Source organism: Mucilaginibacter sp. SMC90, from assembly GCF_022811725.1.
Taxonomy (GTDB): Bacteria; Bacteroidota; Bacteroidia; order Sphingobacteriales; family Sphingobacteriaceae; genus Mucilaginibacter.
Map to the genome: position 1 here is coordinate 3631947 of NZ_CP094527.1, position 56899 is coordinate 3688845.

A 56899-nucleotide genomic window follows, 5' to 3' on the forward strand; every position below is an offset into this window, starting at 1 on the left:
ATGAATTGATATACTAACGAGATCTGATGATAATCGCCCTTACTGCTATAATTGCCATTTAAAAGATTCCGAAAGGTGTCTTTAATACGTTTATCAGTGTCGTTTGCATTAGAGTAAGTCAAATTGATGGCCTCTTTAATCCATAATGCCTGAAGGTCAAACTTATGCACTGTGCAGACGATAGCGAAGATGATGAAATTGTCATATATCCAATGACTTTCCCGGGTGATCTTTCGCTTGGAGAACTGATTCAAGATAAGTTCTGCATCGGTCTTATTATTGGTTTTTACGCATATGATGAGATTGACAGCGACTGTATTCGCATCATGAGTTTCTAAAGAATGGACAGCTGTTGGCGTATGAAGTATCTCGCTCAAAAGTGGCGCCAGACCGGATTGCTGTAACTGCTGTAGGTAAGCCGACTGTTCTTCTAAATAAACCATTTCCTATTTCTTAAAGATTTGATAAAAGAAGCGTCCCACCCATCAACAGCTTTCAATTTGTTCAATTGTTCGGTAATCAGGGATGCATAAAATAAGGTCACCGGCAATTGCGAGGGCTTAAAGGTTCTGTATGAAATGTTCGTTAAGCGGTAAACCTGTTGAACTATATATGTTGCATCCGTAAAAGTTGACCTGCGGTGTATCCTAATCAGTAACGGTCCGGTAAAACCTTGCCTGTCAGTTTTGACATCCTCTGGCCCTTTAAGCTGTAACAGGCAAATGCCCGGTTCGAGCATGAGATTCGTTCCACGGGCTGGAGTCAGTTTTCCTTTGACATAATTGCTGTAGCGCGAGGAAATGCCGCGCTGATCAAGATCGAAGATTATATACGGATGATGTTCACCAAAAGATACGAATGCGAACTTGATTTCGTATTGAGGATACTGAGCAATCAGTTCGCCGACAACATCCACTTCGAGATCTTTCATCGGTTTGAATACATGAAAGATGATACGGACGATCTCGCCGTCGTTCCAGGCCTGTTCGTTCGATATGGTATCAATGGAACCTTTTAAACTGGTCAGTAATTCTTGAAAATAATCCTGGTAGGCAACCTCTTTAGACCTGTTACTAAAGATATATTTACCGTCTGCATTAAAAAAGGTGGTGATACCGACCACTTTGTGCTGTTGTGCTCCGGCATATATGTTATCACGAATGAGCGTGCTGCCGATCCCGATGATGAGTTCATGAGCGATGTTAGGACTTGATGGAAGTATCCAGGGAGTACCGCCGAGTTTAGCATACATCTGTAAAGCGCAGGAATCTAAAATGAATTTAGGATTCCTGGCGTTCGCCTCCTTGATAAATTGTACCGTGATCCCATGACGCAGGAGGTAAGATTTTGCCAGCCAGTAGATATCCTCTGCTGGACTGTTCCTTTTAAACTCCTCTTTGGTTTCTACAATGGCGATGTCAAAGTCCTTGTTGGGCAACTCCACCGCTTGCTGGATAGCGGCCATAAACCCTTTTTTATCAAAAGACTCAACCTCTACAAAATGAAAGTCAATGGCGTGTAATCGGTATAGTTTCACCATGCCTTGCGTAAAGGTAGGTGCTTCGTTGAATCCATCCTTAAGTCGTCCGAGGAACTGAGTGAATGCACCGCTCGAATTTTTATGACAAACGACCAGTACTCTTGGGTGACTGACTTCAAAGAATTTTCCGTAGTCATAAGGCCCGAATTGTGCCAGACCTTTAATTGGCGAGGGATCGGTCTTAGTAGAAGAAACGTCAAAAAGATATTTTGGACTCTCCAATCTCAAGGACGGGAAGGCTACGGAACTATTTTGGCTGATATTAAAGGTAAAGCCGTCCCCATTCTTGTATTCCAATCCGGAAATTACTCTTGACAGTTGAGCGATCTCTTTATTTAGGATGTTCGGATCATACCGCGAAAACTCTTTCTGCTTAACGGCGGCTAAAATGCTTTCTGCTCTGGAAGTACCTAATATAAACTCCAGATAAAGTTTAATATTGTCGTGCGTTTTGTTCAGGAACAAATCTTTTAAATTAATGTCTTGGTTGCCCTCGTTGGTCTCAACGGTAGCGATGGCATCATTGACAGAAAGTACTCGCCCAATAGCCTGAAAACGTGGTGCAACCACTTCCTGGCTGTTCTCATATTTGATCAGCTTTGCTACTTCAAGCGTAGTAATATCAAAACCCTGTTCCTGTAACTTCTGACAATTTTGACGCAAGGCCCATTTATAAGAACTACTGATAATTAGGAGGATTTTTTTTTTACCGTTGATCTCTGAACGTTTGAAATCGATCTCATTCAATTTTTTATAAGAAATCGCAGTTTTTAGCCCATCTGGCAATTCCTGGACAATGAGATTGTGTTCTTCTTTCGAGGACGGGAATGTGAAGGGATTGAAAGTGGGTTTGATTTTTGGGAACTGATTTTTAAAAGCACGAAAAAAGATATGTCTAACCAACGAACTAATTATCAACGGTTCATCCTCCACATTTATGGTTACCATTTCGCCTAATAGCGGCAGGTTGTCTTCGCCGGGCGATATATAAATATGATCGCCTTTCTTGAAAAAGGAATAATGCTGGTTGTGGGTTTTACGAAGCTCATCAAGTTTTCCATCGCTCCAAACTGTTCTTTGGATATTGAATTGATCGAAAGAAAGGTCTATTGAAAAAATATTACTGGAAAGGTTCATTCAAATCGTTTTTAATTAAGGTGAATAAGCTTCAATATTGGTCTTTACATTGTGATCAACGTAGGTTATTGGAGCAATTAAATTGCAATTTACTAAGAGCTGTGGCTCATTGATATAGATGTTGAAAAATAGCATTAACTAACTATTAGCGTTGACAATTTAATGTTAGAAAACGAGATGACTTTGCAAAAATATACCCACATAAAGGAGAGGAGATTCCTGAACCTAATTTCTATCGCATTGACTATTAAATTTCTAATTTATTTTTTTGTAACTCTTTGAATGACGCATAAAGTCAACAAAATATCGTTCCCTGCCTTGATCCTGCGCTGAAATGGTGTAGTCTCTTTCATCATAATCCCCACCTTCGAGTCTTAAGGTAGCTGAACTTGTTAAGTAGAAAGCTTAGTCTACATGCGGCGATAGGTTTTGCCGTTGATGATATAGCTTAGGCGTTTCAGGTTTGAAACGCCTATTTGCTTTCCGATAGCCGCGAGATCATGACCGTCTTTGGCAAGTGAGCGGATTTTATCCACTTGCTCTTTGCTGAAAGAATTGCTCCGGTTACCGATGACTTTAGCATAGTACTGATCGTCCTGCCACAATTTTTTCATGTATGCATTGCCGATACCTTCCCGCGATTCGCTATTGTTAAAGTTAACCTGGAAACTCGGGCAGGCAGCTATACCTTCCCTTTCCCCATCCGATAATTTGAATTTGCCTAATTCTTCCAGACCCTTGAACCCGCCGCCAATCGTGTTCAACGAAGCTTCATCAGCATTACAACGGTCCACCATCAGTTCTTCCCATTGCATTGCCCCGGTTTCGGTTTGGTTCAGCGCGATCAGTTCGGAGTTCAGCAAAACGTGATTGTTGCCTTGACATTCCCTCCAGAGCTTGTGGAATTTGTTTCTGCTTCCCTTTGCGCTTTTACGGAAATGCTCAGCCATGCGCGTTAGCCAGTTACGTTTTGTTATACCAAAGTAGATATTTTCAGGCTCTTCCGAGGGCCGTCCGTCATCACCTAAGAAGGTAATAAAGTGGGCATAACACTGATGGCCATCCAGCGGATCACCAAAGCCGGTCATAACCGCCTGTAATGGGATATGAATCGCCCACAAAGTATCCGCTTTGTTTTTGACAAGGAGGTGTAAAACGACGCGCTGATCTTCTTCCGGCCGGCCGATGTTGCCTTCCGCTTGATAGTCATTCATCGTCAGGTACAGGCAGTTTTTTTCAGGAATTTCATTGACAACAAAATCGATGTCGACTTTGAAAAACTCACTGGTATATCGCTTTCTTTTATTTGATAGGTTATGTATCAGCAAATCCATTGGCAATGGATGGCCTTCATCACACATATAATTCAACCGCTCATCGAGTGACTTAGCCAATAGCTTTAAGTCCATCGGAAATTTCTTGCCTAACAGAGCAACCAAAGCATGATCATTAATAAACTTAGTGAATCCCATAACCGATGGATTTGAATGTTAAATTTTATAAGGCTTGTAAATCGTCAAGAAGGTCTTTGCAGTCCGGGTAGCGCGACTCCAACGGGGTCATGCATTTTGCTATCGCCGCTATGGTTTTATCGCTTATGCCCATAACCCCTAAAGTATTGATAAAACCACTACCTGCAGGTGGTAGGCCGGAAAGCATGGTATACCAAAGCGCGCCCAGTGAATAAATATCGGATCGCTTATCAATTAACCGTGGATCTGCTACCAGTTCGGGCGCATTATATAGTCCCCCTATGGTTTGCGTTCCAACTGTGGTAAGTCTCGAATGCAGTTCGTTTTCGATATATATGCCCAGTCCAAAATCGATTACCCTGAAATCATTCGGCCTGGTCGCCATGATATTGCTCGGTTTCAGGTCACGATGTAAGATGCCCCGATCATGAGCATGCTTGATTGCGCTTGTGATATGTTTCATTGCTGTTAGCGCGTCAGCCTCGGTAAACAAACCATGTTGCTCAATAAATTTATATAGATTGAGTCCCGGGAAAAATTCCATGCGGATAAAGGGACGATTCCCCATCAGCCCGGCATCATAAACCCTGATAATGTTGGGATGGTGCATATCAAATAGCATGCGTGATTCCTGAAAGAATCTTTCCTGCTCCTTTTGATCTGTTCCTCCTTCATAAAAAGAGGGTGAAAATACTTTCACGGCAAACGGCATTTTCAGGAGCTTATGTTCGAATTTGTAAACAACCCCAAAACCACCATCACCGATGATATCGATTTCCTGATAGCTTTTTCCAAACTCCAAAGCAGATGGTCCGTTTTCAAACTCCAGGACATCGATCAAAGGATGTAAGCCTTCTTTGATAATGACCTTACGTTCTTCGTATTTTGACGCCTTTTCCTTTATCCATTCCCAAAAACTGTCGAGGGTAGCATAAGACTTAAGAAAAGCAGGAGCAAGTTTCTCCAATTTGGCATTGGTCAATATGAGCTTTCGGATTCTTTGGTATTCCGCGTTATCGTGCTCTTTGCCAGTGGCTCGTGCAATCAGTTCCGATTTCAACCTTTCAATCAGAATTGACAGATTATCATATTGTGGGACTGCAGGCAACTGGTTAAATTTCATTGATCTTAAGATTGGGTCAAGATCAAAGATACTTCACAATTCAGCGACAAATGAAACGGCTTGCAAAAACAGCAACAAAAAAAGCTAGTGTTGCAGAATGAAGGAGAGATAACGAATGGGATGGCAGCATGTAAGCTACCATGAATGCCGGGACAGCCTTATTAGAGGAACGACAATTTGCCTCAGCAAAGGCTAAATGAGAACCATAAACACAAAAAATGCCATTAAAAAAGGGGGTGGGATTTATAAAAGGGTGAGGCTGTCAAAAGGTAACTGCACTCCTGGCTACCATTGCCGGGCGATGCGCCCGGAAGGCCTGGTTAACTTTTGACAGCCGAAGGGGAGGGCATAACCCGCTTGCAGGTCAAGGGAGGAGGGTAAAAACTGAGAATAAAATGTGGAGAGAAGGGCGCGGCTATCTTCTATAAAATGCCTATTATTGGAGCATGCGAATTGCAAGTATATTGCGTTCATATCAACCTTAAATCTTTATCATTAATGGATAACCGCGTTTACTACGGTCAGTAATCACTCAGTCACTGGCTTAGTCTCACTTTATCGATCATTGGTGATTAATCCATGCGATGATAAGTTTAATCAACCACACGATGAGCTGAAGACTTCCGATAATGATTGCTGCACGCTGACGTTTTTCCATTTTCTGTTCCATTGCGATAATTTTCAGCAATGATAAATGGGGCATTCGGGGGCGACAATAGGGGAGTACTCCCATTATTTGCCTAATAGTTTTTGTACGTCGGGCAGGTGAAGATGTGCGGTATAACGCTTGCGATTCTCTTTAGAAACTGGGTTGAGTACATTCAAATTCCCTTTGACGGTTCGCTCGGGGCAGTCGAGCGCGGTAGCGATTATTTTATGTAATCTGGCTTTGGTATTTGCCTGAGCCTTTTCTGCGTTTTTGATAAAGCCAGCCTCGTTTAAAAATGCGATTTGGAAAGGGGTATCGTTTTCCATCAGGACGGAGTAAGCTTCATCCAAGCTCAATTTACCGAATTTAAACTGCTCAAATCCGAGTTTGCTTAAATTTTGGCGTAATGGATTCGGCGCAACACTTTCCTGTGTCATCTCCGTTTTTTCGTGCTTTTCAATAAGTGATTCCAGGAGATTGATGAATTGATAACAACAGTAGAATTTGAAAGGAAAGAACAACCGTTCGATATTTAGTACCTTCAATGTTGGAACCGGGTGGATGATCGTGCCATGTTCGTCTTTGGTCGCTTTATCAAAATCAGGTATTTCCTTGTAAGGTATTTGCTTTTGTCGTTGCTGGAGATCTTTGATTGCTGCATCAATATCTTCCAATGAGTATTTGGCTTCCTCTTCTTCCTTTCGCGGATAAAAATATACGTTGAAATCGGTCGCTAATAATTTCAGTTTAGATAACTTCATCTCCGTCAGGGATTCCACATAATTTAGTATTTCAAGTTGTGTTATCGAGCAATCCTTTATTTTTTTGAAAAACTTTTTAAGCGGCTGCCCAGCGAGATCGCCTGATTTCTTTCTTGACTTTGCATCCTCGCTTGTCTTGATATGGGCAAATATGTCAGTAATGGAATGTTTTTTAGTTTCTTCCGCGATTTCATCCTCAGTTGCGAACGACATAAACTCATCCACATAATCCTCTGCAATGATTGTTAAGTCGCCATAGGCGTCGTTAAAATCATCATTATGATCTGCAGCGTAAGTTTCATAATCCCCTTTTTGAACGTCAACGATGACTTGTTGAATGACCCACCAATATTTCCCGATGAGTTTGCAATTCACATAATTGTAATTCGCAGTTTCTCGGGTTTTAATAAATAATATCAGCATGTACCTGGCGAAGGGAAAACCTTCGTAAGCGGGCAGCTTACCATCCATGTATCGTTCCAACCGGAAAAATGCATCGTTGAGAGCAGTTACCACTTCCTGATGCGACATGTCTTCTTCCGCTTCAGTAAGGATAACCTGCGGATAGACATAAGGGCAATGCGAGCATTCCAGACTTTCGATGGGAATCATGGCATCGCAATTCGGACAAATTTTGATTAGCGGAAGATCATTAGTCATGTTTAGTTCGATTGAAACCCCAATCTCGGACAATGTAATACGGGCAATCGGATAGGGCTAATTTACATCTTTCCTTTAAGCAAATGTACCCGTCCTAACTTCTGTTGAATCTTTTTTTGGTGGTTTATCAGTTCAATTCATTTAAATCCTACTGCGGGTACTGAAGATCAATAATGACAATTAAGGCTTCCGTCAACCGGCGAAAAAATTTAGACCCCATGCATCAGGGATTGCAGAGGTATCCTGCGGAGCAGATAGGAATGGAAAGAGCCGGGCCGAAAATGATGCCCAGGTATTCGGTTCTTAGTTTGTTTTTAAAATTATAAGCGTGGATAAATTACATCTCATTGATCCCGGTTAGCAATTTTTTTATGACCACCTTGAGTGTGTATGTTCAGGTTTTTACGATAGACAATCAATTGGCAAAGAGTGGTCAACGCAAGTGGTTTTTCCACTGGTAGGGACCGTTACTGAAATTTTCTATCCAGTATTTATCTACCAATAATTCTTGGATCAATGATCTGATTAAAATGCTTACTGATCAACGATAAATTGCCGGTTAACCTAAGTTATAATTTAAAAGTCATTAAGCGCCATTTTAATAAATAGAGGAGAGGGAGAGTTTTGAACTTTAAATAGACGCACTGAGAATCAAAATTTTAATTAACTCAGGTGTCGTAACTCTACGTAATACGCGATACAACTTCGTTTAGACCGCGATCTTGAGATTTTCCAGGTAGGGCAAAATAAATAACGTAGGTTTAAATGCACGGAAGTGGATGATCAGCTGGCTGCGGCAGTCGAAAAAGACCTCCACGTAAAAATTGTCTACATTATACAGTTTGATATCACAATGTTTGTTCGACCGGTCAGCCAGGTATGTGCCCGTTAAAACAGCTTCTGTTTTTTCGGTATAAGTCAATGCCTTAAAATCATCCGAGGTCATTATGGTAGTCTTGTTTTAGCCTGTTCATCAAAGCTTTACAAAGACTATGCCGTATTATCAATTGGGCATTTTGCCGCACATAACCACCGGTCTGGGTTTGATCGTTTCGGCGCGGATATCGTTATTGCATTTGCCCAGCAGCATATAAATCACCACAAAGATCACAATAGTGGACAGGCAGCCGCCGCCCAACTTTTTGGCGCCCCAGGTGGCAATGATGCCACGGAAAAAATTAATCATCGTTCGGTTAGTTTTAATATGGTTTGATAGGCTGTCAAGAACACCGCAGGTAAATAGTTCGGTTTGCGTATTAAACATTCCTGGCGCTTCAGCCGTTATTTCGGTATGAAATTAAAAACCTGGGAGATTGGCCTCGCTGCGGGCATCGCCGCGGCCACCGTTGCGGTATTCTTTAATTCGTGCGTAGCTATACCCAAAGGCGCTAATGCCGTGCAACCTTTCGATCAACAACGCTACCTCGGAACGTGGTACGAGATAGCGCGGATGGACTTTAAATTTGAAAAGAACCTGTCTGATGTGAGTGCGACCTATTCACTGAATCCTGACGGTTCGATCCGAGTGGATAATAAAGGCTATAACTATGTCCAACAAAAATGGAAAGAAAGCATCGGTAAAGCGAAGCCGGTCAAAGATGCCGGGACAGGCCGCCTTAAGGTATCGTTCTTCGGGCCGTTCTATGCCGGTTATAATGTGATCGCTATTGACCCGGACTATCGCCATGCGCTGGTAGCCGGCAACAACCTGAATTATTTATGGCTGCTATCGCGCGAAAAAGTGATACCGGCAGCGATTCAAACGGCTTACTTGAAACAGGCCAAGGCATTAGGCTACGATGTGTCCAAGCTGATTTGGACGAAGCATGAACATGGAAGATAAGGCGTTAATTTTTAGCAAACCATCTCCCTGTTTTATTGTTGAAAGCACATGCAAAACGAATACAACAAGACCCGCTATAACGATAACGAGTTGCTGGAATTTAAGCAGCTAATAGAAGATAAGATCAGGATGGCCCGTGAAGAACTGAGCGAATTGACCGCAGCCTTAAGCTCATCGAATAGTAATGGCGATGATGCGGCCATTGCGGGTAAAACCCTGGAGGACGGTTCGGCGACCTATGAAAAGGAACAAACGAATCAATTAGCGGCCCGGCAGAAAAAATTCATCGAACAACTGGAAGCCGCGCTGGTCCGCATCCAAAATAAAACTTATGGTATTTGCAAGGTGACAGGAACACTGATTCCGGCAGAACGCCTGCGCGCCGTGCCGCATACGACCATGAGCATGGCCGCCAAATTAAAACAGGCGTCCTGATTATTTTGACCTCATGTCCGTTAAGCCTGATATCGCAAAAGCTATCCTTCAAAGCGCCGCAGAACGCGGCGCTTTGAAGACGACCTGCCCCTCCGAGGTCGCACGGGAGCTTTTTCCGTCGGACTGGCGCAGCCACATGGGCGAAGTGCGCGGCGTAGCTTTTCAATTACAGAAAAAGGAAAGATCGTGATTACCCAAAAAGGAATGCCCGTTACCGGCGAACCGGTGAAAGGGCCATATTGTATTGGACTTAAACTATAAGTCTCTGTTTTTCCGGGATCGAATTCAGCGGTTTTGATAGGATTGTTCTGATGAATAATTTAAAACAAATCCGGAGCCGGCCCGCTTATGACAGCATGCATCGCTATGAACAGATCAACCAATTCTTAAATGCCTCGGCGTTCTTTTATACGATCGCGATCGGCATGGACAGCGTTTACACCTATGTGAGCCCGAACTATGACCGGAACTTTAGTTTTGGCAAGGGTACCCTGCGCGGACAGCATTTTTCGGTTACGCTCCATCCGGAGGATGTCAGGATCTGTGAAGCCGTCGGCCCGCAATGTTTCCAGGACCCGGGCCGCCTGTTTCCGGTTACTTTGCGTAAACATGATGGCCTGGGCGGATTCGTGACCACGCAGTGGGAAATGCAGGCAATGCTGGATGAGCAGGGTTTGCCCCAAGGTATTTCTGCATAGGTTACAATATCACCGAGTTTGTAGACACCAAGACGAAGCTGAACCTGGCCGAAACGCACCTGGACGAGATTAGCTTTATCCAGTCCCATAGTGTGCGTAAGCCGCTTGCCAATATCATGGGCCTTACCAAATTATTACGCAGCGCGGAAAATGACGCCGAGCGTGAGCAGCTGATGAATATGCTGGCCTTGAGCGCCGATGAGTTCGACCAGATCATTCAGGAAATATCCGCAAAAAGCACCGCTTAAACAATGCGGTTGTTAAACAGTTATGTAAGTATGGAAAATTACCCGATCACGATCAGTGTCGATAAAGCAATGCATCATTTCGAGGTGGGCGAATATCCCCACCATAATGAGGAGCAGTGCAAGTATAAAGTATTTGAGAATGGCGTGTATGTCGCCAGCTTTGAGCCGGATGCGCAGGACTTTCTGCATGTCTGCCAGAACCCCGGTGAGATTAATGAAGAAGTACTGCACTTACTGGCCGACCAAATTGAAGGGCACCACCCGCATGGCATCAATGATAACATTAGAAAATTAAAGCTATGAGAAGTATCTGGACCGGTTCGATCGGCTTTGGCCTGGTGAGCATCCCCATTAAACTATTTTCGGCCGTGCAGGAAACCCGGCTTGACCTGGACATGCTGGACAGCCGCGACCACGCGCATATCAAGTTCCAGCGGGTGAACGAGAACACGAAGAAAGAAGTTCCTTATGATAAGATCGTTAAGGGTTATAAATATGATGAGGACTATGTGATCATCGAGGATGCAGACTTCGAGGCCGCGGCGCCGGAGAAGAGTAAAGTGATCGAGATCGAAAGCTTCGTAGATGTAGCGTCGGTCAACCCGATGTATTATGAAACTTCGTATTATACAGAACCGGCGACCAAGAAAAATAAAGCGTATGCATTGCTGCTTGCCGCTTTGAAGAAATCCGGTAAAGCAGGCCTGGCGCGCTTCGTACTGCGCAGCACGGAGAGTTTGTGTATCGTGCACCCGGTAGAAAATGATATCGTGGTCACCCGTATCCGTTTCGCCCAGCAGATCCGCAGCCAGGAAGACCTTAACCTGGATGAGGATATCAAAGTCAGCGATAAGGAACTAAAAATGGGCCTGGCGCTGATCGAACAGTACGCCGAACCGCTGGACCTGTCCAAATATAAGGATGAGTACCATACGGAACTGATGAATATTATTGAGCAGAAAGCTAAAGGCAAACGCCCGACCATCAAGAAATTAAAACCGAAAGCGGCCAAGGGTGATGATCTGTACGATCAGCTGATGAGCAGTTTAAAAGTAAAAAAAGGCGCCTGATGATCAATCCTGTACAAACGACGATCCCGCAGCCGGATGGTAGCGACCGTTATGTGATCATTGAGCCGGTCCTGGAAAAGAATGGCGATCAGGGCCTGCGGTCAACCGGTGTGTTCAAGATAATAAAGACGCTTTTGGCGACGAAACGCATTTATTTACCGAGCCGGTAGAAAGCGAGGAACATGCTGCACTGCCGGACGAACAAAACCCGGACTACCTCGGGAAATTTGTCTTTAAGCAGGGTGAATTGCAGCATTTTGAAGGCGATGTCCTTAGCCATGCCGAGCAAGCCTGGTTAGCGGTTTTTATCGATAGCTACCAGGAGCCGAATATTTAATCAATCATAAAAGCACTTATGCCTGAAATACCCGATCTGAATATATTTTGTACCAACCTCGCTGAGAGGCTGGTCGGTAAAAAGCTAAAAGATATCCGTATCCTCATTGACCGGAGGCTGAAACTGCCGGAAGCGGACTTCAAAACAGCGCTGGAAGCACACAAGCTGGTAGCGATTAACCGGGTCGGTAAGCAATTGTATTTCGAGTTTGCGAATAAGCATGTCTTAAGTCTGCAATTGATGCTCTACGGGTCGATGCATTGGTACGAGGATAAAAACGACAACAAGTTCACGATAGCAGAACTGCAGTTTTCAGACGGTACCGGCCTGGCCATTACCGACTGGCAAAAGGCGGTGATATTATCCCTTGACCCGGAAGTTTCCAAAGTACCTGACGCGCTGCATTTGCCTGTCGGCTACCTCGTAAAGGCGTTAAAAGGGAAGAACAAACCCATCAAAACCGTACTGCAGGAGGGAAAGGTCGTGCAGGGCATTGGTAACGCTTATGTGGACGAGATCCTTTATGCAGCGAATTTATCGCCATTCTCCATTGCTGCTAAAATACCGGAAAAGAAGATCGGCGTCCTGACCAAAGCAATTGAAGAAGTACTGGTAGAAGCGGAAGCCCATATCCGCAAGAACTTCCCCGATACCATTACCGAAAAGGAACGGGATTTTCTCAAGGTGCATCTGCCTAAGCATAAGGTCACACCCAAGGGCGAGCCTATCATTGTTGCCGAGATCGCCAGCCGGAAAACGTATTATACGGAAGGTCAGGAGTTGTTCGAATAGGTGCGATCCTTATGCCCACCACTTTAACGGGAATTCGATCTTGTTCACGGAGCCAACGACGAGGTTGGGCCGGTAGCCATACTTGATCAGTTCTTCCTCGTCCGCAATCCCGGAAAGGACGAGTATCGTTTTGAACCCCATATAGATCCCCCCAATGATATCCGTTTCCATGGTGTCGCCGATAACGGTGACCTGTTCCGGCCGCAGGTCCATATAAGCTGCGGCCGAGCGCATCATCACCGGGCTGGGCTTACCGATCACGAATGGTTCGCGTCCCGTAGCTTCTTCGATCATCGCGGCCGTAGCGGCAATCCCCAGGTTGTTCCAGCCTTCGCGCCGTGGTGAAGGGTCGCGGTTGGTAGCGATGAACCGCGCCCCGGCCAGGATCATATCGACCGCCTGGTGAACCTTATCGAGACTGAATTCCAGGCCCTCACCCAGGACGACCAGGTCCGGTTTTTTGTCGACCATACGGATGCCGGCGTTTTTGATACTCTTCAATAAGCCCCCTTCGCCCAGCACATGGACGCTGCAGTCCGGGTAATGTTCGGTCAGAAAAGTAGCCGTTGCCATGGCGCTGGTATAGAGATGTTTTTCGGTGACCTTTATGCCCAAATTCGCGAGTTTTTCAACGGCATCAGCGCGACTCTTGGAACTATTGTTGGACAAGAAGGTGAATGGTATCTTATCTTTCAGCAGCCGTTTTATAAAAACATCCGCGCCCTTGATGAGTTCTTCACCGGCGTAGATCACGCCATCCATATCGATCATTAAGCCATGCTTTGTTTGAATTCCCATGTTGTTACTACAATGTCAGCCCCGGATTGTTAGTTCAGGTGTTTGGCCAGGTAGGGCGCGGTCCGGCTGGAGCTGTGCCGGGCAATGGCCGGAGGTGTCCCGGAGGCGACGATTATGCCCCCGTCTTCACCCGCGCCCGGCCCGATATCGATCAGCCAGTCGCTGGCTGCGATAACGCTCATATCATGCTCCACTAGGATCACGGTGTTGCCGGCATCTACCAGGCGGTTCAGTTGCAGCATCAGCCGTTCGACATCCGAGGGATGCAGGCCAGTGGTGGGTTCGTCCAGGATATAAAGAGTTTGCCCGTGCTGTGCGCGCTGCAGTTCAGTGGCCAACTTGATGCGCTGCGCCTCGCCGCCGGAAAGTTCGGTCGCCGGCTGACCTAAGCGCAGATAGCCGAGTCCTACTTCGCGGACGACCTCCAGCGCGCGGCTGATGGCAGGTTCTTCATCAAAGAAATTGGCCGCCTCGTCTACGGTCAGTCCTAACACTTCAGCGATATTTTTTTCCTTATAAGCCACGGCCAGGGTTTGGGGATTATAACGGGTACCGCCGCAGGTCGGGCAGGGCGTGTAAACACTGGGCAGAAACAGCAGTTCGACCATCACAAAACCTTCTCCTTCGCAATGCGGGCAGCGGCCTTTGGCCACGTTAAAAGAAAAGCGGCCGGCATCATACTTTTTAGTTTTGGCCATGGGTGTTGCCGCGAAGAGTTTGCGCACATGGTCGAACAGTCCGGTGTAGGTGGCCAAGTTGGAACGCGGTGTGCGGCCGATGGGCTTTTGGTCGACTACGACCAGCCGTTTTAGTTGATCCACACCCGCGGTAATGCGTCCCCCAAGCGTTTGGACTTCGGTTTGTTCGAGCGGGTCCGCATCAGTTTCATCGGTGATATCCACCTGCACGCCTAAATGTTCGGCGACCAGTTCCACCAGCACCTGGCTGACCAGGCTGCTTTTACCGGAACCGGATACGCCGGTCACGCTGGTCAGCACACCAAGGGGAAATTCTGCATTTAACTGGTTGAGGTTATTGCGGGTGACGCCTTCCAGCTTTAACCAGCCTTTGGGTTCCCGTGGATCGTTAGCTGGTTTGGCTGCCTCTCCGTAGATATAATGCCGGGTCAGCGAAGCTTCCACCTTTTTTAAACCTTCGGGCAAACCGCTATACAGGATGTGGCCGCCTTTTTCACCGGCTGCGGGGCCGACATCGACAATCCAGTCGGCATGGCGGATGACATCGATCTCGTGTTCGACGACGAACAGTGAATTGCCGGACGCCTTTAACTTATCCAGCGCCCGGAGCAAAGCCTCCGTATCGGCCGGGTGCAGACCCGCTGAAGGTTCATCCAACACATAAACCACACCGAATAGATTAGAGCGCACTTGGGTGGCCAGTCTTAACCGCTGCAGCTCACCCGGCGATAAGGTCGGCGTGCTACGCTCTATGGTCAGGTAACCCAGACCGAGGTCCAGCATGACCTGCAGCCGCGCCAGGAAATCCTCGGCGATACGTTTGGCGACGATCACTTTTTCCGGATTTTTTGCTTCCAGCTTTTTCAGTGCCGGTGCATCCCCCTTGGCATAGCGCTGGAAGATCGTAGCCAGCTTGTTCAGCGCCAGGCCGGACAGCTCGGCAATATCATAACCGGCAAATTTAATGCTCAGTGATTCCTGCTTCAGCCTTTTGCCCTGGCACAAAGGGCATTCGCTGCTCAGCATGTAATGGCTTACCCTTTTTTTCATCAGCGCGCTTTGCGAATTAGCAAACGTATGGCGAACATAGCGGCGGGCACCGGTAAAGGTGCCCATGTAATCCGGCTGACGCTTGTTTTTGATGAACCGCTGGATTTCTTCATGATTGTACCCTGAATAGACCGGTACGACCGGCTGCTCTTCGGTGAACAGGATCCAGTTGCGGTCTTTATGGGGAATATCCTTCCAGGGAATATCGATGTCGTATCCCAGAGTCGTCAGAATGTCGCGCTGGTTCTGCCCCTGCCAGGCCGAGGGCCAGGCGGCAATAGCCTTTTCCCGGATGGTCAAATTGTCATCCGGCACCATGGTTTGTTCCGTGATCTCATAAACCCTTCCTAGCCCGTGGCACTCCGGACAGGCACCTTCAGGTGTATTGGGTGAAAAGGATTCTGCGTAAATAATTTCCTGACCTGCGGGGTAATCGCCCGCGCGGGAGTATAACATGCGGAGCAGGTTCGATAAGGTGGTGACACTACCGACCGAGGAACGGGTGCTGGCCGAACCGCGCTGCTGCTGCAAAGCCACGGCAGGCGGCAATCCCTCAATCTCATCCACTTCGGGGATAGCCATCTGGTTGAACAGGCGGCGGGCATAGGGAGACACTGATTCGAGGTAGCGGCGCTGCGCTTCGGCGTATAAGGTGCCGAATGCCAGGGAGGATTTGCCCGAGCCGGAGATACCGGTAAACACGACGAGCGCATCCCGCGGAATTTCCAGGCTGACGTTTTTGAGGTTATGTTCCCGAGCACCTTTAACTTTTACAAACCCTTTAAATTCCATGCCTTTGCTAACAGGTGCCCGGCGCCATTGTTTTTATGTTTTCCGGCAACAGTTTAGCTGCTTAGCTGTTGACCTTAAAAAGACCATCATGGCTGAACTACCCGACCTGACCGTATTCGCGCAGATCCTGACCAGGAGATTTAAAGGTAAAGTGCTGGCACATGTAGAGTTGACCGTGGCTAAAAAACTCAATGTTACCGTAGCGGAACTTAAGTCAGCGCTGGAAGGTCGCGAGCTTTCCGGTGTTTCCCGTGAGGGCAAGACCCTGCAGTTTCATTTTTCGGGCGGCCAGGTCTTAGGTCTGCACCTGATGCTCCGGGGCGAAGTGATCAGTTTGGACAGTGACGAAGTACCTCGCTTTCAGATCATGGCCTTTCATTTCAAGGGTGGCGGAGGCTTTGCGGTCGTTGACCTGCAAAAAGCAGCCACACCGACTTTGCAGCCCAAACCGGCGGAAACACCGGATGCCCTGCAATTGGAAAAGGACACTTTTATCAATTTATTAGCAAAAAAACGCTCGGTCATTAAAACCCTGCTGATGGACCCAAAAGTGATGCGCGGGATCGGCAATTCTTATGCCGACGAAATTCTTTACCATGCGCATATTTCGCCGTTTAGTATTGCCAATGCCATTCCGGACAAAGCCGCGCTCCGGCTTTTTAAAAGTATCCGGGTGGTATTAGAAAAGGCGATTGCGGATATTGCTGAAGCGAATGGTGATGAACTTACCGGCGAACTGCACGATTTTATGGCTATCCATAACCCGGCGATAAAAAAGACGGCGAGGGGAGAAGAGATTTTAAAAGATAAGATCGGCGGACGGACGACTTACTATACCAAGGTGCAGGAACTATTTGTCTGAAGCGCTAAGCTTTACGGAATAAGCCTTGCTTCCTTTAATTGTGCAAACAAGTCATAAAAGCTATCTTCTGTATCCTGATAAACGGTAAAGCCGAATTTGCGGCTTTTGGACATATCGGTCATCACTTCTATGGGCCTGCCGAGATCCAGGTCGGTATGCCACGGACTGGCGAGGCGGCTAAGTTCGGCTTCTTCCAAATTATACTTTTGCGCGATATTTTTCCAGATGTCGCTATCGTTCGCCATGGTTTGCTCTAAGGGATGAATGGTGCCGTCAAAACCTTGCGGTTCAATCGCAAAATACCGCGCCAACCGGTTCCATAAGCGGCTCCAGCGGAAGACATCGCCATTGACGATATTGAACGCTTGGTTACTGGCGGCATCGTTAGTCGATGCCCACATGAGTTGCGCGGCCAGTATCCTTGCGTCGGTCACATCGGATAAGCCGTTCCATTGGGCGGCAGAACCGGGAAAGATAAAAGGGCGGCCGGTTTCTTTGCAAATTGTTGCATAGACCGCCAGGGTTGTGCCGAGGTTCATCGCGTTACCCACGGCCTGGCCGATGACGGTATGCGGGCGGTGGATGCTCCAGCTAAAGCCGTCGCGTTCGGCGGCTGCATAGACCTCGTCCTCCTGGGCATAATAAAAATTCTCGATGGTCAGTCGCGGATGTTCTTCCCGCAGTGGGGTTTCCGGTAGAAAGCCTTCTTGTGCGTAAGCCTCGAACGGGCCTAAATAATGTTTCAGGCCGGTAACCAGCGCGACGTGCTGAACCGATCTTTTTGGAGAAAGCGCGTTGAGCAGATTGCGGATCATCAGGCTGTTCACCCGAATGTTCTCCGCCTCCGTATCATTTCGCATCCAGGTGGTGATGTAGACATGTGTCGGCGAAACAGCGGCTAAGGCCGACTGCAAGCTTGCTATATTTAAGAGGTCTGCCGCGACCGGGTTTAAACCCTCGATCGGTGCCGGATTCCGGGCCAGGCCGTAGGTTTCCCAGCCTTGTGCGATGAGTTGTTTGGCGAGGTTGCTACCGGCAATGCCGCTGGCACCGACGACTAAAGCGATATTGCCCATTACCCAGCCTGTTGCGCCAAAAAACTGATCAGGTTCTCTTCCAATAATTCCGTATTATAGTCGGACTCCGTTGCCAATACATTAACCGTCAGTTCTACATCGGTCACGGTAATATTCAGCGCCGGTCCTTCGATCACTTCGGGAAAAGACACGTTGATCTCATCGAATACATGCGCGTATTCGATAGCAAGGTTGGAACCCAGTTTATCATTAATATAGTCCGCGAAACCTGTTTTTAATACGTCAAACAGCTTTTCTGCGCTGAGTGGCTGCACATTTTTGATTGTTGCCATAGCCTATACAAGCGTTGGCAGTTAATTAAGTTTCATATACGGCCAAGTATATTTCATATAACGACTACTTATGAAAACAAAGTGTAGCCTGTGGCTTAATAACAACTGAGCGCTTTCTGGCACCAAAGCTCATTAAATTTCTATCGTTGTGCAGTGCAGCCTGTTAAGGATTAAAAGGCTTGGCCGGCCGATCACGGGCGGTTTATTGCAGTAGTGCTTACCCATACCCGATTATGCCCAAAAAATTATTGATCATTGAAGATGATCTGGATATTCAAGCGGTTCTTTACTACATTTTTGTGGAAGAAGGCTACGAGGTCGAACTTTCAGAGAACGGTGATGCCGCGGGGGATATGGCCGAGCCTTTCCCGGACCTGATCTTAATGGATGTCCAGCTTAAAGGCGCGTTAAAGAACGGGGATGCGGTCTGTCTGCTCTTGAAATCGGTTGCCGCTACCCATGACCTGCCGGTTATCCTTTTGTCGGCCGAATGCGACCTGAACCTCATCTGTAAGGCTTGTGGTGCGGACGGTTTTTTGTGCAAGCCTTTTGATGTGGCCAGACTGACCGGCTTGGTAGCTGAGCTGATCGGAAAGGCTGCCGCCTAAGTATAGTTCGTCTTTGCTCAAACATAAAACGGTTTGAGTGCTTGTTCAATTACATACTACACTACCTTTTCCCCGCTAACCGGTCCGGGGATTGGATCACCACCCCACCAGCCCGTAAAAAACTGATCATGCGGGACACTCAAAATTTTGTTTTAGCCATCAATGCCGGTTCGTCCAGCGTGAAGTTCGCGCTTTATCAGTTGGGAGCCGAAGAAACTTTGCTCTTTTCCGGGAACACGGCCGATCTGCCGGCAGACCAGGATCTGATAGACTGGTTGCGGCAGCAGCCCGGTATCGGTCAGCTTTCCGCCATCGCGCACCGGGTTGTCCATGGCATGGCACATACGCAGCCAGAAATGATCACACCGGCACTCATTGCGGAACTCAAAACCTATGTCAGTTATGATCCGGAACATATGCCCGCTGAAATTAAACTGATCGAAGAATTTGTTGCCGCATTTCACGAAGTTAAACAAATGGCCTGCTTTGATACGATGTTTCATCAGACGATGCCGGCGGTGGCTACAACCATTGCTATCCCCGACAAATATCGCCAGCTGGGCTTACGCAGGTACGGGTTCCATGGTCTTTCTTATCAATACTTGTGCGAATATCTGGAACAGGTCAGTACAGCTATCCCACATGAAAATGTGGTAATAGCTCACCTGGGCAGCGGCGCCAGTGTGGCAGCCATCCAAAACGGGAAGAGCATAGATACCAGCATGGGTTTTACACCGGGTGCGGGATTGGTCATGAGTACGCGCTGCGGTGATATGGACCCCGGCGTAGCCGCCTACCTCTTCCGGCAAGTCAAATCAGATAGTGAACAATTCAACCACCTGGTCAACCATGAATCTGGCCTGCTGTCGGTTTCAGGAACCAGTCCGGATATCAAAGAGCTGCTAAAGATCCGGGAGCAGGATGACCGGGCCGCTGATGCGATCAACTTGTTTTGTTACCAAGTCAGCAAATATATCGGGGCTTATGCCGCAGCAATTGGCGGCATCGACACGCTTGTCTTTTCCGGCGGCATCGGCGAACACCTACCGGAAGTCCGCGGCCAGATCTGCCGCAAGCTGGGCTTCCTGGGCATCGAACTGGATAGCCGCCAGAATTTAATTAACGCCGAAGTTATTTCAACCGGCAAGACCCGAGTCTATGTGATACCCACCAACGAAGCCTTAATGATGGCCCGCTTAATTATGCGGGTTATACCAAACGATAATAAATAAAAAGATATGGAAACTGTATTGATTAACCCTGAACAGGATACCCTAACGGATGAGCTTTTGCAAAAAATAGATGCTTACTGGCGCGCGGCTAACTACCTGTCGGTCGGGCAGCTCTACCTGCGGCATAATCCTTTGCTCAAAAAACCGCTGCTGCTGGAGCATGTCAAAGCCATGCTGCTGGGCCACTGGGGAACGACGCCCGGACAGAACTTTATTTATACCCACCTGAACCGGGTAATCAAGCGCTTTGACCTGGAAATTATTTACATCTCCGGGCCTGGCCATGGCGGGCCGGCGGTAGTAGCCTCCACTTACCTGGAAGGAACCTACAGTGAAGTTTACCCGGATATTTCGCAGGATGAGGAAGGCTTGCAGAAATTGTTTACGCAGTTTTCTTATCCAGGCGGGATCTCCAGCCATGCTTCGCCCCAGACACCCGGTTCTATCCATGAAGGCGGGGAACTGGGGTATTCATTAAGCCACGCTTTTGGGGCAGTGCTGGATAACCCCGAACTGATCGCGGCCTGCGTGGTGGGTGACGGCGAGGCCGAGACGGGCCCGCTGGCTACGGCTTGGCATTCCAATAAATTCCTGAACCCGTTAACTGATGGTGTGGTGCTGCCTATTCTGCATTTGAATGGCTATAAGATCTCTAATCCTACGGTTCTGGCGCGGATCACTCATGAAGAACTGGAACAGTTATTTATGGGATATGGCTGGACACCTTATTTCGTGGAAGGCGACGACCCAATGCTGATGCATGAAGCCATGGCGAATACCTTAGAAAAGGTTATCACCCAGATCCACCAGATCAAATGCGATGCGAAAGCGAACGGCCTGACCGAAAGAGCGCGCTGGCCGATGATCGTGCTGCGCTCGCCAAAAGGCTGGACCGGGCCAAAAGAAGTAGACGGGTTTAAAATAGAGGGTAACTTCCGCGCGCACCAGATCCCGCTGGCGGTTTCCGCATCGGCACCGCCTGAACATTTGCAAATGCTGGAAGATTGGATGAAAAGTTACCGGCCGGAAGAACTTTTTAATGCAGCGGGTACCTTAAATGCGGATCTGCAGGAATTGGCACCACAAGGTTCGAGGCGCATGGGCGCCAATCCTCATGCGAATGGCGGGCAGCTCTTAAAACAATTGCATTTGCCGGATTTCCGGGAATATGCTACTGAAGTAGGTTCGCCGGGCTGCGCCGGTGAAGGCGATACATATGTTTCCAGCCGTTTTCTGCGGGACATTATTAAAGCCAATGGCCAGGAACGGAACTTCCGCATTTTCGGGCCGGATGAAACGGTTTCCAATAGGTTCGATGTGATCTTTGAAGCGACGAACCGCCAATGGGAAGGACCGGTCCTGAATACAGACGAGTTCCAGGCTACCGATGGCCGGGTGATGGAAATGCTGAGCGAACACCAGTGCGAGGGTTGGCTGGAGGGCTACCTGCTTACCGGCAGGCACGGCTTATTCAATTGCTATGAAGCCTTTATCCATATCGTCGATTCCATGTTTAACCAGCACGCCAAATGGTTAAAAGCCAGTTCGGAATTGCCTTGGAGACGAAATATCGCCTCATTAAATATCCTGCTGACCTCTACCGTTTGGCGGCAGGACCATAACGGTTTTACGCACCAGGACCCAGGCTTTATCGATCATGTGGTGAATAAGAAAGCAACCATCGTGCGGGTCTATTTACCGCCGGATGCCAACTGTTTGTTATCGGTAATGGACCATTGCCTGCGCAGTGTGCAATACGTGAATGTGATCGTCGCAGGTAAACATCCCGCACCGCAATGGCTTACAATGGAGCAGGCTATCGATCATTGTACCCGAGGTATCGGCATCTGGAATTTCGCCAGCAATGATCAGGAAGCGGAGCCCGATGTAGTGATGGCCTGCAGCGGCGATGTTCCGACATTGGAAACATTAGCAGCTGTATCTATTATTCGGGAACATTTGCCCGAAATTAATATCAGGGTCATCAACGTGGTTGACCTATTCAAACTACAAAAAAGCAGCGAACACAGTCATGGCCTGGCTGATAGCGCCTATAACGAATTGTTCACGATGGACAAGCCGGTGATTTTTGCGTTTCACGGTTATCCCTGGTTAGTGCACCGTTTGACCTATAACCGGGCGAATAATGCTTACATGCACGTCAGGGGTTACAAAGAGGAAGGTACGATCACCACTTCATTTGATATGACCGTACTCAACGAGATGGATCGTTTCCACTTGGCTATGGATGTCATCGACCGCTTGCCCCAAACAGGCAGCAAGGGCGTTCACCTGAAGCAACAATTGCTGGACAAGCTGATCGAGCATAAACATTATATCGGCGCGAACGGAAAAGATATGCCGGAGATACTGGACTGGCAATGGAAAAATGACTAATTAAAATATACGATCATGGAAGAAAACACCAAAGACCAGTCTGTACTGGACCACATTAAACAGCTGACCGAGAAGGAGGAAGACCTGTATGGCAACCCGGACCTGAGTGAGGACGATATCAAAGAACTACATTCGGTGCAGTCCAAACTTGACCAGTATTGGGACCTGCTGCGCCAACGCCGGGCATTCCGGGATGCGGGGGATGATCCAAACCGGGCGAAAATGCGTTCGAGCGAAACCATCGAAAACTACAAAGAATAAGAAGTGTTATCATAGGGTGAAGATCGCAACCTATAATATTAATGGCATCAATGGCCGTATTGAAAACCTGCTGCGCTGGCTGGCGGAGGCCAGGCCGGACGTGGTGTGTTTGCAGGAGCTGAAGTGCGAGGATCACAAGTTTCCTGAACGGGCTTTGCTGGATGCGGGTTATCATGCGATCTGGCAGGGTCAGAAAAGCTGGAACGGGGTGGCGATCCTTTCCCGATACGGAGAAATTCAGGAAACCCGTCGCGGTTTGGAGGGCGAGGATGAAGATCTGCACAGCCGGTATATCGAAGCGTTTATCAATGGCGTCGTGATCGGTTGTTTGTATTTGCCGAATGGTAATCCTTTTCCAGGGCCAAAATTTGATTATAAGCTGCGGTGGATCAAAAGGTTGCAGGGGCATGCCGATAAATTATTGGGCTTTGGTTTACCGGTCGCGCTGATCGGTGACTATAATATCATGCCTACGGAAGTGGATACGTATAAACCAGAAAAGTACGTCGAAAATGCTTTGTTCAGACCGGAGGCGCGCATGCTGTGGCTGGCGTTGATCAAGTCGGGCTGGACAGACGCGATCCGTAAGTTATATCCTGATAAACGTTTTTATACTTTTTGGGATTATTTGCGGAATGCTTATGGCCGGGATGCGGGTCTGCGGTTAGATCATTTTCTGCTGAATGATGTTTTGCTTAGCCGGCTATCATCGGCTGCCGTCGATAAGCATGTTCGCGGCTGGGATCATTCCAGCGACCATGCGCCGGTGTGGATCGAACTGGAAGCGTTGTAAAAAAGGCCGCCCATTTTACCGGGACGGCCCTACCTCTACACTATTCAACCTTTTTCTTTATTTCTTTTTGCGTATCCAGGCAACTAATACGACGCCGATGACCGCTGCTGTAGCTGCCTTTTTAAGGAGGCCGGTGCGGTTGTATTTCCATTCCATGGCCAGGCCGCGTTCTTTGATGAAGTTGGGTAAATGGCCGGTGCCGATGTCTGCTATAAGACCTTCGAATACGTTGACCCGGTCAGCCAGGATCAGGGGTATCCAATGCCGGTAACGGTCCTCGCTGTGCTGGAAAGCATAGCGGCGGATCATGCCGCTCAAGCCCGAGGGCGGTACAGCAGTACCGAAAACACGGGTCATCGCCGGCCGTTCATTGGACATCAGGATCTCCACGTCCTGTGGCTGATGTTCGGCGCGTTCGTAATTGATCCGACTATGATCATCCCCGGTATAATTTTTCATCGGGTAGGTCGGTTCGTTTTCCGGGTCGGCATCCATGCCCCAGCCGGGTATATTTTTATAGTCTTCGTTTTGCGTTATCATGGGATCAATACGGTTTTGATACAGTTATCCAGTTTGGATGAGAACAGGCGGTAAGCGTCTGCGACTTCGGCTAAGGGAACACGGTGGGTAATTAACTCTTTAGGGCTTAACCTGCCCGACAGCACATGGTCGATCAGTTTGGGCAGGAGGCGTTTAACCGAAGCCTGGTTGGCGCGGATGGTGATGCCTTTGTTGACAATATTTCCAATGGGCGCAAGATTGAACGGGGGGCCGTAAACACCAACCACCGAGACAATACCGCCTTTCTTTACGGAATTAATGGCCCATTGAAAAGCGGTGGCTGCACCGGCCTGCATTAAAGTAACGCGGCCGCTGAAGGTTTGCAAAGTATTGCCTTCGGCTTCACAACCCACGCAGTCAATGCAAACGTCCGCTCCATACCAGTCGGTAAGTTTTTTCAGGAAAACGACCGGGTCAGCCATCTCTTTAAAATTATAAGCTTCGCATTTGGCGTAATTCCGGGCGAATTCTAATCGGTAATCGATATGGTCGATGATGATGACGCGTGCCGGCCCGAAGAACCAGGCGCAACGCGCAGCCATGATACCGATCGGACCTGCGCCAAAAACAACGACCGTATCGCCCTCTTTAATACCCCCCATCTCTGCGGCCTGATAACCGGTGGGTACCACGTCAGTTAAGAGCACGGCATCGTCCGGGTCCATCTCAGCCGGAATGACCGTAGGGCCCACATCGGCATAGGGTACGCGCACATATTCGGCCTGGCCGCCATCATAGCCGCCGGCCGTATGCGAGTAACCAAAAATGCCGCCGACGGCCGTGGCCATCGGGTTGGATTCATGGCAGTTCCCGAAAAGTCCCTGCTTGCAAAAATTACATTTGCCACAGGCGACATTAAAAGGCACCAAAACCTGGTCGCCGACCTTCAGTTTTTGCACCAGCGGGCCTACTTCTTCGACAATGCCAGTAAATTCATGGCCGAAAGTGGAGCCGACACGCGTGTCGGGCACCATGCCATGGTATAAATGCAGGTCCGAGCCGCAAATGCAGCTGCGGGTCACGCGAATGATGGCATCTTCGGGATGCAGGATCTCCGGCATGGGTTTATCCACGGTCCGGATGCGGTAAGGACCGCGGTAGTTCATTGCTAACATATTTTATTTTTAGGACTAGTTTTATCATTAACCCGCACTGCTGTCATCAGCAATGTCATCGGACGGGTACTTTTTGGTTTCGCCATTATCAAGTTTAACTTCGACCTGGTCGCCGGTCGCTTCCAGTACTTCTCCCTTTCCCTCGGGTGTAGTTACGCGTTGTCCTTTTAAATGGCTCATGATCTTAAATTTTTAGTGTCGTTTGGCGGCGATGAGTGAAAGGCTGCCGACGATAAGGCCCGTGAGGCCCATGGCCAAAAAAGTAAGCATCGCCGGTTTGTCTTTTTTGATGGCGGGCACCTGGCTGACGGCCAAGGCTAATACCCCCGATGCCAGGTCGAGCGACGCATGGATACGATAAGGTATCAGTTTCCAGATGCCCCATTCCGCTTTTGTACACAGACTGTAGCTTAAGGCAGATAAAGCAAAGCCCTGGCAGAGGTACGCGGCAGGCTTGTTATAGCGGAATCCCGCTAATACGGGTGCGGCCAGTACCAAGGGTACATAGCTATAGTCGGCATAGACGTGTTGTTTTTGGGGTATCCCTTTGAAATGCATGATGGCCTTTCGGTCAAGGTTGCAATTACGGTGCCCCGTATCTTGAATTAAATAAATTAAATATAAATTAATTTAAAACAAAATATAAACCGGGATAAGCCTCACATTATGGACTTGGCTTTGTTCCTAAATCATGGAACAAAGAAGTAAATGGAAAAAGATCGTTCTGATCGCCGGCTTGGTGGTCATCGCTATATTGGCCGGTATATTTTATTACCGGTATGAATTCGTATTTGGTGACGGCACGAAAGCCGGTACGGTGAATTATTTTGTCCATAAGGGCTATATGTTCAAAACCTACGAAGGGCGGCTCATCCAGAGCGGTATCCGCACGCCGGTGCAGGGCAGCATCCAATCGAATGAATTTATGTTTTCGGTAATCGATGCGCATGTGGCGGATATCCTAAATAAAAATGCGGGTGCTTACCTGGAACTGCATTACAAAGAATACCTGCACACGCTGCCCTGGCGCGGCGTGAGTGTGTTCGTCGTTGACAGCGTGATGGCGATCAAGCCGGTTAGTCCAACGCAGCCCTAATGAAAGTCAATAAAGTATTATGGGTACTGCTTTTTATCGCGGTCATCAATTCCATGGGCTTCGGTATCATCATTCCGCTGATCCTTTCTTATGGCAAGAAGTTCGGAGTCAATAAGGAAACGATAGGCCTGCTGACGGCCTCTTTTTCCATCGCCCAGTTTTTCGCTACCCCGGTGCTGGGTTCCTGGTCGGACCGGATCGGCCGGAAGTGGATATTGGCGTTCAGCCTGCTGGGCAGCTGCCTTTCCTTCATTTTATTCGGGCTGGCTAACAGTCTCCTGCTTTTATTCGCCGCGCGTATCCTGGATGGGATCACGGGTGGCAATATCTCCGTGGCGCAGGCCATGGTGTCGGATATGTCATCGGCTAAAGACCGCGCCAGGAATTTCGGTTTATTGGGTTCGGCCTTCGGGTTTGGCTACGTGATCGGCCCGGCCATCGGCGGATTGCTTAGCAAAATGGGCGACCGGGTGCCTTTCTTTTTTGCAGCCGCAATGGCTTTGGTGGGCATGGTGCTAGCCCTGGTCTTTTTAAAGGAAACCAGTTCGGACAAAACCCGAAAGGAGAATCAGCAAAATAAACTGTTTGATTTCGGCGCGTTGATCAGTGTATTGAACAAACCGGCGATCGGCGCCTCTGTATTTATGGGCTTCCTGCTAACTACCGCGCAATTTGCCATGCTGATCGGCTTTCAGACCGTTTGCGCAGAACAATTAAAACTATCACCTGTACAAACAGGTTTGTTTTATGCGGGGTTCGGCGTTAGTGGGATATTGATGCAACTATTGGTTCCCTGGATCAGAAAACTGGTGCCGGCCAAGGCCTGGGTATTATTGGTCAGCACATTGATTTGTGCGGCGGCGATGGTTTGGTGCGGACTGGTGTCCGGCCTTTTTGGCTTCGCGCTGGGCATTGGTATTTATGGCTTATTCAACGGGCTGCGAAACCCCATGTTAAATGCGGTGATCGCCGACCGGATGGATGAAAAGGAGCGCGGGCAGATCATGGGTATCAATCAATCTTACGCGGCTATCGGGCAAACCATAGGCCCTTTGCTGGCCAGTGCGGCCGCATTGCTGGCTTTACCGTTTATCTTTTTTGTCGCCGCGGCGCTCATTATTTGGGCGCTATATTATGGCTGGCGGTTAAAGGCAAGTACATAGGAAGCTCGGGCTAAGCCGATGCGGATTTTTTGACCACATCGGTGATCACTTCTTTAGCGATTTGCTTGGGAATATATTTCCGCAAGGTCAGGTACAGGTGTTCGAGGTCAAAGGGCTTGGAAATATAATCATCGAAGCCATGAACGCTGTATTCGTCATTGATGTTGTGGTTACAGCTCATGGCGATCACCGGCAGGTGCGGGTATTTGGCTTTGATGGTTTCCAAAATCTCCAGGCAGATCTTGCCGTCCAGGCGGAAGTCCAGCATGACCACGTGCGGCCGGTGATCTTCGATCAGCGCAATAAAATCTGCTGTACTATCCATTAACGCATAAACCTGGTAGCCTTCTGCTTCCAGCGCGTACTTTAAAATTTCTAAAATATCCTGGTCGGTTTCCTGTAGAATTATTTCCATCTCTTTTTTGTCAAGCCAAAAAAAGAAAGAAACTGTGCTAAGAGCTGGGTGCTGTCTTTGGATTGGTAAAGGTACGCAATTTATGCCGTATTGCGGTCGATTGAAAATTTCCGATATTTATCTAAAATATAGCTGATGCTTTACGTCTTAACATTCGCCGCAGCCGCGCTGTTTCTTGCGCATGTGGTCTTTTATTAGCCGCTTTCCGCCGTTCCGATTTTTCGGGGCGCCTTTATTTTTATTCGCATTTGATCTATAAAGGCAAACTAAAATAAAAGGTAGAGCCTTTTTTCATTTCGCTTTCCACCCAGATCTTCCCATCGTGCCTATCAATTATCTCGGCGCTCAGATACAAGCCGATACCAAATCCGGAGATATGTTTGCTGTGGTTGGATTGGACACGGTAATAGCGGTCAAAAATCTTTTTGACATCCGCTTCAGCGATACCCAAACCCTGGTCTTTTACACTAAAGACCACGTTTTGACCGATCAGTTCGCATTTGACCGCGATGGCCGCGCCGTTCGGCGAATATTTCACCGCATTACCGATCAGGTTAGAGATCACCGAACTGATCTTGTCACGGTCGGCTTTGATGGTGACAGGGGGGCAAGGGTCAAAATCGATCTGACGGCTGCCCACGGTAAGGTTCGTCTCGTCGACCACTTCCGTGATCAGTTCTTCCAGTTGAAACGGTTCTTTTTCGATCAATATTTTCGCTGATTCCAATCGCGACACATTCAAGAAACCATTGATCATATTGGTCATTTTCTTCACCTCGACGTTGGCTTTTTGCATCGCGCCGGGTAAAAAACTGTCCTCACTGGTTTTTAGCTTCAGTTCCGCTACCTGCAGGAGTGCATTGAGCGAAGTCAGGGGTGTTTTGAGTTCATGGCTGACCATACCAATAAAATCGCTTTTGCGGGCTTCGTCCTGCTTGCGTTCGGTGATGTCACGGGCGATCTTGGATAAGCCGATGATCCGCCCGTCTTTATCTTTGATGGGCGATACTGATACGGAAACATCGATCTGCCGCCCGTCCTTGGTCAGTCGCTTGGTCTCAAAATGTTCCACGCGTTGACCGGATTTTAATCTTGACAGGATAAGCGGTTCTTCGTCGGTGCGGTCCGGCGGAATTAATTTGTAGATACTTTCGCCGATCATTTCTTCGGCGGTAAAGCCGAACATCCGCTCCGCCGATTGGTTCCAGCTGGTGATCACGCTGTCCAGGGTTTTGCTGACAATAGCATCATCCGACGAGGCGATGATCGCGGCCAGCTTGGCGCTTTCTTCCTGGGCCAGTTTCATCTCGGTAATATCCAGCACGGTACCAATGAACCTGGTGGCCTGTTCTTCTTCAAAATAAACGGTCCCCTTCACTTTGACCCAGCGGGTTTCCCCGCTATCGTAGCGGTTGATGCGGTAACTCAGGTCATAACGGCCTTTCAGGTCGGGCTGGATGCAGGCGGCAATTTGCTCCAGTACCCACTGGCTGTCACCAGGATGAAGCAATTGAGCATAGAGCTCGAAACTGGCCTTGAGTTCCTGCGGGATGCCATAGATATCCCGGCATTCTTTGGACCAGTAAAGTTCGCCGCTAACCGGATTATAGTCCCAGGTACCCAGTTGCGTGGATTCGATGGCCATCCGCAACCGCGACGAACTGGTTTCCAGTTCTACGTTGGTATCCACCAGCCTTTGCTGGATATCAGTCAGTTCCTGGTTGACCGTGGCATGCTCTTCATTGGTGGCCGCCAGTTCTTTGTTAAGTGTCTGCTGCTCATTGTAGCTGTCGGCCAGCTCCTGGGTACGCTTGGCCACCCGCTCTTCGAGCTGCGCGTTTAAAGTATACAGGTTTTGCTGAGTTTCGCGCAATTGTACGTTGGTCAGCAGTAATTCTTCGTTAAGCGCTTTCATCTGCTCCATGGTATCTGTTTGTTCTAACTGGCTGTTGAGCAAGGCGCGTTCGGTCAGTATCTTATCGGTGACATTATTGGCCAGTTGGATGATATAGGAGATATCTACCTGTTCATCCAGTACCGGCGTATGACTTGGGTCCCAGTAACGTGGGATAAATTTACCTGGGTTATTGATATCAGGTACATCATAACGTTGTACCCGCATATGGTCCGGTTGCTTAATTCTTAATACATTTTGCAGCGAGGCGTTGATGTTCTTTACGCCATCGTCGCCGTCCGGCAGGTCCGCGTAATAACCTCCCGTCTGGTTTCCGTTGCTGCCAGGTAAGCGTCACTTGCGGTGATGATGCCCAGTTCCGATGATAGGATCAAGTACTGGTTCGGTGCTGTTTCCAGCGCTTTCAGCATCTCCGGGGAAGGACTTTGGGCCATATCTTACCAGGTTTTTAAATTAAACGGTTTTAGATTGCATCGCTTTGATGGTAAGGGCCGTTACGATTCCACCCAGGGTGTACCAAACAACGGTCATGATTTTTGTTTTATTTGTGCGGGTCACCGGCGCATCGCTTAGTCCGATAGGTTTGGTCAGCGTTAAAGCGCCGATTCCGGCGGCTAAACCAATGGTGGTTCCGCGCAGTAATAAGTATTTCTTTTTTCCAAAGCCAATGGTGCTAAAGTAAAGCGTATTGCTGACGATATCGCCGATCAGGGTGGCGGTGAAGAGGGCGTTGCCGGTTGGGGCTTCGAGGCCCATCGACTCCATTCCTTTGGTTAGCGCTTCTTCGCCAACGAGGTCAACACGCGGCGCATCATGGTCAAATTGTTTAACGGTTTGATGCAGGATATTTAGCGCTACGGCGCCGGCTAAACCGCCGATGATATTTTTGATGAGTTTCATAATGCTTATTTAAAGACGCTTTGTGCTTTTTTAAGTGTTTTTTCAAGATCGATACCTTCGCCTATTACCCCATGAAACAGATCGCCGGTTTCTTTGAGGCGATCAAGCGCATTATGGATATTGAAATGCTGGATGGTCAGGCCTGGCTTAACTTCATCCCAACTCAGGGGCATGGAAACGGTCGCACCGGGCTTAGGCCGCAGAGAATAGGGCCCCGCAATGGTGGCGCCGGGACGGTTCTGTAAATAGTCCAGGTACATTTTGCCTTTACGCGCGGCGATGCTGCGCTCCAGACTGGTATAGTCCGGTATCTGTTCGTGTACGTGCTTGACGATGATATTGGCAAAGAGCTGGCTTTGCTGATAAGTATATTTACCGGCCAGCGGAACATAGATGTGCATGCCGGTGGAACCCGAGGTTTTCGGGTAGCTCGGCACATCAATGGCATCTAAAATATCTTTGACGATCCGGGCAGCTTCCACCACCTGATCATAGGTATGTTTATCAGGGTCCAGGTCAATAACGCAGTAATCCGGGTTGTCCGGCGTTTCGGCACGGCTGAACCAGGGGTTGATCTCGATGCAGCCCAAAGAGTTCATCCATAATAAACTGGCTTCGTCAGTACCGACTAGGTATTTGGTGACCTTGCCTTCATCCGTCACATGATCAAATGTTTTGGCCCAGTCCGGCGCTTTATCGGTAACGTTCTTTTGATAGAAACTCTGGCCATGGATGCCGCCGGGAAAACGGTTGAGTGACATGGGCCTATCCTTTAGGTAGGGCATCATGTATTCGCCGACCTTATAATAATAGTTGAGCATATCGCCCTTGGTCACTTTATCCTCAGGCCAGTAGAGTTTGGTGACGTGGTTGAATTTGAGTTCGTGACCGCAGACTTTTTTGGTTTGGGTGTCTTCGGTTGGGTTCAGTAAAGTTTTGCGTTCGGTGCTTTTTACCGGTTCCAGTTTCAGGTCGGTTTTTTTCGTTTTGGATGTTTCCTTTTTGGCTGGTTGCGATTCTGCTTCTGCAACAGTTTCTTCCGTATCCACAGGTGTTTCCAGTACTACGTCCTTGGCTTTTTTATCGGTACGCATGCCTTTGAACGAGGCCTGCCGAAACACGCCGTCACTGGTCACTTCAGCAAAACCAACTTCGCAAACCAGTTCAGGTTTGAGCCAGGTGGGTTTGGCACCCATGCGTTTGGGCCGGAAGCGGGTAGGTTTGTCCACATCCACTTCATAATCGAAGGGACTGTTCTTGGTGATGAGCGGCTCAAATTGCGCCATCATTTCTTTTTGCAGCTTGTCGGAAAAGCCGGTTCCGACCTTGCCGACAAATTGCAGGTCACCTTTCGTATCATAGACACCCAGTACTAGTGCGCTAAAGGACTTCCCGGTGCCTTCATTTTTAGTAAAGCCGGCGATCACCACTTCCTGCCGCCTTTGTACTTTGACCTTCAGCCATTCTTTACTGCGCAGGTCGGAAGTGTACACGCTGTCGGCTTTTTTGGCGATGATGCCTTCCAGTCCCATACGTTCCGCCGCGGCAAAAAAGTCAATACCATTGGCATCGAACACCTTGCTTTGACGGATATGGTCGTTGTCTGTTGGTAAAATAGATTGCAGAACGGCTTGGCGTTCGCTCAGCGGCAGGCCCATCAGGTTCTTGCCTTCGTACCATAAAATGTCGAAAATATAAAAGACCAGGTTGCCATCAGCTTCACTGCGCCAGTTTTGCATGGCGCCGAAGTCGGAGATGCCCTTATCGTTAAGTACCAGCAATTCGCCGTCGAGGACCGCGTTCATGCCCCATTTTTTAAGTGCGTCGTTAATGGGATAGTATTTCTCAAAGGGCAGGTTGTTGCGGGAGATCAGCGATACCTCATCCTTTTGGAGATTGGCAATGGCGCGGTAACCGTCCCATTTCACCTCGAACAGCCAGCCGGGCTCATCAAAAGGCTCGTCTACCAGCGTGGCTTTCATGGGTTTGATGCTGGTGAGGATTTTTGACTTTGGCGCTCCTTTTAAGAGTTTAGCGACATCAGCCTTAGTTGTTTCCGGTTCAGTTGTTTCGATTTCTTCTGCCAGTTCTTCATCAGGCACCACGTCTTCTTCATGCCCATGCTGCCAGACCTTTTCGCTGGTCTTTTCCATGGTTTCGATGGTCTTGCCGGAAAGCACCGATTTGTCTTGCTTGGTGATATCCTTGCTGGTCGCGAACTCGTCCTTATGTTTGATCATGAGCCAGCCGTTCTCGCCCATGCCGTGGGTTTTGACCATGGCGAATTCGCCGTTGAGTTTTTCGCCGTGCAATTTGATCTTGAGTTGGCCGGAGGCTAATTGTTTGAGGAGGTGTTTCTCCTGGGCTTTCTTGCCTTTGATAGGCTCGATCGGTTCATAGGTGCCCTCATCCCAGACGATGACAGTGCCGCCCCCGTATTCACCTTTGGGGATAATGCCTTCAAAATTCAGGTAATCAAAAGGATGGTCCTCGACCATCATGGCCAGGTGTTTGACCTTGGGGTCAAGGCTGGGGCCTTTCGGCACCGCCCAGCTTTTGAGCACGCCATCCATTTCCAGCCGGAAATCATAATGCAGGCGCGAGGCATCGTGCTTTTGCACCACAAAGATCAGGTGATCCTTGTCTTTGCTTTTACCGGCTTTGGGTTCCGCGGTCTTTTTAAAATCCCGTTTTTTGGCGTATTCGGTCAGGCCCATAGTTATGATTTAAAATAACAACAAAGCCCCTTGCGGGGCTTCATTGGATAAGCGCCATTGTTTATTTCTTACTTTCCAATTTCTTTTCAACCGTAGCGCGCTTATTACTGGCGGTCGATTTCTTGGCGGCCTCCACCTTTTTAGGGGTAGTGCCTTCTTTTTTTGCTTCGTATTTCAGTTCGTGTGGCTGCTCCGATACGGAGGTCCTTTCCACTTTTGCGCCTTTCTTTGCCATAGGTCTGATGATTTTAGATGTACCTGATCAACAAGGTATTCACCCGATAGTTTTAACTACTAACTAAAGAATTGTCTTTATTCAATATTTACACAACCAAAAGCGCTGGCGCTTGTTGCACTACAAAACATCACCTATGAAAAACCCATTCCATAAAGAAAATAACACCGGCATCATTGTCGGTGCAATTGTTGCCGGAGCCCTGGCAGCGGGTGCAGGTATCTGGTTCTATCTTCGCGGCAAACGCGCCGCCGAAGCAGAAGCTTACCGCCTTGAACACGCCCGGGATTACCTGGCTGAGAAACAGCATAAAAAACAAAAGCATAAAACGGATGTGCACGACCTGGCGGCCATTGTATCTCACGCACGGACTTAATAACAAAATGACGACCAGTGAAATTCAAGCACATCCATTTTATCATCAACCCGGCCTCGGGAAAGGAAGAACCCATCCTGTCTTTTATCAACCGCGTTTTTGCGGACAGTAAAACGGATTGGGATGTCAGCCTGACCAAAAAAAACTGTAGCGCGGGCCAGATCGCGAAATCCCTGATCGGTAAAACTGATCTCGTGGCAGTTTATGGCGGCGACGGCTGCGTGACCGCAGCAGCTGCTGCCTTGCATGGTACTCAACTGCCCATCGCGATCATTCCCGGCGGCACTGCCAATGTCATGGCCAAAGATTTGGGCGTGCCGCTGGATACGCTGGCAGCCCTCGAACTGATCAAATCGGGAAAGCATCAGGTCAAAGCTATCGATATGGGGCTGGTCAACGGCGAACCTTTCCTACTGCGGGTAAACCTTGGTATCATGGCCGATATGGTGACGACGGCTGACCGCGGCCTGAAAAACAAACTCGGGCAGGTGGCTTACGGTGTTACGGCGCTGCAAACGGCGATAGCCGCTGAACAGGTGGACTATGAACTGAAAATTGACAGTCAGCAAATTTCGGCCAGCGGCGTGGCTTTAACGGTGACTAATTCGGGCAATATTGGGATCGGCGATCTTGACCTGCTACCGGGTATTAGCGTAACTGATGGCTGGCTGGATGTGATCCTGATGAAAGATAACGACTGGCTGAACATGTTGAAGATCGCCGGAAGCACGCTGCTGCAAAATGATTCTGAAACGCTGGTGCACTGGCGATGCAAAAAAGTCAGCATCACCGCAGCTAAAAAACAGTCCTATATTTGTGACGATGCCGCGCGTTCGGCGAAAAAATTAAAGATTGAAGTAGTGCCCGGCTCGGTGCACCTGCTGGTACCCCAAAAGAAAAAATAATCGATGTTCACAAAGATTAAAAGTTTGCTAACGATGGCGGGGCTGTTCCTCCAGTATAACTCGGATAACATCTACCGGGTCGTGTTTGGTATGCCGCGTTTAAGGCGCTGCCAGATCACGGCTGACCTGTTCCTGGGCAGCCAGTATAACCTGGTGGGGCTGCGCAAAATGAAGGCCCTGGGCATTACGGCCATTATCAATATGCGCATGCATTCGGTTTACAGCGAGGCACAGTATGAGGGTTTTAATTATTTGCATCTGCCGACGCCTGATAACACGCCGCCACCGCTGGAGGTATTGCAGAAGGGGGCCGACTTCGCTGACAAGGAAATTAAAAAGAACGGCAAGGTCTATATCCACTGCCGCCAGGGTTTGGGGCGGGGGCCGACGATGTGTACGGCTTATCTGCTAAAGACTGGATTGACTCTGGAAGATGCACTGGCGATGATCCGCAAGGTGCGCCCTTTTATCAACCCGCGGCCGGGGCAGCTAGAGAGGCTAAAGGAACTGGAAGCTATTTATAAAAACGCAAAATCCTGATTGATTTAAGCTATGTTAGAATAGAAAGTGTTTTTTGCCGAAGCTGAAGCATACACTTTGCAATGTGACGACGCGACACGAATCGATGAAAGAGCCGCAACGGCTGGTTTGTGCAAAAATGAAGCTCTAGGACATCAAAAATAAGATGGTATAAACGGGAGAGGAGAGGGAGAGTTTTGAACTTAGAAATATATGCATTGACACAGAATAGAAGCGTAAACGTCATCGTTGCCATCGAAGCACAACAAAACATTAACGATGCGATCACGGAACTTTCAGAGAACGGCGGCAAGGTAACTGGTTTGAAGATTTACCAGCACCCAGCGGTTACGCAAACAACGGAAGATAGTAATGCCGGAGCCGAAGCCAATATATAATAACCGCCGCGAGACAAAGCAGTTGTTATTGATAAATATATATATTAAAGTACCTTTTTTGGTGCAACAAAACGAATTCTGTTGGCGTTTAATGCTGCTTTTACCCGTTACCTTGGGCTAATATATTCAATACTTGCATCCGGTAAAGCTTGCCGATGGGTATTACGTTGTTTGAAATTTTGATCTCATCTGAAGTATAAGAATCGATCTTACCGAGGGCGACGAGGTAAGATCGGTGCACTCTAATGAATGAAACAGCAGGAAGCATGGACTCAAGGGAGCTGATCGCGTACTTAGTAATTACCGACCCTTTAGTAGTGTATATCTTCACATAATCTTTTAGGCTCTCAATGTATAGAATGTCTTCAAGAATGACCTTTACCATTTTGCGGTCGACCCTGAAATAAAGGAAAGCACTATCAGCAATATTTTGTGTGTTAACCGGCGTTGGGTTTTCATTCCGGACACTCTGATCAGGCAGCGCTTTAAAGACTGCTTTCATAAACCGATCGAAACGGATAGGTTTAACGAGGTAATCCCTAACATCCAATTCAAATGCTTTGACCGCGTATTGTTCAAAAGCGGTCGTTAGGATAATTTTTGGCGGGTTACTAAGAGTAGTGATGAGATCCAACCCCGTGATCTGGGGCATCTGAATATCAAGAAACATCAGATCGACGTGGTGTTGTTTGAGCATGCTAATGGCTTGCACCGCATTACCACATTCGGCAATAAGGTTAAGCATGGGTATCTGCATGATATAACGCCGCAATACCTCCCTTGCAGGTGGCTCATCATCAACGATGAGGCAGTTGTATCTCTTGATCGGTTCCATGATAAACAGTTTTGACGGCTTCTACAGGGCCGGTTGCCAGCGTGATCCTTAAATTTACAATATACATCTCTTCCTCATCATTGATCTCCAATTCATGCTGACCCGGATACAGCAGTTCCAGTCGTTTGCGCACATTGGCTATCCCGATGCCCGGGGCTATGTTTTTACTTATGATGGGTTTGCCATTGATCAGCTTCACTGATAGTTCATTATTGTTTACAGATACAGTAAGGCTGATCCAGGGATGCTCGGTTACCTGGCTTGCGCCGTGTTTAAAGGCATTTTCAATAAATGGCAAAAGCATCAACGGTGCGATCAAATGATCGGTAAATTTTGGCATTTGAACTGATAGATCTAAATTCTGGTCGTAACGTGCCGACTCCAGTTTAAAATAATCTTGTATCATTTTCAGCTCTTGGTCAATTGGCACCAACGGCTTACTGCAATCGTACAGGATATAACGGAGTAATTGAGAAAGGCCCATGATCATTCCCGATGCCTTTTCGGACACTTCCTGTGTGAATGAGTATATATTATTAAGTGTGTTGAACAAAAAATGTGGATGTAACTGCGCTTTCAACATTTGCAGTTCAGCGCTCGCTTTTTCCTTTTCCAGCATCAGGGCAGCCTGCTGCCTTTCATAAAAGCACTTCATCAGTTTGATAGCAGCGGCTACGCCCCCAACAGTGATGCTGCCTCGCAGGCCCGCCAGCATGGCCACGCCGAACTGCACATAAAATGCCGGATGAGGCTCGTGTGCAACAACCGGCGATATCTTGTCTGCATTCAAATGACGTAAATAGTCGATCACTGTCATAGACAAGGTTGCTGACAATGCCGCGATTAGAAAGACCAATACGGCCGCGCTCAAGGTAGCCCAGGCATACTTTCCGGGTAACACCAGTTTAGGGATCACTAAATACATAAGTGTGTAAGCCAAAAACATGCTTGGTATCAAATACATTAAAGTTTCCGGCGATGTGATGAGCAGGCGGTGCAGAAATGTTTGCCGCTGCAATGCAGGTGACGGCGAGAACGAGTACAGCAAAAGCTGGAACAGGAACCAGAGCAGCCAAAAGCTGAAATGCCGCGAGATCCGCCATTTAGCACTGTTGGAATAAATAAATGGTATTTGCTGCATTTAATTTAACTATCACACTAAGATACATATCGGCAGATAAAGAAAACTATGGCCTGCGACTTATTCGACGAACGCAACTAAGCAGCCTATTAAATCATTTCGTCGACGACCAAATGATTTGATAGACGAAGATCAAGTGTATGTTTTCAGAATGGCGACGTTGGGCTACTTTCCAAATTTCGTATAACCAACGCCGGTAGATTTGAATAAAAACGATGATTATGAAAGCATTATTCACCTTAATTTTTTTGACCTCTTTATCGCTTGGTGCGTTCGCGCAGATCGATACAACGAGCTATCCAAAGGAGCGCCAGGAAGTCCGGCAGCTTCTGCGCAGCCAGAGACCCGGCACAAACATCGATTGCGCGGATATGATCGCAGTTGGGCCGAAAGGCGACATTTCCTTTACCCGTCAGCAATGGATGGAAGCGCAGAAAAAAGAAAAGTTGGTGTTTAAGTCGGTACGGCCGGTGCCCGGCAATGAGTTCATTCGGATCTATGATGGTACGACCGCGGTGGTGAACCTGCTCATTAATGTAAACATCGTTGTTGATGGCCGCGACCTGAATATCAAGGTCCGCCGACTTGAAGTTTACCACAAAACCGCTGACAACTGGTGCCGTGTGGCCGGCCAGGGCACGCAAGTGGACGAGAACTTATTCCCGGTAAATATTAGATAATTTAAATATGACCATGATCAATAAAGTAAGTATCTTAATAGCTTTGCTATTACTCGTTACTAAAGCCTCAATAGCTCAAAACACTGTCGAAAATCAGATCCGTAAGCTGGATCAACTGGAAGCACGAGCCACTGTTAGTGGCGATACTATCACGCTGCAAAAGCTATGGTCGCCCGGCTTTGTGGTAAATAACCCGGCGAACGTGGTTGTAAACGTTGCGCAGATACGGCAGCTGATGAAGGAAGGCAAGATCGCCTATACAACTTTCAGCCGTGTCATCGAAAAGGTTACGATCACCGGCCCGGTAGCTGTAACGATGGGTTATGAAGAAAATGAGCCCGAAAAAGCAACGGACAATGCAGGTAAGAAGGTAACTCGCCGGTATACGAATGTCTGGCTAAAAGAAAAGGGCGGCTGGAAGATCATCGCACGGCAGGCAACCATCATTGATGTGAAGTAAGAAGTTAAGCCATAATTTTCTCCGCTATGAAAAAAGATTCATCTGCTTATCGTGGCGTGGGCATAGGGCCTACTTTGTTCAATCTAGGTGTAAAAAAGATAAAATACAAAAGATCCGTATAAAGAAACCAAAGCCCTCTACAGCTTTAAACACTGAGTATACAGGCCTTTCAAATGTTGGCAACCATAATTTCCCCGCCCGCTTCCTTATTATATTATGCCGCCACCGGCGGAAGCACCTGATGAATTATCAGAGATATGTTTTACATTTATGGTACAATGAGTTATCGTGACGCCAGGTATGCTTTTCCGTATATGTTAATGCTTCTGGTATTGATCACCTGGTGTAAGACCATATATGCCCAGCCAGTTAAACTCTCAGCGGACAGCCTTCATGGCAAAAGATCTGAATTCGCCCTTACCCCCCAAAACTGGCGGTTCCATGCCGGCGACAATCCGCTTTCGGCCATCAGTTCCACCGCCGACAGTTCCTGGAAAAAGGTCGCCACCAATTTCGGCGAAGGCAAAGAACTGAAAGAGTGGCAAGGCATCGGCTGGTTCAGGCTATGGATACAGGTGGATACCGCGCTGACGAAAAAGCCTTTAGGCTTACGACTGAATCATGACGGCGCCTCCGAGATCTATATCGACGGGAAATACCAGGCAGGTTTTGGAAAAGTGGGCCGTAATCAGGCTGAAACACAGATCAGACGGGCGCCATTCGAAGTTACACCCATCAATATCAATGATACTAAACCACACCTGATCGCGATCCGCTACGCCAACTATGGCCACGTTTTCCCTGATTTTATCGGGTTTCAGACCTGGATCGGCGACTATGACCGGCTTTCCAAATTTACGCGGCATAATTATGACCTGCTTGATGACATGAATCTGTGCTCGGCTGCACAGTTGTCCCTGGCGCTGCTCCATTTGTTCCTATTCCTTTTTTACCCGAAACAGAAGCTCAACCTGTATTATGTCATCTTCACTGTGCTATTTGCCGGCTCCAACCTAGCCGTGCATGGCGATAATATTACAGATAACCCCATAATGCAATGGTGGTGGCAGCATATCTTCTGGGTCTGCGGGGTGCTCGGCACCGTGTCCGCCTGGCACCTGCTGTACGCAGTTGGCCATACCGTCATTTCACGCTGGAAAGTGATCATCGCTGTGATTTTCACGGTGGTGTACCTGGTCATCAAAGTGCTGGTGTTCAACTATAATAGTTTTGATGGCTTTAATATCGTCTTCCTTTTGATACTGATCGATGGGCTTTGGGCACTGATCGGTGCCATGCGTCGCGGGCAGCCTAATATCTGGCTGATCGGTTTAGGGATGGCCATTATCGTGGTCTTATACTTTTTTGTGGGTGCCGATGTCTTTCATCTCTGGACCGGACGCGCAGAACGCAACCTGGCCATGAGCATCGGCCTGCTATCATTCCCTTTACTGTTTTCCATTTACCTCGCGCTGGATTTTGCACGCACTAACCAGGAACTTTCCAATAAGCTGGCAGAGGTACAAGACCTTTCGGATAAAGCGCTGGCACAGGAAGCGGAGAAACTGGAACTGATCACCCACCAAGCGGAGAAACTGGAAAGAACGGTTATTGAACGCACCGCCCAGGTGCAGAAGCAAGCCGACCAGCTGCAGGAACTTGATCAGGTCAAGTCCAGGTTCTTTATCAACCTGACACATGAGTTCCGTACGCCATTAACGCTCATATTGGGGCTGGCCAAACAGATCCTGGCCAGGGAAAATAATGAACAAACGATCACCGATGCCGGCACCATCAGCCGCAACGCCGACCGCTTGCTCAAACTGATCAACCAACTGCTCGACCTGAGTAAGCTGGAAGCCGGGAAAATGGAGCTGAACGATACACCGGCAGAACTCGTATCACTTACACGGCGCAACGTGCTGCTTTTTCAATCCCTGGCCGAACAGAAAGCGATCAAACTGGGTTTCGAAGCTAACCAGGATAGCCTGTTCGTGTCGATCGATCAGACTAAACTGGAAGGTATTCTTTATAATCTCCTGTCAAATGCCATCAAGTTTACCGAAACAGGTGGGATCATCATGGTAGAATTAAAAGCAACAGGGGAGAGGTTCGATCTGTTGGTTACCGATACAGGGATCGGGATACCGGAAAACAAAATGCCTTATATCTTCGACCGCTTTTATCAGGTGGATGCTTCCGACACCCGGGCGCAGGAAGGCACCGGCATCGGACTGGCCATCACGAAAGAACTGACCGAACTGATGGGAGGGACGCTCAGCGTACACAGTATCCCCGGGGAAGGTACAACGGTGCAGGTGAATTTGCCGATGCAAAGGATCGACGAACCTTACGTATTAGCTGAGCAGATCAATGATCCCTTAGCGCTATCAGATACTGCTAATAGTACCGCCATACCGGAACAGGTCAACGATGGGCAGCCGCTGGTATTGGTCATTGAGGATAATTTTGAACTGCGGAAGTTCATCGGCAGCGTTCTGACGGATAAGTACCAGGTGATAGAAGCCGCTAATGGCGAAGAAGGACTCGCCCTGGGTTTGGACCGCATACCCGATCTGGTCATTACCGACCTGATGATGCCGCTCATGAACGGCTACCAGGTATGCATGTCACTAAAATCCAATGAAAAGACCAGCCACATCCCGGTTGTCATGCTGACCGCCAAAAGCGATACCGATAGCCGGATAGCCGGACTGGAAACGCGGGCGGATGCCTACCTGAGCAAGCCATTTGATCAGCGCGAACTACTGGCGACCATCGAGAACCTGATCGCCCTGCGTCGTCAGCTACAGGACAAATATGAGCAGGGTAACATCTGGCACACCAACACCAATGGCCTTCCTTCTATGGAGCAGGTCTTCCTGGAAAAGATAAAAAGATCGGTGGAAGCACATTTGGATGACGAAGGATACAGTGTCGATCAGTTAGGCGATGAGATCGGTATGAGCCGGGTCCAGTTGCACCGCAAGTTAAAAGGCCTGACTGGCCAAAGCCCCGGCGAACTGATCCGGGTGTTCCGTTTGCAGCGTGCTTTTGAATTATTGAAACAAAAGGTGGGCACTGTATCAGAGGTCGCCTATATGGTCGGCTTTGGTAATCCCAACAGCTTCTCCACCAGCTTCTCCAAACATTTCGGTTTCGCGCCCAGCGAAGCGGCCGGTCATTGACCTGGTAACAAAATCAAAGGTATTGGTAACATCTGCAAAGGTTTAATACTTACCTAGCGGCTTTCTTTGTGGTATAAATTATTCAGCTCAAGATGACCACATTAAAGAAAATAAACAGGCTTGCTGCAATTTTGGTCCTCATCATTTTAACCTTCGTTTTGAACCGAAGCGCAGCCGCACAAACAAAGACCAACACGAATACCAAAAAGCTAGCTGCCCGTATTTCAAGCTGGAACTGGCCCGCCAAATTGGATGCTGTAGCTGCCGCACCAAAGAACCATCAAATTGTATATGAAGACAACGATGTTAGAGTGCTGCAGGTGATCTGTCCGCCGGGGAACGAAGAGCCCGTGCACACGCATCAATACAAAAGCACCATGTGGTTCACGCACAGCGCCCATTTTATCTATTACAATTATGTAAAAGATAGGAACGGCCGGCTGGTCAAAAAGACAGTACGGAAGTAAAAGGGTTCCCGGCTGAAGCTTTGAACAGGGGCCAGCCGGTTGACCGGGAAGGTCCGCATTCCATCAAAAATATAGGCACCGATACCCTGATGGCTTACCGGGTAGAATATAAGAGAGACATAAAAAAGTAACCCATCATAAGCACAGAACAATTAAATCCTTAAATAAAATTTATGAAAAAGATCATTTTATCCTGCCTGCTGGCCCTTATCGTATTATCCGCTTTCAAACTAACAGACGGGCCTAACCCGTTGGTGGGCCGCTGGGAAAACACCCGCCTATTCCAGGGTTCAAAAATGTCACTGATCGGCAATTTCAAATCCGACGGTACTTACAGCGGGTTTATCAATAAAAAGGCCTTTGTCACCGGTAAATATCAAATGAAGCACGACACGCTTTATATCGATGACAGCACCTGTGGTGCAGGTTACACAGGTATTTATCAGGTGCAGTTCTTCGGGCAGGATTCACTCAAATTCCATGTGATCCGGGATACCTGTCAGGGCCGCCGGGAAGGCACCGATAATTTCCTGTTCAGAAAATTAAAATAATACAGCGACCCTGGAAAATCAAAAGCTATGAAGAAGCTGTATCTTATCTTGATCTTGACCGGCCTGGTATTGGTGGTTTCGCAAAGCGCATTTACGGATAGCGAACCAAAAACAGCTGCTGAATTAGGCCGCAAGCTTTTCTTTGACCCTATATTGTCCAAAACCCAAAAGATCAGCTGCGCTTCCTGCCATAAGGAGGAGTTCGCTTTTGCAGATACCTCAGCGGTGAGTCTCGGTGTGCGTAAGCAAAAAGGCGTGCGCAATACACCCTCGGCCATGAATATGAAACTGCAGGTGGCATTCTTTTGGGACGGACGTGCAGGAACGCTGGAGCAGCAGGCTTTGATGCCTATTGAAAATCCGATCGAAATGGATCTGCCTGTCAGGACGGCGGTTTGGAGACTGAATAACAGCAAGACCTATCTGAAATTATTCCAGGCCGTTTTTAAGGAAGCGCCCGATCAGCATAACCTGGCCAAAGCTCTCGCAGAATTTGAGCGTACGCTGGAAACGAGCGATGCTCCGCTGGACGATTGGTTGCTGAACGATAATGAAAGTGCGGTCAGTGCTTCAGCCAAACGCGGTTATGCTTTATTCAACGGCACCAAGGCCAATTGTGTGCAATGTCATTTCGGCGCCGATTTTAACAATACCGAGTTCCGCTCGATCGGTTTGTATGACGGCAAAACACTCAGGGACAGCGGCCGCGCTGCTATCACTAAACTACCAGATGACCTTGGTAAATTCAAGATCGGAGCCTTGCGTAATGTCGCTATCACCCCGCCGTACATGCATAACGGCATGTTCAAAACGCTTCGTGAGGTGATCGACTATTATAATGACCCGGATAAGATCGTTCTGAATGCTATCGGCCGCGATACGCTGCTTGCCAGACCCATGAATTTAACGGAACAGGAAAAGACCGACCTAGTGAATTTTATGGAGGCGCTGACCGATAAGCGATTTGCGGGTAAACTAAAGCAGCTAAAACACACAAAAAAAATCAACCAAAAATAAAGAGATGAAACGACGCAATTTTCTATCCTGGGGCTTTCTATCCATTCCGGCTATTTCATTTGCCAATGTAAAGAACTATATAAAACACGAACGACCTAAAAAAGCTATTCTTATCCGGGCAAATGAAAGCCGTTTCGACGGCGTGCAAACAAAGGTTAAAGATGCTATTGGCCGCTGCGTGGTATCAGCAGCAGATACCGATGGTGAACTGTTGATCGTAGCACCCGGTGACCAAACTTTCGCATTCAAAGGCGGCCCGCCATTGCACATCCATAAATACCAGGACGAAGTGTTCTTTGTTGCTCAGGGTGAGTTTTTAGTACAGGTTGGCAATGATGTGCATAAAGTCAAAACCGGAGACACTGTTTTCATTCCGAGGGGAACACCACATACCTATGCCAATCCAATAGAAAACAATCTGGGAAGCATTATTTCTATCCATCAGCCGGCAGGAAATAACGAAGCATTTTTTAAATATCTGTGTACTTACAAAAAGATGCCGGAGAAAGAGATAGACCCAGATTCGCCTGAGGTAGGCCCGCCGATTATGATAAAATAACAGTTATGGTTCGAACCTTCTTAGTTGATGTTTTATTTTCGCAATTAATTGATATCATTTCGAAAATTAGATGTCAAAATTCTGTAATGAGTGGAATAGTATTTAAATCATCCTTTTGGATCCAGACGCTGATATTCAACACTTATATCGCAATATGCTATAATTCAGGGAAGGAGAGGGAGAGATTTGAACCAGGTTATCTTTTTATTGATTATCAATAATGTAAGGGCTTTATTATATATCGCGCTACAAATGACGCAAAAGAAATATTTCACTTATATCAAAGCCTTTATTTTTTTTATTTCTTAAATCTCAGAACTAAACTGTTTCAACATATACACATATTCTCCCAATGAAAAATGATGGATTTCCTTATCTACTCTTGTTGTAATCAGGTAATTTTCCATGATAACACAACTCCGGAAAATTTTATTATTTACTTCACATAGCCTGATTGTTGATAGCAGCTGTTTATGAACCTTCCCATACCAATATATAAAAGGGGATAGGTTATGAGGACAGATCTTTTCTTATCCTGCTTAAAGATTGTGGTGTGATCTTTAAATAGGATGCAATATATTGCTGGGGTACCTGCTGTACAAGCGTCGGATAACGCTTCAGCATTTCAAGATACTTGGCCTTTGCATCGCCGAAATTTAAAAAATCGTTATCCTTGATCTTTTGCAGTAGGGTAGATTCACTGATGCTCTTGAACTGTATGTACAGGTTGGGTATCAATTGCAAATGCTTTTCGAATGCAGAAAAATTAATCACATATACTTCACTATTTACCACAGCCTGTAACGCTTCCGTTGCAGGCTGCTTGGCATAATAACTTTCGAGGTTTGCGAAAAATTGATTCTGACGAACGAAATGTTTTGTGATATCATTGCTGTTACGGTCAATGCCAAATAGTCTTATAACACCATTGTCAACGAAAATTATATCAGTGGCGATCTCGTGAAATTCATGTAAATAATCCCCTGCTTTTACCTTCCTGTATTTGAAATCAGAGGCCAAAATATCGACATCATCTTCTGATAGAATTCCACCGAATGATAATGCAGACTTTAACCTTTTCATTGTTTAACGATCTTTAGTTTGATAACACTTTCAGCGCACGCGATCACCGCGTTCCTGCCGGAGATCGGATCCCAATTCAATTCTTTAATAGCTTTGGTCAGATCGGTCTTTCTTCTTTTCATTTCCAATAAAACCGGCTTTAATTCAGGTCGAAATTCCGCTATGATCCTGGTAATAAAGTTAGGGAATTCTCTGCTTGGGATCTTCCTTTCCGGATAACATTCTTGTAAAATAGCAGAAACATCCTTTAAAGTTAAATACGCTGATGCAGCTATGTACCGATTTCCGGCTGCTTTAGGATGCTCCATTGCTTTAATTAACAGATCTGCGACAGAACGTACATCCACCAGGTCAAATCCAATTTTTGGCAACGCCGGATAGCTTTTATTAAGCAATGCAATAACGATGTTGGCTGAATTTCCAAAATCTTCTTCAAGCACCGGCCCTAAAATAGCGCCGGGACATACAGTAACCAGTTCAAGATCCGAAAGGTTACTCTTCATATAATCCCATGCCACTCTTTCAGCAATTGTTTTGCTCTTATAATATGGCGTTATATCTTTTAAGCTGTCAATGTTCGTCCAATCATTTTCATTAAATACCTTATCCTCATCCCACTCATCATTACCGTATGCTATGGTAGAAAGTGACGAAGTCATTACTACCCGCTTTACATGGTTATGCGTAGCTGCCCTTAAAATATTGAGGATACCATTTTTAGCCGGCCTGATCAATTCGTCTTCGTTTTTTGGTAAAGTTGATGGAAAAGGTGATGCGACATGCTGAATAAAGTCAACACCTTTGCTTAACTCGCGCCAAACATCATCTTGATCAAGATCTGCCACCGCGAAACTTAACTTATCAATATTGGCCGTATGCTCGGCTATGATCTTTTTTATGGAAGGTATTCGATTTTCCGAACGCAATGTGCCGATAACTTCGTACCCTTCATTCAATAATTTGACGGCGGTGTGAGACCCTAAAAAACCGGTGATCCCGGTTAGCAAAACTTTACTGTTTTTCATAACCTCTTTTTTTAACAAAGGTCATTTGTAAGAGCGCATCCGCCATTACCATATGTTAAGAAATACTTGAAAAATTCATGCTGGAGCATTAGTGTTTAATGGTGCTCCGGTTCTTTAAGTGTTTTATAGATCAAAAAAGCATACAAGAGCATAAACACTGCGGCAATTATCGCGATATGAGTGATGGCTGTAACTATTTTTTGTGACCCTCCAACAGCCATCGTTCCAAAGATAGCGACTCCGACCGCACCAGCAGCCTGACGGGTAGTATTAAGAACTGCCGACGCAATGCCTGATCTGTTCGCAGGTACGGTAGAAAGGGTGCCGGTTGTCATTGCAGGCACCGCAACTCCCATACCGAAAGGTAAGCCGAAGAACGGGAATAGCAAGTGCCAGTAGGGAATATGGATTCCGGCGAGTAATAAGCATAAACAGCCTATTGCAAAAACCACAGCGCCGATAATGATAGGCACACGGATGCCATAACGGCTCATTAAATAGCCACTCGTCAGGTTGGATATGAGAAAGCCTCCGGTCAGCGGTAAAAATGCCAGGCCGGCGTGAAAAGCAGTGTAATGAAGTACTTGTTGCAAATACAGGCTAAGCACAAACACGAGTCCATAATAGATCCAGTTAAGGGACATTCCCAAGCCAATAAATAAATTGAAATTTTTGGAGCTGAACAGGTCAAGGGGCAGAATAGGCGCTTTAGCCACGCGTTCACGCCAGATAAACAGTCCGAACATCAGCAGGCTAAAGATGATCCCGCCATAGATCAGAGGTGATCCGGGGCCAAGGGTATGCCATTCGATCATGGCGGCGATAAAAACCGTTAATGATAATGTCCAGATCACTTGCCCGGGTATGTCAAAGCCATGGCTTTTATTTCTTTTACTATTGGTCAGGTAGGTACTTAAGAGCAAACCGGCTAAACAGATCGGAATGTTCACCAGAAAGATCATTCGCCAACTACTGAGGTTTAATAGAAGACCACCGACTACTGGCCCTGATGCGATAGAGATCGCGCCACCTGCTGTCCAATAGGCAACTGCCCGCGCCCGGAGTTTAGGCTCTGAAGCGAAATTGTTGTTTAATATTGATAATGAACTGGGTATCATCGTGGCCGAGCCTATACCCTGCAATGCTCTGAACCCGATCAAAGCTAATGGATGCCAGGCAATTCCGCAGCCTACAGAAGCCACACCAAAAATGAGCAGGCCTAGCTGAAATAGTCGCTTAGAGCCAAGCAGGTCGCTCATTCCGCCTGCTGATAACATCAGAACGGCAAAGGCGATCGTATAGGCGTCGACGATCCATTGGAGTGTGCTGATATTGGCAGAAAATGATCTTCCGATATGCGGAACGGCCACATTTACAATAGAAACGTCCAGTTGGGACACCACAAATGCCAGACTGGTCGTAATGACCACAAACCAAAAGCCTGTCTTATTTTTTTTCAAGGTGAAGTTTTTGTTGATGCAGCAAAAATAACAACATACTTATGTGCCCGTTCATTTATTGATGTTCCTTTTCTAAACGCTTTAGTTTCCGGTCGATGGAAAACAGATAGATCGCCAGTCCCAGGAACGTGATCGCGATGGTGGTCACCACCACGTAGATCTTTCCAGAGCTTCTCATTAAATCGGCCATTTCGATCTCTGAACCGGGTTTTGCATAAAGATCAGCAGCTGCAAGGACCAGTAATGCCGCGATGAATATTTTTTTCATGTTGAACGGTAAAGCCAGCTGATTTTAGATTGCAGCTGGCTGTTATAAATATTAGTTTAAAGAGTTTTTACGGTAGTCGATCAGTTGGAGCCGGAAGCGGATTGTAGCGATCCAGACCGCGATGAGCGACCAGCCAAGCATAGCGGGATAAAAGGCAAGCTTCATGCCGTTGTCCAGATCATATTTACCAAATGCCGGATTGCCACCATTGCCGGGATGAAGGGAATCAGTCATACGGGGCAATACAAACAAGAGCACGATCATGATCGGGAATGCGAAAATATTATAAATTGCAGCTATTCGTCCCCGCTTTTGTTCTTCCTCGATAGAATTACGCAGAACCAGGTAAGCAGAATACAGTAGCGCACCGATCGCTGCACTATTTTGTTTGGGATCATTACTCCAGTAGGCTCCCCAGGTATATTTGGCCCACAGCATGCCGGATACCAGGCCGAGTATGTAAAAGAACAAACCAACCTTTACGCATTCCAATGACAGCAGGTCATATCGCTGATCTCCTGTACGCAGATACATCAGGCTGCCAAAGATCGAGATCTTAAAGACAGCCAGCATCGCCATCCACATGGGAACATGGAAATAAAGATTTCTGATCGTTTCATGCAGGATAGGTAGTGCAGGTACCGGTAAAATTAGCCCTGTAAATAAGGTTGAAAAGACCAGGATCACCCCCGTGATCTTCCACCATGGCCGATCAATATACACTAATAGCTTTTCCATCGTAATACTCATCAATAGATCCCTCCACCAAGACTGCGATACACATCTGAAATGGCATTCAGTTCCTGACGCTTGATGGAAGCCAGTTCCAGTTCACTCTGCAAAACGTTACTCTGGGCGGTTATAACTTCGAGGTAATTAGCCATCCCATTTTTAAACAATGCATTGGCATTTGCAGTCGCTTTCTGTAGCGTCATTACACGGGCAGCAGCTATCGCTTCCCGGGCTTTTAGTTTATCTATGCTGACCAAAGCATCAGCTACCTCGCCGACCGCCTTTAAAACGGTTTGCCTGAATAACAATACTGTTTTCTCACGCTCGACCTTAGCCACCTGGTATTGCGTACTGAGTTCTTTACGCTGAAGGAGCGGTTGAACGACACTTCCGCCGACGATGCCGAACAATGAACCGGGAATATTAAACCAGTCACTAGCCTTGATCGCATTAACGCCGCCCGAGGCCGTGATACGTAATGCGGGATACATTTGTGCCTTAGCGATACCGACACGCGAATTCGCAATGATCAGATCAAGTTCCCGACTTTTCACGTCAGGCCTGCGGCTGACCATATCCGAAGGTATTCCAGCAGAAAGAATGGCCGGGAATCTCAAGTCATCAAGTAAGGTATTTCTTTCGATCCTATCCGGTAACTGACCGGCCAATACGCGCAGGGCATTTTCCTGAATGGCAATTCCCTGTTCCAATTGAGGAACCAGTTCCGCAGATACCTGCTGTTGCGCCTGTGCCTGTTGAACGCCTAGCAAACTTACCTGTCCGGCATCATATTGGAGTTTTACAATATTGAGTGTACTGTCGTTCAGCGCCAGGTTTTTTCTGGCAACGCCGAGTTGTGCGTCCAGCATAAGCAGATTGAAATATCCTTGAGATACAGAGGCGATGAGGGCCGTCTGCAAAGCTTTTTTTGCTTCCTGTGTTTGCAGGTAATTGGCGAGTGCTATCCTGTTAGTATTCCTGATCTTGCCCCATATATCTGCTTCCCAGCTTAAACTCAGATTAGCAGAATAGTCTTCTAAATGATTTGTACCTAAAAATTGCCCGAGGGTCAGGCCGTTCAAACTATTGTTGGAAGGATTGGTGGTACTCGCTGTCACGTTCAATCCAATTTGAGGGACATTGTTCCATTTAGATTGCCTTAATACCATTTGCGACTGTTCCAAAGTTTTCATGGCGATCTGCATATCATAATTTCGCGACAGGGTACTGTCGATCAACCGCTGTAAGATCTGATCTTTAAAAAACGATCTCCATGGAATGCTGGCTACACTGGAGGTGTCTGATCCGGCAGCATTTCTAAATGCCGCCGGAAGCTCTGGTTTTGGTGTTTTGACATCCTTTGATACCCTGCAGGCACTTGTGAAGGCGATTAAAAAAGGAATTAGGTATGCTACTTTTATTTTATTCATTGCGTGACGATTAAATAATTAAAGCACAGGTTCGGGTTCGTACTCCACTACCTTATGCTCTTCAACAACTTCTTTTTTTCCGGAGATCTTTTCGTGAAGTGCCTGGAAGACAACAAACAATACCGGAATGATAAACAATCCCAGGATCACTCCGCCAAGCATGCCGCCGGCCGCCCCTATACTGATCGAATGATTACCCATTGCAGAGGGACCGGTTGCGCGCATCATCGGTGTGATACCGGCCACGAAAGCAACGGAGGTCATGATGATCGGACGTATCCGAAGTTTAGCGGCTTCCAGCGCTGATTCAACCAGGGTGTGGCCGGCATGCCTGCGTTGTACAGCGAACTCAACGATCAGGATCGCATTCTTCGCCAGCAAGCCGATCAACATGATCAGGGCCACCTGGATGTAAATGTTGTTATCGATGCCAGCCATGCCTATGGCAATGAATACCCCGATAATTCCGGTTGGCACAGAAAAGACGACAGCCAACGGAAGTATGTAGCTATTGTATTGTGCGCATAGCAGGAAGTAAACAAATAAAAGCGATAACACGAAGATGATCACTGACTGCCCTCCGGAAGAGATCTCCTCCCTGGTCATGCCGGAGAATTCGAAAGAGTAGCCCGCCGGTAAAACTTCGGCAGCAACTTCACGAACCGCCTCTATCGCATTACCGGTACTGTAGCCAGGTTTTGGCACCGCGTTAACCCCAATAGAATTGAATAGATTGTAGCGAGTGATCACTTCGGGGCCAAATACCCTTTTTAAAGTGACAATCGTTTTTACCGGAACCATTTTTCCGGTTTTATTTTTCACATACACCTCATTTAATGATGCAGGGTCAGCACGTTCTTCTTTTTCTGCCTGAACCATGACGCGGTAATATTTACCGAAGCGATTAAAATCTGACACCTGGGCGCTTCCGAAATAGGACTGCATTGTGCTCAGCACATCTTTCTCATCAACTTCCAATTGTTCGATCTTTTCATGGTCAAGCACCATTTCATATTGCGGATAATCCGCCCGGAAGGTGGTAAAAGCAACCGCAATTTCTTTACGTTTCATTAGCTCGGCAATAAAACGGTTAGCAAGGCCACCAAATTTGTCCAGCTTGCCGCCAGCTTTATCTTCCAGGACCAGGTCAAGAGCATCTACATTACTAAACCCGGGAACCGTTGGGAAAGAGAATACGAAACATTGGGCACCTTTGATCGTATTTAGCCTTTTTTGCAGTTCCGCTATATTTTCCGTGACACTATTCATTTCTCCCCGTTCACCATCTTTTTTCATCCTGAAGAAGGCCACACCGGAAGACGGACTCGTTGAACTGGTCAACACATTGAATCCTGCAACCTCGTTGAAAGCAAACTTTGCTTTCATATCCCGAATTTTGTTCGCAGCTTCATCCAGAATGGCTTGTGTTCTATTCATCGACGAACCGGGAGGTAAATTGACCGATATAGCTATAAAACCCAGATCTTCCGATGGAATAAAGCCGGTCGGCGTTCTTCGGATCAACCAGGCAGTTATCAGCACGATCAGCGCAAGTCCACCCAAACTCACCCATTTGAACCTGATCATTTTTTTTACAGCGACAACATATTTGCCGGTCACATTTTCGAAACTCCTGTTGAAAGCAAAAAAGAATCGCTGTTTGAAATTTTTCGGCTTCTCTTTATGGTCGTGATTGACATCTTTTAACAGCAATGCACACAAGGCAGGACTAAGCGTCAAGGCGTTAAGCGCAGATATGGCTATGGCTATGGCCAGGGTAAAGGCGAACTGCCGGTAAAATACGCCTGCTGACCCTTTCATAAAGCCTACCGGGAGAAATACAGCCGCCATCACCAACGTAATAGAAATGATCGCTCCGGTGATCTCATGCATAGCGGACAAAGTCGCTTTCTTAGGTGTGATATTTCGGTGTTCTAATTTAGAGTGAACCGCTTCAACCACAACGATAGCATCATCCACCACGATACCAATGGCCAATACCAGGGCAAACAGGGTAAGCAGGTTGATAGAAAAACCAAAGGCAGACATAAAAAAGAACGTACCGATCACCGCAACCGGAACCGCGATCGCCGGGATCAGCGTTGATCTGAAATCCTGTAGGAAGATATAGACCACAATGAACACCAGGATGAATGCCTCTAGCAAAGTATGTTCTACCTGTTCGATGGATTGATCCAGCATATCTTTAGTATTGTATAGGATCTGCTGTTTGATCCCGGGTGGAAAATCCTTTTCCGCTTTTTTAAGGAACTCACCCACCTTGGTCTGTATGTCCCTGGAATTTGTGCCAGGCAATTGGATCACCTGGAAAAGTACACTTTGCTTGTCGTTAACTGTATTGAGCGAGTTGTAAGTGTAACTGCCTAATTCAACTTTGGCTACATCTTTTAGCTTGAGCATACTACCGTCTGTGTTCGCCCTGATGATCATATTTCCATAGTCCTCGGGTTTGGTATATTTACCTGAATATTTGAGGACGTACTCAAAAGAACGGTTGCTGGACTCTCCAAATCTTCCGGGTGCCGCTTCCTGATTTTTACTGCGCACCGCAGCCATTACCTCCGTGGGTGTAATATTGTAGGCGGCCATTTGCGCAGGGTTCAACCATATACGCATGGAGTAATCCCTGTTTGCGCCGTAAAAGATCACCTGCCCGACGCCTTGTATACGTTTGAGCTCAGGAATGATATTGATCTGGGCATAGTTGGTCAGGTAAGTGGCATCATACAGTTTAGGCTTATCACTCATCAGGTTGATCGCCATGATCAGTGAATTTTGCACTTTTTGTGTAGTGATGCCTGCCTGAACGACCTCGGGTGGTAACAGACCGGTCGCCGATGATACGCGGTTCTGAACATTCACTGCCGCCTGGTCAGGATCGGTACCTAATTTGAAATACACAGAAATGGTCAGCGTGCCATCATTGCTGGAAGTCGAACTCATATAGGTCATGTTTTCAACGCCATTAATAGCTTCTTCCAATGGAGGCGCTACCGCGCGAACCATTGTTTCAGCATTAGCACCGGGATAATTGGCCGATACCTGCACCACCGGAGGCGCTATATCGGGGAACTGTTGAATAGGCAGGTCCATCAGACCTACCGCACCGAGTATGACCAGCATGATGGAGACCACGGTGGCGATCACCGGTTTATCGATAAATACTTTTAGCATGATTTTAAGATTATGATTAATTGCTGGCCAATTTTTCTTGTGTCTGTTCTGGTTTCACCACTATGCCATCTTTAAGCGATTCCAGGCCTTTCAGTACCAAACGGTCACCGCTCTTGAGCCCGCCGGAGATGTAATAGTTTTTTTCGGTCGAACCTGATATGGTCAAAGCGACCTGGTGGGCTTTACTATTTTGATCGACGACGAATGCGAAAATTTTATCCTGCATTTCGAAGGTTGCTGATTGAGGGATACCGATCACCCCGGCTTGTTTAAGGCCTAGTTTGATCCTACCCGAATTACCTGAGCGGAGCAAGCCTTCTTTATTGGGAAACGTTGCCCGAAGTGTAATTGCACCCGTATTTTTGTCAAATGCTGCATCAACCATGTCCAGCATACCGGATGATGCGTACTGGTTCCTTCCTGCAAGAAGCATAGTTACCTTGGGGGCATTTCTCAATTTTTCGTTAATGGTTGAGCCTGTTAACCCATCTTTAAAGGTTACAAAATCTGCTTCTCCGATCGAAAAATAAGCATGTACCTCGCGGTTATCCGAAAGATAGGTCATTGGTTGGGCATCTGTAGGTGAGAGGAGGCTTCCGGTTTTCTTGGCGATCCGTCCTATATACCCACTGACCGGCGCTGTGATGGTCGCGAAGCCTAAAGTGATCTTTGCATTCCCGGCTTTTGCTTTAGCCTGTATTTCCTTAGCTACTGCGGCGTCGTAAGCGGCTTGCGCGGTTTTTAGCTGGTAAGCTGAAACCACCTTATTTTGTACCAATGGGGCGATTTTTTCAACTTCAAGTTTGGCACTGGCTACGTTAGCCTTCGCGGCTAGCAGGTCACCCTCGGCATCATTAGATGCTTCGCGGTAAGGTCTTGTGTCTATTTGGAATAATGGAGCTCCTTTTTCTACATAGGCTCCTTCATTCACAAAGATCTTTTCCAGTATCCCTGAAACCTGGGCTCTTATCTCCACATCGGTCAGTCCCTCTATCTTTGCCGGATATTCCATGTAAACGATCTCGTCGTGAGCGCTTACCGTTACAACAGGTACGGCCGGTGCTGCCGTTGATGGTGTTTGAGGAACGCCTGATGAACAGCCCGAAAAAATGATCGCCTGTGCCAGCAATCCATATATCAAATTATTTTTCATGAAAATTTATATATTAAGTGTAAAAAATGTAGCGTGTTATACAACTAATGAGGATAATATGGTGAGATCATCAGGTAAACAATGACCCCGGTCAGACTGACATACAACCATATGGGCATGGTCCATGCAGCCAATTTGCGGTGCCTGATGAGATTGCCGTTAATTCCGTAACTCATAGTTAAGAGTGCAAGCGGAACGATCAGTGCTGCAAGAAAAATATGGCTGATGAGTATCAGGAAGTAAATGTTTTTGATCGATCCTGTACCTCCAAAACGCGTAGAAGGTGTGGAAAAATGATAAAGCAAATAAGAGAACAAGAATAGCGACGTAAAGGAAAATGCCAGGAAAACGAAGCTTCTGTGGGCCTTTATTTTTTTTTGCTTGATACTGATCAAAGCCGCAAGCAATGCGATAAAGGTCGACCCGTTCAACAGTGCATTTAGCAAGGGCAGCCATGAAAGGTCATATCGTTTCAGTGCATCAGTTTTGGGCAAGAAATATGCAGTAGCGATAAGTCCATTAATGGCTACGGTCAGGAACCAGATCAAAGGGGTATAATTTTTCTGTTTCATTAATTTAAATAAATGGTGGTGATCGTCGAGTCCATCAATGAGGCGGGTTGCAGCGATAACCAGTTAAAGTAGTTGTCAAAAGAAAGCATGGTCAAATGCTCACTGAACACGATGTAGCATACTACATAGTATGTTTTAGGGAAGGATAATTGTAGGGTCATGGATCGTTTTATAGCATACTATGTAGTATGTTTTTGTCAAAAAATATTACAATGATTGTAAGTAGCGATCGTGTTACAACGATTGTAAGTAGCGGTCGTATTCCTTTAAAAATGTGACATAATAACTTTTTCCAAGAACCTTGCCCATATTCCTTACCCCGTGATAAAGCGTAATGATCGATAATGCTATGGTTTCTGGTTCATGGTTAGTGCTCAATTGTCCGTCGCCCTGCGCACGGACAACTTCCTCTTCTATAGATCTACGCCACTCCGCCATGTTCTTTTTAAGTGCCCTTTTGAAACGCTCGTTTATTGGTGCCATTTCATGGATCAGGTTGACGGCCGGACAGCCGTACGCACAGGTAAGGCTTGGGTTCGCGATCAGGAGATCTTTGAGCATTTTATGCAGGTTCTTTCTAAAATCCTTCGATGTCCCGAGCGACTTCGTGATCGTAGGCCAGATCTCCTTTCTTATAACATCCTCTATGAGCGCGATCCCCATTTCCTCTTTGCTTTTGAAATGATGATAGAAAGCACCTTTTGTGACTGAAGTAGTTTCCAGAATGTGATCAATGCTGGTTGCCTGGTACCCGTTCCTGTAGATCAGATCGAAGGCTTTCTTCAATATTTCAGTTCTGGTTGCGTCTGCTTTTGACATTTTCATACTGATTAGTATGGTGCAAAGTTATTCATGTTTTGTTATTTTTTATCATCCCGTATCATTAGTGATGCTAGGACTTCAATTGTAAATTTGACGTAATTGGAGTGATCTGTTTTGAAATTACCGCTCAGAAATTATAGTTAACTTATTGTATTATTGATATTTATGATTGAAGTAGTTTTCAAACGGGATATGATTCTGACCTGTTTTAAAAATGGCCTAAAGTGTACTATTTATGTCCTTTGAGACAATAACCACATCTCGTAAATTTGTATTTATGAAAAACGGGGTGAAGGAAAATTCTCAGGTTGTCCAGAAAAA

At 47.2% G+C, this 56899-nt stretch carries 62 protein-coding genes (2 of these 62 only partly in view); 29 read left to right on the plus strand and 33 right to left on the minus strand.

The window, feature by feature from the left end:
- The 7 genes from MTO98_RS15405 to MTO98_RS15435 form a co-directional block, all read right to left on the minus strand.
- A protein-coding gene (locus tag MTO98_RS15405) for a hypothetical protein (protein WP_243487512.1) crosses the window boundary here: on the minus strand, window positions 1-443 show its 5' portion. Its footprint begins 445 nt before the window's first position; the window shows 443 of its 888 coding nt (coding positions 1-443); its start codon is at window positions 441-443; the stop codon falls past the left edge of the window.
- Window positions 431-2677, minus strand: coding sequence for a Piwi domain-containing protein (locus tag MTO98_RS15410; RefSeq protein WP_243487513.1), 2247 nt, complete (start codon window positions 2675-2677; stop codon window positions 431-433). Before MTO98_RS15410 ends, MTO98_RS15405 begins: the two co-directional genes overlap by 13 nt.
- A 410-nt stretch (window positions 2678-3087) precedes the next feature.
- A complete protein-coding gene (locus MTO98_RS15415; RefSeq protein ID WP_243487514.1) occupies window positions 3088-4149 on the minus strand; it encodes a hypothetical protein in 1062 nt (353 codons plus the stop codon).
- 25 nt (window positions 4150-4174) lie between these two features.
- Complete coding sequence (locus MTO98_RS15420; protein ID WP_243487515.1) at window positions 4175-5272, minus strand: serine/threonine-protein kinase; 1098 nt, start codon at window positions 5270-5272, stop codon at window positions 4175-4177.
- Window positions 5273-6004: 732 nt separating this feature from the next.
- Window positions 6005-7342, minus strand: coding sequence for a hypothetical protein (locus MTO98_RS15425; RefSeq protein WP_243487516.1), 1338 nt, complete (start codon window positions 7340-7342; stop codon window positions 6005-6007).
- Between the two features lie 709 nt (window positions 7343-8051).
- Window positions 8052-8288, minus strand: coding sequence for a hypothetical protein (locus tag MTO98_RS15430; RefSeq protein WP_243487517.1), 237 nt, complete (start codon window positions 8286-8288; stop codon window positions 8052-8054).
- Between the two features lie 57 nt (window positions 8289-8345).
- Entirely contained in the window at window positions 8346-8528 is a 183-nt protein-coding gene (locus MTO98_RS15435) for a hypothetical protein (protein ID WP_243487518.1), read from the minus strand.
- A 105-nt stretch (window positions 8529-8633) separates the two neighbouring features.
- Between MTO98_RS15435 and MTO98_RS15440 the strand changes: the two genes are divergently transcribed.
- From MTO98_RS15440 to MTO98_RS15475, 9 genes are all read left to right on the plus strand, one after another.
- Window positions 8634-9185: a lipocalin family protein gene (locus MTO98_RS15440; RefSeq protein WP_305852747.1), complete on the plus strand. Its 552-nt coding sequence runs from the start codon at window positions 8634-8636 to the stop codon at window positions 9183-9185.
- Window positions 9186-9233: 48 nt separating this feature from the next.
- Window positions 9234-9620 carry a TraR/DksA C4-type zinc finger protein gene (locus tag MTO98_RS15445; protein ID WP_243487519.1) on the plus strand — a complete coding sequence of 129 codons (387 nt, stop codon included), beginning with the start codon at window positions 9234-9236 and terminating at the stop codon, window positions 9618-9620.
- Between the two features lie 13 nt (window positions 9621-9633).
- Window positions 9634-9810: a DUF3253 domain-containing protein gene (locus tag MTO98_RS34465; RefSeq protein ID WP_371825417.1), complete on the plus strand. Its 177-nt coding sequence runs from the start codon at window positions 9634-9636 to the stop codon at window positions 9808-9810.
- Window positions 9811-9931: 121 nt separating this feature from the next.
- The gene (locus MTO98_RS15450) at window positions 9932-10318 is read left to right on the plus strand and encodes a hypothetical protein (RefSeq protein ID WP_243487520.1); all 387 of its coding nucleotides are present in this window, start codon (window positions 9932-9934) and stop codon (window positions 10316-10318) included.
- A gap of 92 nt (window positions 10319-10410) precedes the next feature.
- A complete protein-coding gene (locus MTO98_RS15455; protein WP_243487521.1) occupies window positions 10411-10566 on the plus strand; it encodes a hypothetical protein in 156 nt (51 codons plus the stop codon).
- Window positions 10567-10596: 30 nt separating this feature from the next.
- Window positions 10597-10869, plus strand: coding sequence for a hypothetical protein (locus MTO98_RS15460; RefSeq protein WP_243487522.1), 273 nt, complete (start codon window positions 10597-10599; stop codon window positions 10867-10869).
- Window positions 10866-11636 (plus strand): Ku protein, encoded by a 771-nt coding sequence (locus MTO98_RS15465; protein WP_243487523.1) that lies wholly within the window; start codon window positions 10866-10868, stop codon window positions 11634-11636. The genes MTO98_RS15460 and MTO98_RS15465 overlap by 4 nt, the downstream gene beginning before the upstream one ends.
- Window positions 11636-11806 carry a hypothetical protein gene (locus MTO98_RS15470; protein ID WP_243487524.1) on the plus strand — a complete coding sequence of 57 codons (171 nt, stop codon included), beginning with the start codon at window positions 11636-11638 and terminating at the stop codon, window positions 11804-11806. The genes MTO98_RS15465 and MTO98_RS15470 overlap by 1 nt, the downstream gene beginning before the upstream one ends.
- Window positions 11807-11991: 185 nt before the next feature.
- Window positions 11992-12765 carry a DNA-formamidopyrimidine glycosylase family protein gene (locus MTO98_RS15475; protein ID WP_243487525.1) on the plus strand — a complete coding sequence of 258 codons (774 nt, stop codon included), beginning with the start codon at window positions 11992-11994 and terminating at the stop codon, window positions 12763-12765.
- A gap of 9 nt (window positions 12766-12774) precedes the next feature.
- On the opposite strand, the gene MTO98_RS15480 is transcribed toward MTO98_RS15475, so the two are convergent.
- A complete protein-coding gene (locus MTO98_RS15480) occupies window positions 12775-13563 on the minus strand; it encodes an HAD-IIA family hydrolase (RefSeq protein ID WP_243487526.1) in 789 nt (262 codons plus the stop codon).
- 29 nt (window positions 13564-13592) lie between these two features.
- A complete protein-coding gene (gene uvrA, locus MTO98_RS15485) occupies window positions 13593-16103 on the minus strand; it encodes an excinuclease ABC subunit UvrA (RefSeq protein ID WP_243487527.1) in 2511 nt (836 codons plus the stop codon).
- Between the two features lie 88 nt (window positions 16104-16191).
- Here uvrA and MTO98_RS15490 point away from each other — a divergent pair, with 88 nt between their 5' ends.
- Window positions 16192-16965 carry a DNA-formamidopyrimidine glycosylase family protein gene (locus MTO98_RS15490; protein WP_243487528.1) on the plus strand — a complete coding sequence of 258 codons (774 nt, stop codon included), beginning with the start codon at window positions 16192-16194 and terminating at the stop codon, window positions 16963-16965.
- Window positions 16966-16976: 11 nt separating this feature from the next.
- Here MTO98_RS15490 and MTO98_RS15495 read toward each other — a convergent pair whose 3' ends face one another.
- Window positions 16977-18041 (minus strand): SDR family oxidoreductase, encoded by a 1065-nt coding sequence (locus tag MTO98_RS15495; protein ID WP_243487529.1) that lies wholly within the window; start codon window positions 18039-18041, stop codon window positions 16977-16979.
- Entirely contained in the window at window positions 18041-18334 is a 294-nt protein-coding gene (locus tag MTO98_RS15500) for a hypothetical protein (RefSeq protein ID WP_243487530.1), read from the minus strand. The genes MTO98_RS15495 and MTO98_RS15500 overlap by 1 nt, the downstream gene beginning before the upstream one ends.
- Window positions 18335-18567: 233 nt before the next feature.
- On the opposite strand from MTO98_RS15500, the gene MTO98_RS15505 reads away from it, so the two are divergent.
- The 5 genes from MTO98_RS15505 to xth all read left to right on the plus strand — a co-directional run bounded on the left by MTO98_RS15505 (window position 18568) and on the right by xth (window position 23625).
- Entirely contained in the window at window positions 18568-18942 is a 375-nt protein-coding gene (locus MTO98_RS15505) for a response regulator transcription factor (RefSeq protein ID WP_243487531.1), read from the plus strand.
- Window positions 18943-19070: 128 nt separating this feature from the next.
- Window positions 19071-20174 (plus strand): acetate/propionate family kinase, encoded by a 1104-nt coding sequence (locus MTO98_RS15510; protein WP_243487532.1) that lies wholly within the window; start codon window positions 19071-19073, stop codon window positions 20172-20174.
- Between the two features lie 6 nt (window positions 20175-20180).
- On the plus strand, window positions 20181-22571 hold the full coding sequence (locus MTO98_RS15515) for a phosphoketolase (RefSeq protein WP_243487533.1): 2391 nt from the start codon (window positions 20181-20183) through the stop codon (window positions 22569-22571).
- A 15-nt stretch (window positions 22572-22586) separates the two neighbouring features.
- Window positions 22587-22832: a DUF2630 family protein gene (locus MTO98_RS15520; RefSeq protein WP_243487534.1), complete on the plus strand. Its 246-nt coding sequence runs from the start codon at window positions 22587-22589 to the stop codon at window positions 22830-22832.
- A 16-nt stretch (window positions 22833-22848) separates the two neighbouring features.
- Window positions 22849-23625 (plus strand): exodeoxyribonuclease III, encoded by a 777-nt coding sequence (gene xth / locus MTO98_RS15525; protein WP_243487535.1) that lies wholly within the window; start codon window positions 22849-22851, stop codon window positions 23623-23625.
- A 57-nt stretch (window positions 23626-23682) separates the two neighbouring features.
- Here the strand turns inward: xth and MTO98_RS15530 are convergent, their stop codons facing one another.
- The 4 genes from MTO98_RS15530 to MTO98_RS15545 are packed head-to-tail and all read right to left on the minus strand — an operon-like array spanning window position 23683 to window position 25859.
- Window positions 23683-24165: a hypothetical protein gene (locus tag MTO98_RS15530; RefSeq protein ID WP_243487536.1), complete on the minus strand. Its 483-nt coding sequence runs from the start codon at window positions 24163-24165 to the stop codon at window positions 23683-23685.
- Window positions 24162-25292 carry a zinc-dependent alcohol dehydrogenase gene (locus MTO98_RS15535; RefSeq protein ID WP_243487537.1) on the minus strand — a complete coding sequence of 377 codons (1131 nt, stop codon included), beginning with the start codon at window positions 25290-25292 and terminating at the stop codon, window positions 24162-24164. The genes MTO98_RS15530 and MTO98_RS15535 overlap by 4 nt, the downstream gene beginning before the upstream one ends.
- 36 nt (window positions 25293-25328) lie before the next feature.
- Window positions 25329-25481 carry a hypothetical protein gene (locus tag MTO98_RS15540; RefSeq protein ID WP_243487538.1) on the minus strand — a complete coding sequence of 51 codons (153 nt, stop codon included), beginning with the start codon at window positions 25479-25481 and terminating at the stop codon, window positions 25329-25331.
- A gap of 12 nt (window positions 25482-25493) precedes the next feature.
- On the minus strand, window positions 25494-25859 hold the full coding sequence (locus MTO98_RS15545; RefSeq protein ID WP_243487539.1) for a hypothetical protein: 366 nt from the start codon (window positions 25857-25859) through the stop codon (window positions 25494-25496).
- A gap of 133 nt (window positions 25860-25992) precedes the next feature.
- On the opposite strand from MTO98_RS15545, the gene MTO98_RS15550 reads away from it, so the two are divergent.
- Window positions 25993-26397 carry a hypothetical protein gene (locus tag MTO98_RS15550; RefSeq protein WP_243487540.1) on the plus strand — a complete coding sequence of 135 codons (405 nt, stop codon included), beginning with the start codon at window positions 25993-25995 and terminating at the stop codon, window positions 26395-26397.
- Window positions 26397-27560: an MFS transporter gene (locus MTO98_RS15555; protein ID WP_243487541.1), complete on the plus strand. Its 1164-nt coding sequence runs from the start codon at window positions 26397-26399 to the stop codon at window positions 27558-27560. The genes MTO98_RS15550 and MTO98_RS15555 overlap by 1 nt, the downstream gene beginning before the upstream one ends.
- A gap of 10 nt (window positions 27561-27570) precedes the next feature.
- Here the strand turns inward: MTO98_RS15555 and MTO98_RS15560 are convergent, their stop codons facing one another.
- The 5 genes from MTO98_RS15560 to MTO98_RS15580 form a co-directional block, all read right to left on the minus strand.
- Window positions 27571-27975, minus strand: coding sequence for a response regulator (locus MTO98_RS15560; protein ID WP_243487542.1), 405 nt, complete (start codon window positions 27973-27975; stop codon window positions 27571-27573).
- A gap of 253 nt (window positions 27976-28228) precedes the next feature.
- A complete protein-coding gene (locus MTO98_RS15565) occupies window positions 28229-30097 on the minus strand; it encodes a PAS domain-containing sensor histidine kinase (RefSeq protein WP_243487543.1) in 1869 nt (622 codons plus the stop codon).
- Between the two features lie 246 nt (window positions 30098-30343).
- On the minus strand, window positions 30344-30790 hold the full coding sequence (locus MTO98_RS15570; protein ID WP_243487544.1) for a hypothetical protein: 447 nt from the start codon (window positions 30788-30790) through the stop codon (window positions 30344-30346).
- A 5-nt stretch (window positions 30791-30795) separates the two neighbouring features.
- A complete protein-coding gene (gene ligD, locus MTO98_RS15575; protein WP_243487545.1) occupies window positions 30796-33507 on the minus strand; it encodes a DNA ligase D in 2712 nt (903 codons plus the stop codon).
- A 61-nt stretch (window positions 33508-33568) separates the two neighbouring features.
- Window positions 33569-33742: a hypothetical protein gene (locus tag MTO98_RS15580; protein WP_243487546.1), complete on the minus strand. Its 174-nt coding sequence runs from the start codon at window positions 33740-33742 to the stop codon at window positions 33569-33571.
- Window positions 33743-33878: 136 nt separating this feature from the next.
- On the opposite strand from MTO98_RS15580, the gene MTO98_RS15585 reads away from it, so the two are divergent.
- The 4 genes from MTO98_RS15585 (at window position 33879) to MTO98_RS15600 (ending at window position 35940) form a co-directional block, all read left to right on the plus strand.
- Window positions 33879-34118 (plus strand): hypothetical protein, encoded by a 240-nt coding sequence (locus MTO98_RS15585; protein ID WP_243487547.1) that lies wholly within the window; start codon window positions 33879-33881, stop codon window positions 34116-34118.
- Between the two features lie 17 nt (window positions 34119-34135).
- A complete protein-coding gene (locus tag MTO98_RS15590; protein WP_243487548.1) occupies window positions 34136-35023 on the plus strand; it encodes a diacylglycerol kinase family protein in 888 nt (295 codons plus the stop codon).
- A 3-nt stretch (window positions 35024-35026) separates the two neighbouring features.
- Window positions 35027-35563, plus strand: coding sequence for a dual specificity protein phosphatase family protein (locus MTO98_RS15595; protein ID WP_243487549.1), 537 nt, complete (start codon window positions 35027-35029; stop codon window positions 35561-35563).
- Window positions 35564-35760: 197 nt separating this feature from the next.
- The gene (locus MTO98_RS15600; protein WP_243487550.1) at window positions 35761-35940 is read left to right on the plus strand and encodes a hypothetical protein; all 180 of its coding nucleotides are present in this window, start codon (window positions 35761-35763) and stop codon (window positions 35938-35940) included.
- A 100-nt stretch (window positions 35941-36040) separates the two neighbouring features.
- Here the strand turns inward: MTO98_RS15600 and MTO98_RS15605 are convergent, their stop codons facing one another.
- Both MTO98_RS15605 and MTO98_RS15610 read right to left on the minus strand, forming a co-directional pair.
- Window positions 36041-36775: a LytTR family DNA-binding domain-containing protein gene (locus MTO98_RS15605; RefSeq protein WP_243487551.1), complete on the minus strand. Its 735-nt coding sequence runs from the start codon at window positions 36773-36775 to the stop codon at window positions 36041-36043.
- On the minus strand, window positions 36738-37916 hold the full coding sequence (locus MTO98_RS15610) for a sensor histidine kinase (protein ID WP_243487552.1): 1179 nt from the start codon (window positions 37914-37916) through the stop codon (window positions 36738-36740). Before MTO98_RS15610 ends, MTO98_RS15605 begins: the two co-directional genes overlap by 38 nt.
- Before the next feature lie 221 nt (window positions 37917-38137).
- On the opposite strand from MTO98_RS15610, the gene MTO98_RS15615 reads away from it, so the two are divergent.
- The 7 genes from MTO98_RS15615 (at window position 38138) to MTO98_RS15645 (ending at window position 44838) form a co-directional block, all read left to right on the plus strand.
- On the plus strand, window positions 38138-38596 hold the full coding sequence (locus tag MTO98_RS15615; RefSeq protein ID WP_158596418.1) for a nuclear transport factor 2 family protein: 459 nt from the start codon (window positions 38138-38140) through the stop codon (window positions 38594-38596).
- Window positions 38597-38603: 7 nt separating this feature from the next.
- Window positions 38604-39056: a nuclear transport factor 2 family protein gene (locus MTO98_RS15620; protein WP_243487553.1), complete on the plus strand. Its 453-nt coding sequence runs from the start codon at window positions 38604-38606 to the stop codon at window positions 39054-39056.
- 278 nt (window positions 39057-39334) lie between these two features.
- Window positions 39335-42244: an ATP-binding protein gene (locus MTO98_RS15625; RefSeq protein WP_243487554.1), complete on the plus strand. Its 2910-nt coding sequence runs from the start codon at window positions 39335-39337 to the stop codon at window positions 42242-42244.
- Between the two features lie 92 nt (window positions 42245-42336).
- Window positions 42337-42711 (plus strand): hypothetical protein, encoded by a 375-nt coding sequence (locus MTO98_RS15630; protein ID WP_243487555.1) that lies wholly within the window; start codon window positions 42337-42339, stop codon window positions 42709-42711.
- 173 nt (window positions 42712-42884) lie between these two features.
- Entirely contained in the window at window positions 42885-43262 is a 378-nt protein-coding gene (locus MTO98_RS15635; protein WP_243487556.1) for a hypothetical protein, read from the plus strand.
- Window positions 43263-43289: 27 nt separating this feature from the next.
- The gene (locus MTO98_RS15640) at window positions 43290-44279 is read left to right on the plus strand and encodes a cytochrome-c peroxidase (RefSeq protein ID WP_243487557.1); all 990 of its coding nucleotides are present in this window, start codon (window positions 43290-43292) and stop codon (window positions 44277-44279) included.
- A 4-nt stretch (window positions 44280-44283) separates the two neighbouring features.
- The gene (locus MTO98_RS15645; RefSeq protein WP_243487558.1) at window positions 44284-44838 is read left to right on the plus strand and encodes a cupin domain-containing protein; all 555 of its coding nucleotides are present in this window, start codon (window positions 44284-44286) and stop codon (window positions 44836-44838) included.
- A 510-nt stretch (window positions 44839-45348) separates the two neighbouring features.
- Here MTO98_RS15645 and MTO98_RS15650 read toward each other — a convergent pair.
- From MTO98_RS15650 to MTO98_RS15700, 11 genes are all read right to left on the minus strand, one after another.
- Window positions 45349-45921: a Crp/Fnr family transcriptional regulator gene (locus MTO98_RS15650; protein ID WP_243487559.1), complete on the minus strand. Its 573-nt coding sequence runs from the start codon at window positions 45919-45921 to the stop codon at window positions 45349-45351.
- Window positions 45918-46946, minus strand: a complete 1029-nt coding sequence (locus tag MTO98_RS15655; RefSeq protein ID WP_243487560.1) for an aldehyde reductase — start codon at window positions 46944-46946, stop codon at window positions 45918-45920. The genes MTO98_RS15650 and MTO98_RS15655 overlap by 4 nt, the downstream gene beginning before the upstream one ends.
- A 95-nt stretch (window positions 46947-47041) precedes the next feature.
- Window positions 47042-48406 (minus strand): MFS transporter, encoded by a 1365-nt coding sequence (locus MTO98_RS15660; RefSeq protein ID WP_243487561.1) that lies wholly within the window; start codon window positions 48404-48406, stop codon window positions 47042-47044.
- 55 nt (window positions 48407-48461) lie between these two features.
- Window positions 48462-48674, minus strand: coding sequence for a CcmD family protein (locus tag MTO98_RS15665; RefSeq protein ID WP_243487562.1), 213 nt, complete (start codon window positions 48672-48674; stop codon window positions 48462-48464).
- 51 nt (window positions 48675-48725) lie between these two features.
- Window positions 48726-49412, minus strand: coding sequence for a cytochrome c biogenesis protein (locus MTO98_RS15670; RefSeq protein WP_243487563.1), 687 nt, complete (start codon window positions 49410-49412; stop codon window positions 48726-48728).
- An 11-nt stretch (window positions 49413-49423) separates the two neighbouring features.
- The gene (locus MTO98_RS15675; protein ID WP_243487564.1) at window positions 49424-50836 is read right to left on the minus strand and encodes an efflux transporter outer membrane subunit; all 1413 of its coding nucleotides are present in this window, start codon (window positions 50834-50836) and stop codon (window positions 49424-49426) included.
- 18 nt (window positions 50837-50854) lie between these two features.
- Window positions 50855-54031: an efflux RND transporter permease subunit gene (locus tag MTO98_RS15680; RefSeq protein ID WP_243487565.1), complete on the minus strand. Its 3177-nt coding sequence runs from the start codon at window positions 54029-54031 to the stop codon at window positions 50855-50857.
- Between the two features lie 16 nt (window positions 54032-54047).
- Entirely contained in the window at window positions 54048-55184 is a 1137-nt protein-coding gene (locus MTO98_RS15685) for an efflux RND transporter periplasmic adaptor subunit (RefSeq protein ID WP_243487566.1), read from the minus strand.
- Between the two features lie 44 nt (window positions 55185-55228).
- Complete coding sequence (locus MTO98_RS15690) at window positions 55229-55756, minus strand: DUF420 domain-containing protein (RefSeq protein ID WP_243487567.1); 528 nt, start codon at window positions 55754-55756, stop codon at window positions 55229-55231.
- Window positions 55756-55917: a hypothetical protein gene (locus MTO98_RS15695; protein ID WP_243487568.1), complete on the minus strand. Its 162-nt coding sequence runs from the start codon at window positions 55915-55917 to the stop codon at window positions 55756-55758. The genes MTO98_RS15690 and MTO98_RS15695 overlap by 1 nt, the downstream gene beginning before the upstream one ends.
- Window positions 55918-55990: 73 nt before the next feature.
- Window positions 55991-56575 carry a TetR/AcrR family transcriptional regulator gene (locus MTO98_RS15700; protein WP_243487569.1) on the minus strand — a complete coding sequence of 195 codons (585 nt, stop codon included), beginning with the start codon at window positions 56573-56575 and terminating at the stop codon, window positions 55991-55993.
- Window positions 56576-56855: 280 nt separating this feature from the next.
- Here MTO98_RS15700 and MTO98_RS15705 point away from each other — a divergent pair, with 280 nt between their 5' ends.
- Window positions 56856-56899 carry the start of a GlxA family transcriptional regulator gene (locus tag MTO98_RS15705; RefSeq protein WP_243487570.1) on the plus strand. The gene runs 1039 nt beyond the window's last position, so the window shows 44 of its 1083 coding nt (coding positions 1-44); the start codon lies at window positions 56856-56858; its stop codon lies off the right edge, out of view.

Bases quoted from the DNA above. Each gene is read 5' to 3' on its own strand.
- MTO98_RS15410 (WP_243487513.1), bottom strand. From the start codon at position 2,677: ATGAACCTTTCCAGTAATATTTTTTCAATAGACCTTTCTTTCGATCAA.
- MTO98_RS15415 (WP_243487514.1), bottom strand. From the start codon at position 4,149: ATGGGATTCACTAAGTTTATTAATGATCATGCTTTGGTTGCTCTGTTA.
- MTO98_RS15420 (WP_243487515.1), bottom strand. From the start codon at position 5,272: ATGAAATTTAACCAGTTGCCTGCAGTCCCACAATATGATAATCTGTCA.
- MTO98_RS15425 (WP_243487516.1), bottom strand. From the start codon at position 7,342: ATGACTAATGATCTTCCGCTAATCAAAATTTGTCCGAATTGCGATGCC.
- MTO98_RS15430 (WP_243487517.1), bottom strand. From the start codon at position 8,288: ATGACCTCGGATGATTTTAAGGCATTGACTTATACCGAAAAAACAGAA.
- MTO98_RS15435 (WP_243487518.1), bottom strand. From the start codon at position 8,528: ATGATTAATTTTTTCCGTGGCATCATTGCCACCTGGGGCGCCAAAAAG.
- MTO98_RS15440 (WP_305852747.1), top strand. From the start codon at position 8,634: ATGAAATTAAAAACCTGGGAGATTGGCCTCGCTGCGGGCATCGCCGCG.
- MTO98_RS15445 (WP_243487519.1), top strand. From the start codon at position 9,234: ATGCAAAACGAATACAACAAGACCCGCTATAACGATAACGAGTTGCTG.
- MTO98_RS34465 (WP_371825417.1), top strand. From the start codon at position 9,634: ATGTCCGTTAAGCCTGATATCGCAAAAGCTATCCTTCAAAGCGCCGCA.
- MTO98_RS15450 (WP_243487520.1), top strand. From the start codon at position 9,932: ATGAATAATTTAAAACAAATCCGGAGCCGGCCCGCTTATGACAGCATG.
- MTO98_RS15460 (WP_243487522.1), top strand. From the start codon at position 10,597: ATGGAAAATTACCCGATCACGATCAGTGTCGATAAAGCAATGCATCAT.
- MTO98_RS15465 (WP_243487523.1), top strand. From the start codon at position 10,866: ATGAGAAGTATCTGGACCGGTTCGATCGGCTTTGGCCTGGTGAGCATC.
- MTO98_RS15470 (WP_243487524.1), top strand. From the start codon at position 11,636: ATGATCAATCCTGTACAAACGACGATCCCGCAGCCGGATGGTAGCGAC.
- MTO98_RS15475 (WP_243487525.1), top strand. From the start codon at position 11,992: ATGCCTGAAATACCCGATCTGAATATATTTTGTACCAACCTCGCTGAG.
- MTO98_RS15480 (WP_243487526.1), bottom strand. From the start codon at position 13,563: ATGGGAATTCAAACAAAGCATGGCTTAATGATCGATATGGATGGCGTG.
- uvrA (WP_243487527.1), bottom strand. From the start codon at position 16,103: ATGGAATTTAAAGGGTTTGTAAAAGTTAAAGGTGCTCGGGAACATAAC.
- MTO98_RS15490 (WP_243487528.1), top strand. From the start codon at position 16,192: ATGGCTGAACTACCCGACCTGACCGTATTCGCGCAGATCCTGACCAGG.
- MTO98_RS15495 (WP_243487529.1), bottom strand. From the start codon at position 18,041: ATGGGCAATATCGCTTTAGTCGTCGGTGCCAGCGGCATTGCCGGTAGC.
- MTO98_RS15500 (WP_243487530.1), bottom strand. From the start codon at position 18,334: ATGGCAACAATCAAAAATGTGCAGCCACTCAGCGCAGAAAAGCTGTTT.
- MTO98_RS15505 (WP_243487531.1), top strand. From the start codon at position 18,568: ATGCCCAAAAAATTATTGATCATTGAAGATGATCTGGATATTCAAGCG.
- MTO98_RS15510 (WP_243487532.1), top strand. From the start codon at position 19,071: ATGCGGGACACTCAAAATTTTGTTTTAGCCATCAATGCCGGTTCGTCC.
- MTO98_RS15515 (WP_243487533.1), top strand. From the start codon at position 20,181: ATGGAAACTGTATTGATTAACCCTGAACAGGATACCCTAACGGATGAG.
- MTO98_RS15520 (WP_243487534.1), top strand. From the start codon at position 22,587: ATGGAAGAAAACACCAAAGACCAGTCTGTACTGGACCACATTAAACAG.
- MTO98_RS15530 (WP_243487536.1), bottom strand. From the start codon at position 24,165: ATGATAACGCAAAACGAAGACTATAAAAATATACCCGGCTGGGGCATG.
- MTO98_RS15535 (WP_243487537.1), bottom strand. From the start codon at position 25,292: ATGAACTACCGCGGTCCTTACCGCATCCGGACCGTGGATAAACCCATG.
- MTO98_RS15540 (WP_243487538.1), bottom strand. From the start codon at position 25,481: ATGAGCCATTTAAAAGGACAACGCGTAACTACACCCGAGGGAAAGGGA.
- MTO98_RS15545 (WP_243487539.1), bottom strand. From the start codon at position 25,859: ATGCATTTCAAAGGGATACCCCAAAAACAACACGTCTATGCCGACTAT.
- MTO98_RS15550 (WP_243487540.1), top strand. From the start codon at position 25,993: ATGGAACAAAGAAGTAAATGGAAAAAGATCGTTCTGATCGCCGGCTTG.
- MTO98_RS15555 (WP_243487541.1), top strand. From the start codon at position 26,397: ATGAAAGTCAATAAAGTATTATGGGTACTGCTTTTTATCGCGGTCATC.
- MTO98_RS15560 (WP_243487542.1), bottom strand. From the start codon at position 27,975: ATGGAAATAATTCTACAGGAAACCGACCAGGATATTTTAGAAATTTTA.
- MTO98_RS15565 (WP_243487543.1), bottom strand. From the start codon at position 30,097: ATGCGGGTACAACGTTATGATGTACCTGATATCAATAACCCAGGTAAA.
- MTO98_RS15570 (WP_243487544.1), bottom strand. From the start codon at position 30,790: ATGAAACTCATCAAAAATATCATCGGCGGTTTAGCCGGCGCCGTAGCG.
- ligD (WP_243487545.1), bottom strand. From the start codon at position 33,507: ATGGGCCTGACCGAATACGCCAAAAAACGGGATTTTAAAAAGACCGCG.
- MTO98_RS15580 (WP_243487546.1), bottom strand. From the start codon at position 33,742: ATGGCAAAGAAAGGCGCAAAAGTGGAAAGGACCTCCGTATCGGAGCAG.
- MTO98_RS15585 (WP_243487547.1), top strand. From the start codon at position 33,879: ATGAAAAACCCATTCCATAAAGAAAATAACACCGGCATCATTGTCGGT.
- MTO98_RS15595 (WP_243487549.1), top strand. From the start codon at position 35,027: ATGTTCACAAAGATTAAAAGTTTGCTAACGATGGCGGGGCTGTTCCTC.
- MTO98_RS15605 (WP_243487551.1), bottom strand. From the start codon at position 36,775: ATGGAACCGATCAAGAGATACAACTGCCTCATCGTTGATGATGAGCCA.
- MTO98_RS15610 (WP_243487552.1), bottom strand. From the start codon at position 37,916: ATGCAGCAAATACCATTTATTTATTCCAACAGTGCTAAATGGCGGATC.
- MTO98_RS15615 (WP_158596418.1), top strand. From the start codon at position 38,138: ATGAAAGCATTATTCACCTTAATTTTTTTGACCTCTTTATCGCTTGGT.
- MTO98_RS15620 (WP_243487553.1), top strand. From the start codon at position 38,604: ATGACCATGATCAATAAAGTAAGTATCTTAATAGCTTTGCTATTACTC.
- MTO98_RS15625 (WP_243487554.1), top strand. From the start codon at position 39,335: ATGAGTTATCGTGACGCCAGGTATGCTTTTCCGTATATGTTAATGCTT.
- MTO98_RS15630 (WP_243487555.1), top strand. From the start codon at position 42,337: ATGACCACATTAAAGAAAATAAACAGGCTTGCTGCAATTTTGGTCCTC.
- MTO98_RS15635 (WP_243487556.1), top strand. From the start codon at position 42,885: ATGAAAAAGATCATTTTATCCTGCCTGCTGGCCCTTATCGTATTATCC.
- MTO98_RS15640 (WP_243487557.1), top strand. From the start codon at position 43,290: ATGAAGAAGCTGTATCTTATCTTGATCTTGACCGGCCTGGTATTGGTG.
- MTO98_RS15645 (WP_243487558.1), top strand. From the start codon at position 44,284: ATGAAACGACGCAATTTTCTATCCTGGGGCTTTCTATCCATTCCGGCT.
- MTO98_RS15650 (WP_243487559.1), bottom strand. From the start codon at position 45,921: ATGAAAAGGTTAAAGTCTGCATTATCATTCGGTGGAATTCTATCAGAA.
- MTO98_RS15655 (WP_243487560.1), bottom strand. From the start codon at position 46,946: ATGAAAAACAGTAAAGTTTTGCTAACCGGGATCACCGGTTTTTTAGGG.
- MTO98_RS15665 (WP_243487562.1), bottom strand. From the start codon at position 48,674: ATGAAAAAAATATTCATCGCGGCATTACTGGTCCTTGCAGCTGCTGAT.
- MTO98_RS15670 (WP_243487563.1), bottom strand. From the start codon at position 49,412: ATGGAAAAGCTATTAGTGTATATTGATCGGCCATGGTGGAAGATCACG.
- MTO98_RS15675 (WP_243487564.1), bottom strand. From the start codon at position 50,836: ATGAATAAAATAAAAGTAGCATACCTAATTCCTTTTTTAATCGCCTTC.
- MTO98_RS15680 (WP_243487565.1), bottom strand. From the start codon at position 54,031: ATGCTAAAAGTATTTATCGATAAACCGGTGATCGCCACCGTGGTCTCC.
- MTO98_RS15685 (WP_243487566.1), bottom strand. From the start codon at position 55,184: ATGAAAAATAATTTGATATATGGATTGCTGGCACAGGCGATCATTTTT.
- MTO98_RS15690 (WP_243487567.1), bottom strand. From the start codon at position 55,756: ATGAAACAGAAAAATTATACCCCTTTGATCTGGTTCCTGACCGTAGCC.
- MTO98_RS15695 (WP_243487568.1), bottom strand. From the start codon at position 55,917: ATGACCCTACAATTATCCTTCCCTAAAACATACTATGTAGTATGCTAC.
- MTO98_RS15700 (WP_243487569.1), bottom strand. From the start codon at position 56,575: ATGTCAAAAGCAGACGCAACCAGAACTGAAATATTGAAGAAAGCCTTC.